The following is a 57,671-nucleotide window of genomic DNA, read 5'->3' on the forward strand; positions in this document are numbered from 1 at the left end:
GGATAAGGTTTGGTATAAAGAATGGATATGTAAATAAGGTGAAGAAGGATGAAGTCTTAAAGTGGGTAGACCTTATTTTAAAGCATGGAGTGGTTAAAATGAATAATAAATTATTGCTGGATGAGGATAAGCCAATTTTGAAGGTTTAAATATGTTTTTGGCTTGATTTTAGAATTGTCTGAAAGTAGTATCGATTAATCAGTTGATTTTAAGTGTATTATAGAAATATATATGATTCTATATAGACTATCCGATGATCAGAATTGATTTTTGAGCTTATTCAATTTGTTACTTTATTAAACTAAAATCTCCAATGCCTCTTATTAGGAATTTTGTTTGCCTTATTTTCAGTTAATTCTAATTGAAGTCTAATGATCTCTTCAGCATTCCTTTTATCTAAATCATCTTTCTTTAATTCATCCATTAAAATACTGAATCTTTTGTTCCATTCTCCATTAATAATAGATTGGATGAAAGATACAGAACTGAATTTTGCTAGGATTGCATTACGACCAACCCTTTGTGGGAATAGACAATAAAGAAATCCTTTTGAAGAACAAAATTCTATGCTATTGGTAATTGGCATAAAATCAAAAACAACTGGAACAGTACAATCTATCCAAAAAGATGGTAATAAATCTTCAATATTTGAAACTTCGAAAATGTCCTTTTTGTCTTTGTAATATATTGTTAAATAATGTGACTTCTTTTTAAAGCGTTTATAATCATTGATTAATCTACTTCCGTCCACAACCCAGATTAAGTTATTATAAAACTTTTCACGTGATATCCTTTCTTCTTTTGTAATAGAAGAGTGTTGGAATTCTATTGTTAGTCCATCAGGTGTATAAATGTCTGCCCTGTGGATTTCCATTGTTGAATCATTTTTAAAACTTATCTCTCTAAATTCTTCAGGGAATTTATTCTTCCAATCACGATGCCATAAAGTTTCAGATTCCCACCATTTATCGCATTCTTTTCGATTATAATGTGACCAGTGGTGAACAACTATATCTCCACACTTAGCTATAACCTTGCCATTACACAGCTCACATACTCCTTCAAGCCCTTTTTGGGCTTGAGCACGAACTTGGTTTACTAGGGCGTATTGCATATAAATAAATTTACTTTTTTTAGAATTAAATAATAACTTTATTAGAACTTAAATCTCAATTTATATGCCAAAATTACTTTTAATTACCTTGTTAATTTGTTTAAGTCAATCATCATTTTCTCAAGACTTTGTCAAAAATCTTTCCCCAACATATTCTTACTCATATCTCACTGTAATGGGTAAAGCGTTATCAAAAAAACTTAGTGTTGAAGTGGATTTAGGTGATGCCCCAGAACAGATCGAGCTTGGGAAAAGTTATTCTGATATACTAAATAACAAGAAGTCTTATGCTGCTATATTAAACTTTATGGCTGATCAGAAATATGAACTTGTAGAGTCTCGTGACATCGTTGGCTCTTACCAGGGTACAGGTGGGTCTTTTGGTATTATTCTGATTATGCGAAAAGTAAATAATGATCATTAATAGAGATTGTGGCTCGACTTTGGGTTGAGGAATACCAAATAGCTTATAAATGCGTGTATATGTGCGAGTTAATATAAATTAAAACGCCCCAGCGGGATCACTTCTTAAAAATTAAACACTATCTATTTCAATATAGATGGTGTTTTTTTTTGCTCCTCTAAATACGAGATAAACGAGTGCAATCGTTAGGTTTTATGGTGTAAACAATTATCTGAAAATTGTTTTGTCTGCATAAAAAGTTCCAAAAGGTACGAGTGAAGCAATAAAAGCCCAAAAGATTTTCACTAAGTTCCATCGTTGTAAAAACGAAACTTGAAGCACTAAAACGATATAAAGGACAAATAGAATTCCATGTGCTAAACCCACCACGTAATTAGGCTGTGGAATACCAAATTTGTATTTTAAAATCATCGTAAAACCCAAAAGCAAATACGAGCAACCTTCTAAAAATGCGATAATGCGTAGTCTGCCTACTGCTGTTTTCAATAAATTATTAATCATAGTTGAAATTTAATTGATAGAGTGTGAAAAACCAACTCAAGGCACCATCCACTGAAAACTCCCCTCCTCATAATCAAAGAAAACTCTTCTGTGTCCCGCATGATTCAACCACAACCAATCGATGGATTGAACATGAATGGAAACGATGCCAAAGTTCGTGTAGCCCGACTCACTTTCTGCTAGCGTAAAGTTCTCTTGTTCGATGTCTTCTGGTAGTCCGCTTGTAGATGAATCTGCAAAACTGGATGGGCTATGTTGCGTTAAGTAACACTTTCTGCTGGATAGAGAGGTGGTTTTCCAGGCTTTGGCCGTCAAATCATCTGTGTGATGTAAAAAAGCTTTCCCCTTTAGGCGTAATTGAATGCGCTCTTCGGAATCATAAAATAGCGCGCTTATAGAAGGATTATGTATTAACTCTTTCCATTTAGGGCTTCTGATATCCGTATGGAAACGCAATTCTCTTTCTGTAGGCAAAGTCTTACGTAAAACAACCGTCCGCATATTCACTTCGCCATTAGCCAAAGTAGCCACGCATGGCGTATGAAAAGGATTTCTGCTTTTAGTGGCTCCAGTGACTAATCTATTCCAGCAATCCTGTTCAAGATCGGTTAAACTATAATCGATGTAATTGATTCTATTATTTTCCATACGATTAGTTTAACAAGGGAGTAAGGGTATTGTTATGAAAACATCTCATTCACCATTTACCATTCACCATTTACCATTACTTTTCAAACACTCGCTTCAACAACTCACTCGTCCGTGCCATTGGATTCGCACGAATATCTTTTTCTTGTTTTGCTATTTCGCTGTAGATTCCTTCCATCGCCTTTTCTGTTACATAGGCACTTAGATCAGGGTTGATTTTCTTATTACTGAACGGAATCGCATTATAAGCTGTGATAGCCTTTTCCCAGTATTTGGTGGCGTTTACTTTGTCTAAGGACGTTTTTACGATAGGATTAAAGGTCGATTTCAAATTATCGGTGGTCTTTGAGCGCAAATAAGAAGTAGCTGCTGTTTCATCGCCACGTAGAATGTTGATGCCATCTGTGATGGTCATTTGTTTGATGGCGTTCACAAAGATGGGTGCGGCGGTAGCGGAAGCATCTTCTGCCGCGCGGTTCATACTAAGGATGAAATCGTCCGCTAATTGGTTTAAGCCCACACTTCTGAGGGTGCTTTCGACTTTAGCAGCTTCTGGTGGCATAAGGATTTTTAAGGCAGCATTTTTGAAGAATCCATCTGGTTTTGCGAGGTTTGCGCAGCCTTTTTCGGCTCCTACAGCTAAGGCTTCTTTGAGGCCATTGGCAATATCATCTGAACTTAAGCCTGTTTTAGTGGCGCCGGAAGCGATTTCGGTGGCTTTTTTGAGTATGCCTTGGAAGGATTGGGCTTTGGACTGTATTGAAAACAATAATAACAGGATTAGGAATTTTTTCATGATATCAATTTAAAGAATAAAGCATAAAGCACAAAGAATAAAGTTGGTATCCCTTGCAGGGATGACCATATGAAATATTTCGACTATCGGCTATCGACTATCGGCTATCGACTAGTGACTATCGACTAGTGACTATCGACTTTCGACTAGTGACTATCGACTAGCAACTAAATTTACCGAATAATTACTATCTTTAAACACACTTTTTATTAACTGTCTATGAAATTTCGTTTCCTACCCTTATTACTCCTTCCCCTCTTTTCTAACGCACAATCCAATGTCGATAGTCTCTTTATCAAGAAAATGTCTGATGAGATTATGACGAACGGAAAGGCTTATGACTTATTGTATGAGTTAACCAAAAAGATTGGCGGGCGTTTAGCCGGTTCTCCACAGGCGCAGAATGCGGTGATTTGGGGTAAGAAAAGTTTAGAGGCGATGGGTCCAGATAAAGTGTTCTTGCAGCCGGTGAAAACACCGAATTGGAAGCGTGGAGGGAATGATTTTGTGGCGATTACGGGGGTGAATGGGGAGGCGAGAATGCAGCCATTGGCGGCTTTGGCCTTAGGGAATTCCCTAGGTTCGAATGGATTAATCGAGGCGGAAGTGGTCGCAGTGGCTAGTTTCGAGGAATTAGAGAAGCATAAGGAAGAGGTGAAAGGCAAGATTGTGTATTTCCACAGTGTTTTTGATCCGACAAAAATTCAGACGTTTAAGGCTTATGGCGAGAGTGGCGCTTTTCGCCGTTCTGGTGCGAGTAAAGCCGCGAAATATGGTGCGGTGGCGGTGTTAATTCATTCACTGAGCACGGCACCGGATAATGAGCCGCATACCGGTGTGATGGTCTATGATGAAGCATATCCGAAGATTCCAGCGGTGGCTTTAGGTCCGAATGATGCGAAGATGCTATATTCTTTGGCCAAAAAAGGAACCATCAAAGCCCAAGTACAAACTTACGGTTTCTTCCTTCCAGATGCGGATGACAACAACGTAATTGCAGAAATCCGAGGATCTGAATTCCCAGACCAATACATCACCTTAGGCGGTCACTTAGACAGCTGGGACGTAAATGAGGGCGCACACGACGACGGCGCCGGCATCGTCCAAACGATGGAAGTATTACGCGTTATGAAAGCGTTAAACTACAAACCAAAACGTAGCATCCGTTTTGTCCTATTCGCTAATGAAGAAAATGCCGCGCGTGGTGGCAAGGAATATGCGAACCAAGCCAAAATCAACAAAGAGAACCACATTTTTGTCATTGAAAGTGATGAAGGCGGCTTCACTCCTCGTTCCATCGGAATTACAGCCCCTCCTGCTCAATTCGCTAGATTTCAAACGTGGACTCCCCTATTAAAGCCTTACGGTTCTGAGATTACTTTTGGCGGTGGCGGTACGGACATTGCTCCTATGGCCGGTATCAATAAAGAATCCATCTTAGCGGGACTTATCCCTGACAGCCAACGCTATTTCGATTTACACCATGCAAAGACGGACGTGTTCGAAAACGTAAACAAAAGAGAATTACATTTAGGTGCCGTGAACATGGCAGCCATCATCTATTTAATTGATAAATACGGCGTAAAATGAGATTAACGACATTATTTCTGCTTTTTGCTTTTGCATCTTTCGCATCATTCGCGCAAAAGACTTCTTATTCGGTTCTTGTGTACACGAAAAATGGCCCTGGCTACGTGCACGATAATATACCCTCTGCGGTAGCCGCAGTTCAGAAGTTAGGCTCTGAAAATCACTTTCAAGTGGATGTTTCTGCTGATCCTGTGGTGTTTGAAGAACAGAATTTGGCCAAATACAAAGTCATCATCTTCACCTCCACTAACAACGACGTCTTCGACACAGACGCCCAGCGCGTCGCTTTCCGCCGCTACATCGAAGCCGGTGGCGGATTCGTGGGCGTGCACTCGGTAACGGGCACAGAACGCAAATGGAGCTGGTTCAAATCGATGGTAGGCGAAACGTTCTCCTGGCACGCCAAGTTCCAGCCTTTCTCGGTCATCAACATCGCCCCATCCCACCCTTCCCTACAAGGAGTCCCATTAAAATGGACGAAGGAAGACGAATGCTATTTTGGCTTTGAACTTTACCCCGGCATCCAAACACTAATGATGCATGACGTGACTACCTTAGATCCGTCTCAAAAAGAACTCATCACAAAACACAAAGGCGTCTATGGGGACTATTTCCCAGCGGTCTGGACCCAACACTTCCAAGGCGGACACATCTGGGTCACCACCCTAGGCCACGCGAAAGAAAACTACCAAGAACCGACCTACTTAAACCACTTGTTGCAAGGGATCAATTACATCGCAGGTCAGGTTCGCAAAATCGATTACTCGAAGGCTTTCTCGACGGGTAAAGATGATGGGTTGAGGTTTTAAATTGGGATTTCTTTTTCCTTTTTTCGCGAAAAATGCCCATTTTTGCACCATGATTAGAGTATTTATAGTGGCTTTGGCCTCCGTGTTCATCTTAAATTCGTGTAAAAAAACCTCTGCTGAAATCGAGGGCGAAGTGCGTGAATTGTGGTTACAAAATCTTCAAAAAGAGCAGGTTACAGGTGTAAGTGTCCTAGATGTTTCCTTAGTTCAAAAGAGTGATTCGCTCTATACAGGTATATTGAAAACCAAAGAGCCAGAGGGTACTTTCTTGTACAATCTGGAGGTAACCCGTGCGGGAGATCAGCTTAGTTACGAGGTAATTGGGGATGGTATTCCGACCGATGGCCGAAATACCCACGAACCCGATGATCAGCCTGTGGTGACTGATTCCTTATAATTTATTCCGGCTGATAGATACGTTCCGCATTTTTCAGTATTTCCGCTTTATCTAAAGTCATCACCTTCGTCTTCTGAGCCTGGTAAAGTTCGCGTTGATCTGCGAAATGTTTCGAATCCGGATGCGAACTAGCGCCAAAAGTATTCACCGTCTCAATCAGCGGCAAACCTCCGCCTTTGGGAAACTTCACAAAACCGATGTAGGCATCGCCTGAATTCATCTTACGTTGTGATTCACCCATAGGCTCAGACATAACTGCCGCTAACACATCTGGCATTCCCGCTTGTGGCCAATCTTGATCTCCCCTTTTCAGGCGTTGGAACTCCCCTAGCGTCACGTCCAAGCGGCCGTAGTGCTTCAGTAAGAAATCGTGCACGTACTGCGTTAGCTCGACTGCTTCCGATTCTGTTAAGGGATCTTTCGATGCGTTTTTACGTATTTTAGAGGCCCCATAATACGCGATGTTATAATACAAAGCGCCTATACTTTCGATATTGGTCACATGGTCCCATTCTTTCAATTCCTTTATAATAGTCGCTAAGGACGGGTATTTAGCCGCATCAAGCGTAAATAGCACCGAAGCATCGTATCCATAGGGATATAAAATCTTCGCTGGTAATTGACGATCGAACTTGATGCGCTTTAAATCTTCCCAACCTATTTTGTCGTAAGTATCAATTAAGTCCTTAGCCCGCTGTGAACGGTTATTGTGGTAGGTCTCGTATCCGTCGTATTTATCGTAGTTCGCTGGATTTAGATTCTCATTAACGGCCGTCGCCATAAAGGGCGAGTGATTCGTGTTAAACAAATACCCAGCTGCAGGATTCAAATGCTGAGGTAATTCATTCAGCGGTTTGAACTTCTGCCAAAGCGTCTCCCGCGTATTTCCTGGCAAGGTGGAGGCCCAGTTGTATTTGGCATTACGATACGGCATCTTCCCATTCGAGATATAGAATATGTTGTCCTCCTTATCTGCGTACATGATGTTGAACATAGGCAGGTGATTCTGGTTTAACGCCGCCTTGAATTCCGTGAAGTTCGTAGAGCGGTTCATCGCATACCACTGCTGAAGAGCGCCGGCGTCCATTAAGGACGGAAGACGTAAGGAGAAATAGCCACCTTTGGGCGATTTCACCGTAGGGCCATAAATCGATTCGTAGGCCATCTTAGAGACCGAGAAAGGAATCCCTTTGATGTTCAGCTTTATTCTTCTTTTCACTAAAGGAAGCCATTCGCCATCCACCTCGTATTGACCCGGATGCGCTTTGTCCGTCTTCAATTGATAGACGTCGATTTTGTCCTGGAAATTTACCGTATGTGCCCAAGCGAGATTAGGTGTCACCCCGTGGAAGATCAATGGACCGCCAGGGAACAAACCACCCAAGATATTCCAACCCTCCTCCGATTGCACATGAGCCTCATAGAAAGCCGTAGCGCCCTCGATGGGCTGATGCGCATTAATGACTAACATCGGCTCGCCAGTAGCCGATTTCGAGCTCTTAATGGCAAAGGCATTACTCCCTTCTCCCGTAAAGCCGGGAAGCGAGGGAATGGAGCCATCGAGGATTTTGGGCAAAGCCTTATCCACTCCACAGAAAATAGCCACCGAAAACATCGTCGTCGCTATATAATCTTCTATCGCAATAGGAAATACGTGCTTGTTCACCACTTCCGATGGATGTGCCTTCCCATAGGCTTCTAGCCCCATCAGGTAGCCCTGCACTAATTGCAGAAAGCGAGGATCCATCGCCTTGATCTGTTGATCCACCACTTTGCGCGTATTCAATAAGCCAAAAACAAAATCCACCGGCGCGCCTTTCTTGCCAAGGTGTGTGCCTAACTTGCCCTTACCGGTTAGAATAAGCGTCTGAATCGTCTTAAAGTCATCCTCTGAATGCGCCCAGGCTAAACCATAAGCTACTTCTGGATCTGTAGGCGCAAATATGTGTGGAACCCCGTAAGAATCGCGTGCGATCGTTATTTTGTCCTTGCGGATAATCGGCTGTTGCTGGGCATTTGCCCAAAAAGTAAAAAGGCAAAGAGCTAGTAGTTTTAATTTCATTGTTGAGGTTTTGCTAGTAAGTTAGCTAGTAAACGGTAGGCGCCTGGAACGCCAGCCGGTAATTCCCGGAAGAAAACCAATCCGGTATAAATGAATTGCCCTTTTCCATATTTCGCCACAGCGATGTTTCCCTTGTTTTCTGCTTCATTCGGATCGGTAAACCCGAGAGGAAATTCGAAATGTGGATCATTGGTCTCCGCTGTATAAACACTGCGTTCTTGGATCCAATCTTGGAAATCTGTTTCGCTGATTTTGTTTGGGCTGTTGAGGAGCGTATGCGACGGCAAAAGGAATGCGGGTTTCGCTTCTTCTTTTGTAATCCGGTTACGTGAAACCAGCAAGGGATAAGGCGACATACTCGACTTCATAGGCCCTAAGAAACTGGCCGTATTGTATTGAACGACATAATTGCCGCCATTCTCGATGTATTTCATGATCTCAGGATAAGCGTTTTCCCAATAGTCATTGGTATTGTAAGCACGCACACCGGTAAGCACCGCATCGTATTTCTGCAGATTCGCTGCCGTTAAGTCTTTCTCGCCTAAGAAGTCGACCTCGTATCCCATCTGCTTTAATGCCTCTGGGACCTTATCGCCAGCGCCTTTGATGTAGCCTAAGCGATTACCTTTTTTCGCGAAGTCGATGTGCAATAAGCTCAAGTTCACTGGTGTAAAATAGCGTTGGGTCGGAATGTGTGGGTATTCAATGGTTTGCAAGTCGAGTGAATCGATCCAGTTTTCGCTCCCAGCGTAAATATGTAATTGGAGGTTGCTGGTTATTTTTCCGTCAGGTACGACTGCCTCGTTGAAAGAGACAGGCCATTCCCGCTTCTCCCCTGCTTTCATTCCGTCTTTTAATGTGATGTTTGCCAAAACCGATGCTCCCGACTTCACCTCCATTCGGCCAGGCTTTAAAGCGGCTAATGCCGTGATGGATAGTTGAATCGTTTTTGTTGTCTTGCTGCCTTTAGGTAATAATACCACGTTAGAACTTAAGCGAAAGACCGTTTTAGGAGTCACTGAGATAGGCTGCAAGATTTCTCCTTTTACCGGGTCGATGATCAATTCTTGTACCGGTTTCTCTAGGGAAAATACTTCCCCTTGAATCAGAAAAGTGGCTTTAGCCGTATAGGCAGGATCTACTTTCGCCTGACCGATTTTTTGCTGGTCACTGACATTAAAATGTCCTGTAGCTTTCGCTTCTTGTATCCAATAAGGTTGTGTGATAGGCGCGGAGGCCGTTATTACGCGATGGAAAGGATACTTTTTATAGGGTTCTAAGGTTCCATGGATGGTCGAATCCATTCCTGCGAAAGAAATCTGCACCTTTTCTACCTGTATAGGTGCGCGAACGATAAACTCCGTCTTAATCGGCAGTTTTTCGCCAACTGCAACAATGCCTTGAGAAGTTGTGGCTCCGAGGTAAATCCCGGCGGCATTCACTACCCAGGTATTGATTTCATTTAATTTCTTCTCGGTCCATGGGCTTTTAGGTAGCGCTTGGATGGATTTTTTTAAGTTGATCAGAGCCGAAATGCTCTCGTAAGGTTTCGCTGGGTTATACGCTTTGATGATGGGAGTGATAAGCGCATCGATGTTCGAATTCACGCGATTCCACGAGGCGTCTACCCCATCCCACAAGAATTCTTTGGGAGCCTCACCGCCTAAAGTGGCGAAGTATTCCGTGCTTCTTCCGCGGTCCACAGCAAAGCCAAAACCTTGGGATTTATGCTGGCTACGGCTGTAGGCGGCTAGTTCTCCGGTGCTTTGGCCTAAAAAGGGCAGATAATCGCCAATGTTTACTTTGAACTGAGAGTCAGAAATAGTCGAATTTCCCGTCGAACCCGGGAAACGGAATGTGTTCCACAATAAGCGTTTCGCCTGCCACACGTCCACTCCCTTTTTCAATTGTTCTGGGAACATCTTGGGATCTGCGGCTGCTTTATAGGCTTCAATGGCCAGTGCCGCGGAGGCAGAATGATGCCCGTGTCCAGCCCGTGCATCCGGTGGAAAGCGCGTGAAAATGATATCAGGACGTGTTTTTCGAATCACCCAGACTAAGTCCGATAGAATCAGTTGCCTGTCCCAAAACACCAAAGCTTCCTCCGTCGACTTCGAAAAGCCAAAGTCAAACGCACGCGAAAAATATTGATTCGCCCCGTCAATTCTCCTAGCGGCTAACAATTCTTGTGTTCGGATTAATCCTAAAGGAACACCTTGCTCGTCGCCGATGAGATTTTGGCCGCCGTCTCCCCTTGTACAGGCAAAATAGCTCGTCTCCCAATGTTGTTGCTGGGCGAACCACGTCAACATATGCGTACTTTCATCGTCCGGATGTGCTGCCACATGCAACACAGAGCCAAGCACCCGTAATTTCTGCAAATCTTCTCCTAATTGGGCAGAGGTGCGTTGTTGTGCAAATGCAGGAAGTGATAGCAAGGCAAAAAGAATGATTCTTTTCATTAGTTCAGCATGTTTCGGTTCCATGGACCACGGTAATTTCTCGCTAACAGAGCGGTAGCTTCTGGATCATTTAACACGGTTTTTGTACCAGGATCGTAAGAAAGTGGTCGTCCTAGTTTCATCGAAAGATTCGCAATGATACAGGATGCCGTAGAAATATGTCCTTCAGCGATGTCTGCAATGGGTTTTGAACCTTTATCGATCGCGGCTAAGAAATCGAGCATGTGGCCACGCGTAGCTGGTGCCGCATTTAATTCAATGCGATCCTCTTTTAGATCCTCCGGATATTTTTCTTTTTCATACACCACTTCACCGTGCAACTTCTCGCTTTTCGGATCCGTAGGCGTGAAATCGTATTTCATGGTGCTCATTCGCAGGGTTCCTTTTTCTCCATAAATGGTTAAGCCCCATGGATATTCCGGGTCTGGAGCTGTTCCCCAAGTTCTATGTTGCCAAACACAGTTCAATCCATTGTATTCAAAAACGGCTGTTTGTGTGTCAGGGATGTTCGATTTGCCCTCTTTTTGGACATAAATACCACCTTCTGAACTCACGCGGTTAGGCCAACCTAAATCGAGTAACCAGCGCGCTGTATCAAACATGTGGATGCACATATCGCCCATAATTCCATTGCCATACTCCTCGAAAGTTCTCCACCACCGCGTGTGTGGTAAACCATCATAAGGACGCAAAGGCGCTGGTCCGGTCCACATTTCGTAATCAAAATAGTCTGGAACGGCCTGGACTGGCGGATTACCATTATTGCGCATGTGGTAATAGCAATACATTTCTACGTGCGCCACTTTGCCTAATAATCCTTTGTCGATGATTTCTTTTTTCGCTTGAATCAGGTGTGGTGTACTTTTTCTTTGTGTACCCACTTGAACCGTTTTGCCGTATTTTCTGGCGGCAGCGACCATCGCCTCGCCTTCCAGCACATCGACTGAAATAGGCTTCTGCACATAGACGTGTGCCCCGGCCTTCACGGCATCGATCATCTGTAATGCGTGCCAATGATCTGGACTTCCTACAAGGGCGATGTCTAGTTCATTTTCCTTCAATAATTGGCGGTAATCCCCGTATAACTTAGGCGTTTTGCGTGATTTTTGACGGGCTGCTACAAGCTTACCAGCTTCTGTTAACATATTTCGATCCGGATCACACAAGGCTACCACTTCTACAGGAACGACCTGCATCAGACGGAATAAATCACTCTTTCCATACCAGCCAGTGCCTATAAGAGCCACTCGGTAAGGACGTGCGGGATTCACTAAATCTAATCCATAAGCGCCAAAAGTAGACAAAGCCAAAGCAGCCGATGCCCCTTTCATAAAATGTCTGCGGTTAATGTTAAAGTTTTTCATAGGATGATTGTTAAGACTGATTCAGCCGGTATTTCTAGGTTTAGTTTTTCAATGCTCAGATTCTTTTTACGGCCCTCGTTTTGGACTAATAACACTGTTTTTCCATCTGGCCGTTTAAATGCCGCCGCCTGAATTCCTTCCGGCACATCGATTCCTAAGCGTATGGAGCCAGCTGGAACAAATCGCGCTGCTTGCATAACAATATAATACGATTGATTTCGAATAATATCCTGACCTGAGATGGTTAGCGCACCTAAGCATTCAGTGCAACCGCCAGGTGTATGTGGCCCATAGCTAGGATCATTCGCTAAATTCCATTCAATGGCCGTTTTCGCATGATTATTCACCGCACCTAAGATGACATTCTTAACGTGCCACATGAAATCACCTGTAAAATCCCCTTTGTATCCCGTCCATTGCTCGGTAAAATAGAGGTCTTTATCCGGATGCGCCGCTTTCACTTTGCTCAAGGCTGAGATATCCCCATTGTACAAGTGGAAAGCTGAACCACTCACATATTGTTTTGCATCCGCATTATTTAAAAGATCTATGGCGTACTCTGGATGATCGCAATTGTGATCGTATACGATGATTTTGGTCGTGATTTTTCGCTTTTTGAATACAGGACCCAAGGCTGTTTTGATAAAATTCGCCTGCATCTGCGAGCTCATGTACATGCTGGGGTTGTTTCCTGGGTGTAAGGGCTCGTTTTGGGGCGTTAATGCCCAGATAGGAATTCCCTCTTTCTCCATCGCTTGAATGTAGTTTGCGAGGTAATTCGCATAGGTTATATAGTGTTTTTCCAAAAGAGATCCACCTTTACTCTCCCCATTATCTTTCATCCAGGTGGGTGGAGACCAAGGTGTGGCCATCAATTTTATCGCGGGATTAATGGCAATTATTTGTTGTAAAACGGGAATCAAATCGGCTTTTGAGGGTTCTAAGCTGAATTTTTTAGGCTTGTCTTCGTAGGAAAATACGGTTGCATCAAGATCGGTTGCACCCACACCTATTCTTAGAACGGAGATTCCATTGGGTCCAAATAATTCCTGTAACAAAGCCGCTTTTTTGGTGGGTTCTAATTGCTGAATTAATTGAGCGCTACCGCCGGTTAAGGTAAATCCGAATCCATCGATGCTTTGAAAGGTCTGTTCTGGGTGTACCGTAATCTTCGCTCCGCTGAAATCAGAATAGAGATTTTCGGTCTTTTGAAAAAAGGATTTCTGTTTAGGTTGACTTAGGTACAACTCCGCTTGGGAAAAACAGAAAAGAGGCAAGCTTAGCAGCAGCACTAGTTTTTTCATAGGTTTAAATTTCATTAAAGGTATCGATTATTTACAAAAAAATAAACCGCCTTTTTGAGGGGCGGTTTATAGTTGTCCAAAGACCAAAGTTCAAAGTCCAAAGTCTGATTTGGGAAATTGCTCCGGACTAAATCCCTCCGGACTATTTCTTCCGTTTCATCGCGGCGGCCTTATGACCTGAGAGCGATTTGTGTGAATCTAACCCTATAAGAGTCACAGATCCACCACCACGTTCATAATCGTGTTTAAAGTGTTCGAAATTTTCCATGACGGAGTGATCGACAAGATGCGTTTTGGAAAGGTCAATTGTTACATGGAATCCAGATGGAATGGCTTCTAGTTTACGTTTGATTCCCAAGTAATTTGTGAATACCGCAGCATCAGAAATCTCGACAAGGTAGGCGTCATCCGTGAATGAAACCTCCGTAGGTGCGCTGAATATGGCTTTTAATGGCTTGCCGTTAAATAAATTGACTAAGATTTCGGTCAAAATACCGGCTCCAATTCCCACCAATAAATCTACCCCCAAAGTGAAAAAGATCGTCACTAGGAAAATCAATAGTTGCTCTTTTCCTTTTTCAAGTGTGTGGATGAATTCTTTAGGGTGGGTTAACTTGATACCCACTGTAATTAACATGGCTGCTAATGCTGTATTCGGGATTAACTCAATTAAATGAGCAGCTAATAAGACGAATACTAAAATAAAGAATCCGTGGAAGAAGTTTGCCCAACGTGTTTTGGCCCCATTCGCGATATTAGCTGATGAACGCGCTACTTCTGAAATCATTGGTAAACCACCTAAAAACGCGACCAATGTATTCCCTATACCGGTGGCAATCAAATCTTTATTCGCATCTGATTTACGTTTGTAGGGATCTAACATATCCATGGCTTTTACCGTCAAAAGGGATTCCAAAGTACCCACTAGGGCAAACATAATCACAAACTTGATAAAAGTTCCCGTTTGAGCGAAACCCTCAAACGAGGCGTTGAATTTAATATTATCCACTAAATTACCGATGTGAACAAGGGCGTATTTGGGCTCTGTTGTTTGGAAATCCATCAATAATTCTGCGGGGATAGCGATTGCTAAAACGACTAAAGGGGCAGGTACTTTTTTAATTAGCGGGTTCTTGATATACGGCCATCCCATCATAATGATTAAGCTGATCGCACCGATTAAAGTAGCCTTGGGGTCCCAATTCGCAATAAATTCAGGTATGGCTGCGAATAATTCCAAAGGTTCTTTTCCTTTGGCTAGGATTGGATTCACGTCTAAAAATACTGGAATCTGCTTGCCTATGATGATTAATCCAATCGCTGCTAACATACCGTGTACGGCAGAAAGGGGGAAGAAATCCATCAATTTGCCCAGTTTGAATACCCCGAAAAGGATTTGGACTAAACCCGCTATCACCATCGCTCCTAGGGCTAAATGCCAGCCTTGTTCTCCTCCGCCAAATTCAGCTACAGCTCCCGCCACAATCACAATTAATCCAGCTGCAGGTCCTTTTATGGTTAAACGTGATCCACTAAATAAACTGACAACGATACCCCCAATGATGGCGGTAAGTAAACCCATAATCGGAGGGAAATCCGATGCTTTAGCAATCCCTAAACTTAAAGGAAGCGCTAATAAAAAAACAATAAATCCAGAGGCTGCGTCTGACGCATAGTTCTCTTTTAATCCGGCTAGGCCGTCTTTAGGTATATTCTTCATCTTAAAAATATCTGTTTGAAAATGTGGCATGAGTTCTATAATTAGGACCCATAAAAATGCGGGCATAAATACGGATCACGGCTAATCCATCCAGGATAAAGCTAAGTGAAACGATGCCTGCGAGTAAAAATTGATCTTCGTGAATGTGTGAAAAGATTAAATCCTCTCCTATGAAAGTGGGTGTTATCGGAAATCCGGTAAGCCCTAAACACGCTAATAAAAAGATCAGGGCAATTTTAGGATGGTTTTCAGATAAACCTTGGAAACGATTTAAGGTCATTTTGCCTTCTTGTTGGAATAAACGTTGCAAGCAAAGGTATCCAATAAGCCCAGCTACCATAATTCCACTTAAATAGAGCACTGACTCGAATGAATCAAATTTCTCATTTAATGAAATGGCTAAGGCAATCCAGAAATGGTTCATGATTACCAAAATCCAGCTTAAACGAATACTCCTGCGTTGTGTAAAGGATTTAAATACGAGCACTAAGCCAATTCCTGCAAAAAATACGGGTAGCCAGTGCAAGGCAGTTACATTCATTTGGTTTTCGTTGATCAGGTAATAACTGATGCCAAAAGCCGGTACAAAATAGGCCATCAACCGTTTTCCATTCAAGAAATTCAATTTGTTGCCTGCCCATTTCATTGGATTCCAAAGGTATTGGTACAACATCGAATCTAAATTCCATTCCTTCAAGCAAAGTACGTATAAGGTATTGCGCAATTTTATAGGCAATAAGCGCTCAATCGAACTAGACCGTGGCTCGAAGTGGTAGAATTGTTCTCTGATCAAATAGGAAACCACGGATGGCGAAACCAATAATTGATAAGTTCGTAGGAACGCATTACCCGCGAAATGGAACAAGGCTAATTTTTCAAACCCAAGCGAAACTTCGATGAAGATCAAACCTATTTGCGCAATGGAGGCATAGGCAATCTGACTTTTCACCGATGATTGAACTCGGGCAATTCCCGTAGCCACTAAAGCCGTCAATAGGCCTAATGCTGCTATTAGTATTCGCACAGACGTCTGATTCTCCCAAAAAGGAAACGTTCTTAGCATCAAAAAGACCCCGATATGCACCGAAAGAGAACCATAAAAAATGGCAGAAGACGGTGTAGGACCTTCCATTGCACGTGGTAACCAGGACGAAAAAGGCAATTGAGCTGATTTAGCAGTGGCAGACAGTAAAAACATCAGCGATATAAATACCCCGATGATACTGTGAGTTTGCAAATGCTCGTGAACCAATTCAGCATTATTCAATTGGAAAAACGTGATGTTTTGGCCCCATAAATGATGACTCGCCCACATCGCTAAAATAATGCCCACATCCCCAATCCGGTAAATAGAAAATACTTTCACCGCATTCTTCACCGGCAAATAACGTTCGCGGTAGAATGAAATCAGTAGGAAAGACGAAATTCCTAGAATTTCCCATCCGATGAATAGTGTCTCTAAATTGCCAGAAAGCGTTGTCACACAATAACCCACATAGAAAAAGAGCGTGGTGTTAAAAAAGCGCTTATACCCCGCTTCGCGGTGTAAATAATAGCGAGAATACAAGGTCACCATAAAGGTTAATATGGCTCCCACAAGCAAATAGACTGCTGTTATTTTGTCGAATAGAAAATCAATTTGGAAGACATATTCCTCGTTTTTAAAGAGGATTAGGTCATTGATTTGTATCGTCTTAGCGCCTCTAAAAAGCCAATAAGCGATGAATCCAGTCGCGAGACTTAATTGAATCGCTAAGGTGCTAAAGGCCGTAACAGAAATGAGTGTCTCGTTCTTTTTGGGTAAAATTAAACTCACCAAAAAGCCGAAAATAGGCACCCAGATAAATAAATGGAGGGTTAAATTCATGGTTGGATTAATTTTGATTGAGTAGATACACAGGGAAATTTTCTTGCGATGACGCTAATAATTCATCCAAATTATCAATCTCTTGGATATCCTTTGTTAGCGGTTCATAAGGCTTAAACTCCCCTTTTTCAAATACAAATAACTCTTTCGTTTCTGGATTAATCGACACGAGTTTCACCCAGTCATTGATGAACCATTCATAGGTTTCTTCGGCCTTTTGAATAGTTTTCAATACAATTTCAGGGAAGTGCTCCACGATCAACAACAAACGAACCGGGTCGTGCACTTCGGTCATCTGAGCCGGTAAACCGGGTCTTAAATCACCATCGATTCCATTGGCCACCCCAAAAAGTCCCATCACATTGTGCGGTAACTTCGTTCCTGCGCCTAATTTCTCGCCATCCACTCTAGAGAAGTAATATTCTAAATTGATCCCGCCGCACACAGGCGCAGCCGCTTTCAAAATATTGAATAAATACGTTCCATCGAGATCTACGCGGTAATCAAAGGAGTTCAAGAACGAACGGCGATCTAAGAAAACCCCTTTCGATAATTCTCTTCGACCCACGATGCACAAGGCATTTGTTGCGTGATTTAGTTCTGGACGCGGTTCAAAAATGGAAACGGAACGGGTTCTGATTTTCTCGTGTATGTCGCTTGCTCTCGCAGAGGTGTTGATGGATTCAAAGCGTCTTGAACGTTCTTTGGCATTATTATTTAAAGCCTTTTCAAACAATTTTACGTGTTCCGCGTGCTTGATTTTATAATCTGCATAGGTGATTTGTTCATCGTAGAAAACGACATCATCGCGAGTCGTGTCACGTAAACCTCCCACGAATACCGTTGTTTCCGGAATGTGAATCCCTTTTTCTCTCAGTATCGCTCGAACCTCCGGTTTATTGGCCATTTGGCTGATCACCCGCGCATTAACTGAACCCGCACGTCCAGAGCATGCACCACAATCATAGGCCGCGTAATGTGGATTATTCACCGAACTTGCTCCGTGACCGATCACATAAACGATAGGGGCAAAATTATCCACAAGTCCAATGCTCTTCAATAAGCTTTCGACTCTTACCGCCATTTCTTCGATATGGAAGCCTACTTGAAGCCCATTTTCAATCGCTTGGTAATCCACCCGAATGGTCGAAAATTTATCCACGTGCTTCAATGAAGAGGCAGTCGCAGGACTCATCGACGGTTTGAATAGGTTTACGAAAAGCTTGGCAGCAGACCAAAATCCAAGTGTTTGGCTAAATAACCAACCCGTATAGAAATTATGGCTGTGCTTCGAGAAATGGAGATCAGTTCCTGACTTTTTCTCGCTTCCCTCCTCTTTGATTAAGAAGTTAGGGGTAACTGGAGCGGGACAAAGTTTGGTATAAAATTTACCTCCTACCGGCTGATAGAAAAACTCCACAGAAAAGAATCCCGGGGTTCCATAGGTATCACAGGCTGGATCTAATGCCTCCAAATGACGTCTAAACGAACATTCCCGGTCATCAATGCAAAACATCGCCTGAAAACTTTTCGCATGCGGTTGAATGGAGTCCACCTTTTCCATCTGCAAGCCTTTTAAAACCTGGTCATAATAGGTCCATTCAAAAGCTTCTTGCCAAAGGCTCACAACGTCCAACTTCTCCGAATAAGCAATCGGATCATGCAAGGGGATAATTTTCTCTGTCGCGAAATGGCCAATTGGAGACCAGGATTGGTCTAACTTGTAGTTCAGCGCATCAAACTCTAACAATAATTCAAATAGAATTAAGTCTTCTAACTTAATCAGACGTGTATCCAATAAGGTCTGAGGTAAATCCTCTACGGTAGAAACCATTCCTGACCATCCCTGGTGAGAAAACTGTTGATCGTATAAATACTGCTCATACAGTTCTTCCTTATCCCCCACAACTTTCTTAAGCAAGTCCGTTATACTCAATTCAGGATCCAATAAGAGTTTTTTCGTTTCCTTACGATAGAACATACTCGCAAAACTGGTGCTTTCTAGTGTGCGAATCGCTTCTAAAAAGGATTTGCCGTTTAAAGGGAAATTCCAGATGGAAATACCTTGGTCTAAAAAGCTACCAATGATTCGAAATAAGGTAGGATGTACTAAGGAATCTAAGTCAATTCCGTAGGTACTTTTCCAAATACCCCGTAAAGCTCCCACTCGTCCAGGTTCAACGGTAGGATATTCACCAAAGAGTAATTTACCCTTCCAGGCTTCCGCATTTCCTTTTTTCTGTACTAGAACGCGTTCTAAAACATCATCCGAGATTCGCCCTTCCTGATACATCGAACGAAAGTTCTCTAATGGGAAATAAACCTGATATCCAAGTTTAACATGCGCGGTGGCTAATGCTTCGTGAAACGCTAGGTTTTGGAATGCATGCAAGGTATTGTGGTGCACAAAGTCCATTAATGGAGCTTGTGCTGGCAAAAAGTGCTTCAGTTCATGAATCACCTGATGCTCATCAAATGAGGTTGGCATATTCAAATAAATTAAAATGTAAAAAATACGATAGTATCGTAGGCTTTTTTACAGTCTAATATTTCTGAAAGTCAAGAAAATAGGTGTTTTAAAGAAGGCGAATGCCTTAGTGGGAAAACCTGTTTTTGTTCTAGAAATGGAGAAATCTACAGGTGAAAATAGCGAAGAGACTTTATATAAATTAAAAGGAATAAATAAATTATCGTCCTCATTCTCCGTAGTATCCTCTTCGAATAAAAAATCCATAAAACCATAGTCAGATGACTCGGTTTTATGGATTTGTTGTGATTTTTCTTTTTGAATGGAAGCTTGCACCCCGTCCACTTGTCCTTTCGACGCCATAGACGTCAAAAACAAGAGTGAGATGAACAATAAGTATATTTTGTTTAGCTTCATTAGGTCAAATATACGCTTATTTTAGGGATGATAAGTATTCCACCACATCTCTAATTTCTCTTTTACTCATCAAAGAACCCATTGGAGGCATTCCTGATGGCAAGTTTTCTCTTGATTTAATACGCGTTACAGGAATGCGCAAAGGTTCCGCATCGTTCGTTTTTAATTGCACCAGTTCATCCGTTTCAGAAATAATGGAACCTGAAACTTCTTGTCCATCTGTCAAGACAAAATTCGTAGTACCATAACCTGGAGAAATGCGCGCACTCGGCTCGATCAGAGCCTGTAAAAGTTGCTCTCTCGTTAATCGAGAAGCAACACCCTTTAAATTAGGGCCTACGTTTGTTCCTTCCCCACCTACAATATGACAGCGTACGCATTGGACGGTTGAATTATAATTAAAGATATTACGTCCATCCGCCACAGAACCGCCATACAAGGCTTCTTTGAATTCGTCAGTTAGTGTTCCTTTTACTTTAAGGGCATCTAATTTAGCCACTAATTTCTCTTCATTACTTGCCTCTACAGCCTCCATTAGGTCTAATTTAATCCCAGACGGCAATTGATTATCGACCATTCTTTGAATCAAATCGGCTAAAATGGCAGATGTGTTAGCCGGCTTCATTTTGGCCATACTTTGCAATAGCGATTGCTGCTCGGTAAGCGATCCTTTTTCGAAAATTGGTTTGGTAATAGCGGGTAATTCTGTTGCGCTTAGTTCAATTTTGTTCAAATTGCTTAAGGCGATTCCGCGGACGATTTTGTCCTCATCGCTGATACCTTTTTCTAAGATCGAGCCTAGCTGAGGTGTTTGAAGTTCTGCCAAAGAACTTAATAAAGCTGCCCTTACCTTCGCATTAGGATGATTTTTGAAAAGGTTGATCTCAATCTCCGTGAATGATTTCAATTGTAACTCTGCTACTAATTTAGCCGTTGCGATTAAAACGTCTGGATTTTCTGAAGCGAAGAATCCCGGGATTTTAGGCTGTATACGCGCAATCACATCGGAAGGATTTCTTTCCAAAGCACCTCTGTGGCGTCCATCCACTCGGTCCATCACGGATGGATTTGCCCAGGAACCTAAGGTCGCGATCGCTTCCGCACGCAATGCCTCAGGGATTCCTGTTCTTTCCGAATAGGCAATCAATAGATCAATCTCTTTCGCCGATCCCACACGTAAACATGCATTGATGGCTCTTCGAATGATTACTTCTGACGTGAAACGTGAATCCGCTAAGGTTGCCGCTAAAGCTGGCAAAGCAGCCGGAATAGATTCATCATCGTTAATTGCTCTCGCCGCTTCCGCCACGATGTATTCATCCGAATCTTGTAGGAATCCCGCAATTCCTGGATGAGCTAAACGACGTAACACTAATACCGCCGCAATACGCAACGAACGATTTGGCGAATTTTGCAAAGCTAACATCGGTTCTGCCTGCCCTATTCTGCTAATGGCTAAAACCGCTGCATGACGCAAATACAGATCTTTGTCCGCGTTTGTTTCGATTAATTTCAATAAGGTAGGAATGGCTTTCTCAGAACGAATGCGACCTAAAGCCTGTGCCGCAAAGAAAGAAACACGCGGGTTAGTCGATGCCACTAAAGGGATTAATTGATCAGAAGCAGATGCATCGAAAATATCCCCCAAGGCTTTTGCCGCTTGCGCGACGATTTCCTCGTCTGTATCCGCTAAAAGTGGCTGAATAGCAGTTGCTGCCTTGATTTGGCCTAATCCCCAAATTCCGTGTACGCGAGCTAACTGATTCTCTTTTTGTTGAACGGCTTTAACGAAAATAGCGCTTGCCTTTCTCTCCGCTAATTCATATTGAGCCTTCAAACGAACACGTTGATCTGCGTAGAATAACAAGTCATACAATTGCGTCAAACTTTGTTTCGCATAATCCTGCTGGATATACTGCTTCGTTTGCTCGCGTTCCGCTTTCAAATCATTCTCTTTCTCATCTACATCAATTTTCCAGATGCGACCATAGTTCTTGGTATCCCATCCAAAGATCCAATCAGACGCGTATAATGCTCCCTCAGGACCGAAACGAATGCCGGTAGGCAAAATACCTTTCACCACATCTTCTTCTGATTTGAAGTCAAAAGAAGCCCCTTTGGGCTTTAAGTCAAAGGACCAGATATGGGACATATTCGCGTTACCCACAAACTCCACCAAGAAGAATTTATTCGTCCAGCGCTTTCCTAAAGCCGTTCCTGGGTTCCAAAGCATCCCCGTAGGACCGTTGTGAAAATTGCGAATCGGAGGAATAATATAGGCTGCTTGACCTTCCCAACGAGGAACATACAGTTTCTCATCCATCCAAACCTTGTATTGGTTGTTACGAGGATCCGTATACTTTCCATACTGCCAGTTTGAGCGCCAGCCGGCATCAGAACCTTCCACTACGTGCACTAAACGCTCACTTTCGCCTGGATGATCTCCATCGTTATCGGAACTGATTAAATTACCATAGTTATCAAAAACGAATTCATGCGTGTTACGCAAGCCGCTCGCATAGACTTCGAATTCTGAACCATCTGGATTCGAACGTACGATGACTCCAGAATTGGGATTTTTGTATTGTTTGCCATCTTTGGCCGTAATATTTGCTCCAATATCCCCAATTTGCCAATAGATTTTGCCGTCTGGGCCTTCCGTAACACCTGACATCCCATGTCCACCAAAACCAATGTGAACAGCATATCCCGTCGAAATCGATTCTGGATTCATCCATTGTCCTCCCTTGTGTTTTAATCGCATTAAATCAGGACCAATGGCCACAAAAGCATCTTTCTTCCGCACTAATAAACCTCCCGCTACATCCGTTACTTCTTCGTTAAATCCGTTAAAAACGCGCGTGGATTGATCTGCATAGCCATCCCCATTCAGGTCTTCCACTTTGTAGATTTCTTCTTTTTCCACTTTTAAATCTAACCAATCGTGTGATCCATCGCCATTCATATCTGGTAGCCACGTATTTTTAGCGGAGTTCTCTGGAGCAAATGTGCGGCGTAAAAAGGCACGACGATCCTCGACTGTTTGGAAACCTATAGATTCAGTCATCCAATCGCGGTGACCTCTTATGTCAAATTCAGAGGCCTTATTTCGATTCGTGCTATTGACGAAGATGGCTCCTTTGTCATCCACTGCGATGGCAACGGGATCTTGTAGCAAGGAATCGGATGCCCATAAATCTATTTTGAGTCCAGGAATGAGCTTGATAGGTTGTTTGTCTTTGATGGCTTTCGCATTTTCGGCTACCTTCGTTTGGTCTTCGTAAATAATCTTGTAGGTGTCGTCTTTGCCTTGTTTGCTACAAGAAAAAAGCGCTAAAGCGGAGCAAGAAAGTAGGATGATTCTTTTCATTGGTGTGATTAATTTTCTTCGTCCATTAAGCTGCGGCGTTGTTTGGCAGCCTGTTTAGTTGTTTTAAATCGGTAATTAAAAGTTAAATTTAGGGATGTTAATCGGCCTTGCGATTCTCCTCGGGTGTAAAAACCAGAACCATCTGTAGGTTCTAAGAAACGGGACTCGTATCGATTAATTCGAGAGCTAAATAAATCTAAAATACTCAAACTTAGTGTCCCGTTTCCTTGTAAAATATCTTTAGAAGCAGAGAAATCAGCCCACGCGATATACCCGCGCGTTCCTTGAGGGGTTTGTTGAGGCGCTTCGTAATTTGCTCTCACTTGAAAATCGACCGCACCTAGTTTAATGCGGGAACTATGGCGAACAAACCATGAATACGTATCACTTTTAAAAGCAGCATTGATGTTAGTCGCATCGGTTATTGCTCTGAAAGCATTGATACTTAGATCCGCTTTATAGGCTTTCGTGAACGTGTAAGAACTCGCAATTTCAATTCCCATTGATTGTTGATCACTTAAATTAACGGGTAGTGTTTTGGCAAAACCAGAGGTGTCTACGGATCTGAATCGGTCGATTTTTCCCAAAGTATGGCGGTAATAAAGGGACGAGCTAACACTTCCCTTATCAAAGTACCGTACGTTTCCTAAATCAAATGAATTGGTAAATTCCGGATTCAAATTGGGGTTTCCGGAGAAGAAATTTCGGTTATCTGAGAAGGTGACAAAGGGGCTCAAATCATTGTAAGTAGGCCTTCTAACGCGTCTGGAATAACTTAATTGAAAAGAATTGTCCGGAGTAATAGTATAGGTAAAATGGGCACTAGGAAACAAATTTGCATAATTTCGAGGGTTCTTCTCCCCTGTTTGCTCCAATTCAGTTTGGATATCGGTGGTCTCAGCTCTTAACCCGAATTGATAGGAGAATTGCTTCATTTTATTGCCAAAAATGACATAAGCCGCAGAGATATTTTCTTTGTAATTAAACACGTTTCTTAAACCGGGGATGATGGTAAAAATGCCGGACGGCTGTTGTTCGGTCACAATATAATCGTTGATCATATTTCTGAAACTAGTCCGAACACCCATTTCAATTTTAGCGTCTTTACCGATTGGATTAACATAATCAGCTTGTAGAATCCATTGGCGTTCGAATTCGTCGTTTAAGGCCTTTTGTACCTTAGAAAGTTCAGGAAAAACGGATCCATCGGCTTTCTTTCCGTTTTGGGTGTAGGTCTGATCCGATCGCTCCCAATAATCTAAGTAGCGCAAATCGGCACTAAATTCTTTGCCTTTTTTCGCAAAACTTTTCTTGAAAGTAAGGGCATATTCCCCATTCGGTTCCGCTTCTTTTTCATCCTGTTGGCGGTAGGTATCACTGTACAAATTGAAGACATTACCTCGGTAATCCAGGTAATTAAAGTCGGTAATGCGCTGTACATCTGTACGTCTGAAGATGTAGGAAGCCGTTAAAATGGTTTTATCATTGAAGAAATAATCGGCTCCTCCTCTTACGTTATTTACGAGGCCGGTAACATTGTTTTGAGAACGTTGCTCTAAAATATTGGTCTGCTTACCTGTATAAACTTCTTGGTAAATACTTCCTCTGCCGGGCGTTCTGCGGTAGAAAACGCCATAGTTAATAAAGAAGTTGAATTTGTTTTTTCGGTAATTGACGATGGCTGTTCCTCCAAAATTCTCCGGATACCCCGTCGTCGTTTCTATGGCGCCGTTGAAACCTTGGTTTTGGTTTTTTTTCAGCACGATATTGATGATTCCAGCCATTCCCTCCGCCTCATATCGCGCGGATGGATTTGTGATGATCTCCACTTTATCGATGAGGTTACCTTGCAAGGATTGTAATCCAGAAGATCCATTGATTCCAGCTAAAGTAGAGGGTTTTCCATCAATCAAAATACGGACATTATCACTTCCACGTAGCTTAATCGCCCCTTCTGGATCTACTTGAATGGAAGGTAAGTTACCTAAAATTTCGGATGCCGTGGCTCCCTTATTCGCTAAATCTGTACCCACATTAAAGATGCGTTTATCGAGGTTGAGTTCCATGGAGGCTTTTTGGCCCTTCACTACCACTTCATTCAACGTCTGATTACTTTCTTTTACTGTGATTATACCGAGGTTTGTAGAAGAAGCAAAAGATTGATTTGTCATCTTTAAAGCCTCATATCCAATGCTTTCAACTAAAAGATCATACACCCCAGGCGCGACTTCCATCGTGAATTTTCCCTTTTCATTCCCGATCGTTCCGGTCACTAGTGAAGTACCTTTAAAAAGACGAATGCTGGAGAAAGGGACATTCACTTCCCCTTGAATCTTGATTTTAGACTGTGCAAAAAGGCTGGAAACGCACAATAAGAGTAGTATCGGAAGAAGCCGAACGATTTTCATAGGAGAGGTTTAGAATATTCTTGTAAGATAGAAAGACAATTTTACATTGTTTATACCCTCCTGACCCGATTTTTTTCTATTTTTATATCTCATCAAAAAGCTATGAAAAAAATATTTCCCCTTGTTCTATTATTCATTTCTTCGATATCGCTGGCAAATCCGTACACGGATCAATCTAAACGCGTAACAATCCACCGAGACGAATGGGGTATTCCTCATATTTATGGTAAAACGGATGCTGACGCTGTTTTTGGATTGATGTATGCCCAGTGCGAGGATGATTTCGCCCGAGTGGAGATGAATTACATCGAGAAATTAGGACGAATGTCTGAAGTAAAAGGGGAAAAGGAATTAGCGTATGATCTCTACATCAAGCTTTTAATAGATGAGTCGGAAGCCAAAGCAGAATACAAAACCTCCCCTGTATGGCTTAAAAAACTTTTGAACGCGTACGCCGACGGAATCAATTATTATTTACAAAAGCATCCGGAAGTAAAACCTAAATTATTAACCCATTTTGAGCCTTGGTATCCCCTATTATGGACCGATGGATCCATTGGAGCCATTTCTACGGGAGATGTGACTGAACAAGAAACAGCCTTGTTTTATGGTTTACCAGCTCAAGTCGCTAGTGTGAAATACCAAACTCCAGACGAAAAATTAACGGGTTCGAATGGCTTCGCAGTAGGCCCTTCCCTCTCTAAATCCGGTCATTCTTTACTTTATATTAATCCGCACGTGACCTTTTATTTTCGTCCCGAAGTACACGTAGAAAGTGAAGAAGGTTTATCGGTGTATGGAGCGGTGACTTGGGGGCAATTCTTTGTCTATCAAGGATTTAATCCGTACAATGGTTGGATGCATACCTCCTCTGAAGTCGATGTGGCGGATGCCTATGTAGAGACAACACGCTCGCGGAACGGACAGATGGAATACCTTTTAGATGGCAAATGGATTCCTTTTCAAACGAAAATAATCACTTTAGGATCACGTAAAATCAAGGCCTATTTTAACCACCGAGGTCCCGTTTTAGCGGCAAGAAATGGCAAATGGATCTCGGTTCGCTCCTATAACAGAGCTCGCAAGAGTTTAATGCAAAGCTGGCTTCGCACAAAAACGAAAGGTTTGGAAGATTATAAACGAGTGATGGACATGAGGGCGAATACCTCGAATAATACGGTTTATGCTGATAATAAAGGTAATATCGCTTACTGGCACGGGAATTACGTTCCGCGTAGAGACGCTACTAAGGACTGGGGCGTGCCTCAGGATGGCTCTTCTAGCCAAATCGATTGGAAAGGACTTCATTCTGTTGACGAAATCGTTCACGTATACAATCCTACCTCTGGATGGATTCAAAATTGCAATTCAACGCCTTTCACCGTTTCAGGAACTTCGAGTCCGCTTCGCACTAATTATCCCGTTTATATGGCGCCAGATGGGGAAAATTTCCGTGATCGAAATGCGGTACGTTTATTCTCTCAGACGGGTAAATTGGATTTGCAGGGTCTGATTGGATTAGGTTACGATCGACGTTTGATGGCTTTCGAAACTTTATTGCCAGCACTTGTAAATGCGGCAAGTCAAGAATCGGATTTGGGAGAGGTGGTTGAGGAATTGAAAAAATGGGATTATACTGCTTCGACGAGTTCAATCGCCCAAACCATCGCCATTCTATGGGGGCTAAAAATAATGCCTAAAATTCCTAAGCCCAAGCAATTTGGAGGAGAAACGGAGGTTGTTCAGAATATGGAAAGCTATGCGAGAACCGGTTCGAAGTTAGCAATGGTTCAGGCATTAAGAGAAGTTTTGGCGGAGTTGAAGAGGGATTTTGGCACTTGGCGCGTTGCTTGGGGAGATCTGAATCGTTTTCAACGCGTTTCAAATGGTGATGCCCTACAAATGGATGATTCGAAAGCGAGTATTCCCGTACCCTTTACCTCTTCCGCTTGGGGCCAACTACCCTCTTATACGAGTCGATCGATTCAAGGTTCGAAAAAATGGTATGGGGTGAATGGCAATAGTTTTATTGCGGCGGTAGAATTTGGCCCTAAAATAAAGGCCTATTCCCTGTTAGCAGGTGGTCAAAATGGTGATCCGACTTCCCCGCATTTCTTCGATCAAGGTCAAATGTATGCCGAAGGAAAATTTAAGGCTATTTATTTTTATAAAAGTGATGTCTTGAAGCATGCGGTTGCTTCCTATCATCCTTAAAAAAGGGTATATTTATATCAAATTTCAGTCAAATGCCTAATCAAATACAAGCCGGATTCGAGTTTGAAGCCATTTTTCAAGAGGCGGCTATCGGGATTATTGTGACGAATTCGCGATTTGAAATGATTCTTTCTAATCGTTTTGCAGATAAACTTTTTGGTTACGAATCGTCTGAGTTAATAGGAGAAAACATATCCTTGTTAATTCCTAATCATTTGAAAGAGCGTCACCATGGTCATTTGGAAAATTTAGGACATGAAAAACCCATTTCTCGTCCCATGGGAATAGGTCTTGACTTAAAAGCGAAAAGAAAGGACGGTTCCTTATTCCCCATCGAAATCTCCTTAAGTCACTTTAAAGCGAGCGATAGCATGCATTATATCGCCTTCGTAAGTGATGTGACTTTAAAGCGAAAAGTGGAGATGGAATTGATTTTAAAGAATCAGCAGATTAACCAATTAAACGAAACCTTAGAGCAAGAAGTGGCAGCTAGAACACAAGCTCTTCAAAATACCTTGGACAAATTAGAGGTGAATGCGAAAGAATTGGAAATCTCTTTAGAGAAGGAGAAAGTCTTAGGGGATTTGAAAACACGCTTTGTCTCAATGGCGTCTCATGAATTTAGAACGCCATTAACCTCCATTTTGGGGTCTGCTACGTTGATTGAAAAATATACAAAGGAAGAAGATCAGCCTAAAAGGGAACAGCATATTAATCGGATTAAGTCATCTGTTAGTCATTTAACGGAGATATTAGAAGAGTTTTTGTCTGTCGGAAAACTGGAGGATGGAAAATTAGAAATTCATCCCTCTGAATTTAGTGTGAGACACTTTTTACTAGATATTATATCTGATTTTAGTACTTATCAGCAAGCTATTCGCTTGGAATTAGAGGGAGATTACACTTGCGTGCAAGATGCTTCGATTCTGCGAAAAGTCATTTTCAATGGACTTTCGAATGCACTAAAATTTTCACAGAAAGAGGTGGTGCTACGTGTCATTCCACAAGAGAAATCGGTTACCTTAGCCATTATTGATCAAGGTATTGGTATTAGTGAGGAGGACCAAAAGCATTTATTCGAACGTTTCTTCAGAGGTGGAAATGCGACCGTTATTCAAGGAACGGGATTAGGATTGCACTTGGTAGATCGTTATATGCGTTTATTAGGTGGCAAAGTAGAAATTAAAAGTGAATTAAATAAAGGGACTGAACTACGAATTCAGTTACCTCTGAATTAACAGGATGAGCAAGCGCATACTAATTATTGAGGATAGTGTGGATATTCGAGAGAACACCGCAGAGCTATTGGAATTATCTGGATTCACAGTCGAAACGGCTTCGGATGGTTTGGAAGGTGTGCGTTTAGCGCGTTCTTGGAATCCTGATTTAGTGATTTGTGATATCATGATGCCTAATTTAGATGGATTTGGCGTTTTGCAGGTTTTCTCCAGTCAGACAGAATTATCGTCCATTCCTTTCATATTTCTAACGGCTAAAACCGATCGTGCCGATATGCGCAAGGGGATGGAAATGGGTGCGGATGATTATTTGACGAAACCCTTCCAAGAAGTGGAATTATTAAAAGCCATTGAGGCTCGTTTGAAAAAATCAAAAACGCAGACACCGGTTTTAGAATCGGTTTCGGATTTGAAAGCAGTGCACGAAGCTTTGGCATTTTTAGATTTAACTACTTGGACTGGTGAGAAGAAGACGCAAACGCATGCAAAAAAGCAAGTCATTTATGCGGAAGGCGATCATCCGATTCGGTTGTATTATTTGGCCAAAGGAAAAGTGAAAACCTACCACACCAATAAAGATGGCAAGTATTTCATTACTTCTTTTATACAAGAAGGGGAATTTTTCGGCTTTGTTGACATCTTAGAAAACCAGGCCTACCGCGAAAGTGCGGAAGCCTTGGAAGAATCTCAAATTATTAGTGTATCCGCTGTCGATTTCCAGCAAAGACTAAAAGAAAATATTCATTTGGAAGTCTTCTTTAGAAAAGCCTTAACCAGCTATTTGTTAAAGAATGAAAAGTTACTAGTTGAAATGGCTTATCAAAGTCTGCGTATGCGCGTTGCTATGGTCTTAGTCGAATTAGCAGAAACTTATGGCTCGAATACCTCGGAACCTTTAATCATCAAGCTTTCCAGAGAGGATCTAGCCTCTCGCGTAGGAACAGCCACCGAATCCGTCATTCGTACCTTGAGTGACTTTAAGAAAGAGGGGTACTTGGATGTGAAAGGAGGCGAAATGACTTTGAAAAACATCGCGGGTCTCGCAAAACTTAAATACTAAAGGGGTGACAGATGATAGGACTCAAAGTCGAGTGAGCTAAATAGTCTGAATAAGCCATCCCGATTCCCCAAGCTCCTCTAAATAAAAGAATTCCAGCGACTAACCAGCCCAAGTATTGGAAAATCAGCTGTTTCTTTAATTTAGCTGTACCCCAAATGTATAGCTGTAAGGCTGGCAATGTCGCAATGCCTAAGGAAACCATAGACATGGATCCTAAGATAGGTTGAGGTTGAATTAAGGCCACACTTAACCCTGCCACCACGAGTCCGCAAGGCAATAAACCATTGGCCATTCCTAAAAAAAAATAGCCAAAGGGCCCCATGGTTGCCCCTATTTTTTGTAATTTTTTCCCAATGGATTGATGTAAAAAAGCGAGCGGCCCCTCTCCTATGTTTTGGCTAAGAATGAGTACAATGAATACCCCGGCTATCAGATAATAATAGGACCAGAGCGATGGAAATAACCAAATAGAGCCAATTCCTGCCACGAAATAACCTAAGATTCCATACATCACTATTCTCCCCAAAGGATACAAAAATAGTCTCGCTGGCGAATGTCCTCGCGCATTGATTTGGGAGACGATGGGTCCGCACATGGCAAAGCAATGCCAGCTTCCGGCTAGTCCGATCAGAAAGGTATAATACCAGGTATACATTAGGGAACTTGAATGCGCTTCTCTTCGATGTAGCTTTTGCCGTCCTTCTTCCAGCTTAAGCTCACATTCCAGGGGCCTTTTACTAAAAAGGGCGTTGTGATGAAGGCTAGTCCGGCCGAATCAGCCGAAACGCGGAGTGTTTTATCTTGACTTGCATTAGATGGACGATAAAAAACTAAAATGCCTGTAGCTACTGAATTCGGAAACTGAATTTTGGCTTGTTGAAAATCTGATGAAAACTCCAAGCTGGCCTTAGCCTTTAAAGCCTCCGTTTGCTCTCGCTCATTGATTTTTTGCTGAAATGCCTGACCATCTGCATAATAGTTTTTACCTACTAATTCGATATTTTCTTTCGACATATTCACATAGAAATAAGCCATAAAAGCCCCAAAAAGTATAAAGGTGACAATAATGCCATGACCCCAATTAAATGAAAATTTAGTCATTTTGATTTTTATTCAGGTTGTATAAAACTTGTCTTTATGGTTTCTTCATCACCCCCTTTTTCAATTATGGTAACAGGAACCTTCTCTCTACTTTTCCATTTGCCTATTTTTACCCGAAGGAAAAATTCACTTTTAGCTAATTTACCAGCTTCAATTTGTAGTAGGGGTTTTCCTACCCATACTATGTTAAATGCGTCCGGAGCCTTGACAGAGAACTCCTGTTTATCCATCGATTTATTTAATAATTTGATTTGGTACAAATTACTTACCTCTTGGGTTTTTTCATCGACCTGGAAAATCATTCCTGGTGTGCGCAGCAGTGTCGTTTCAAAATGAGTGCGTGTCACCAACATATACGTTAAACCCGCGACAATTAATGCCAAAACCGTGCTATAAGCACCGATACGCCAGGTGAATTTCAGTTTTTGTCCAGAATTTACTCCGTTCAACGAATCATAGCGAATTAATCCGGTAGGCTGATGGGTTTTCTCCATGACCATATCACACGCATCAATACAAGCTGTGCAACCAATACATTCTAATTGGTTACTTCCATTTCTAATATCAATCCCGGTAGGACAAACACGCACGCACCAATGGCAATCAATACACGCTCCTTTATCTTCTCCTTTTCCGCGCGGTTCTCCCCTCTTATGATCATATTGAACCAGAATGGAATTATTATCTAATAATACGCCTTGCAGACGGCCATAAGGACAAATGACCATACACACCATCTCTCTGAATCGAGCAAAAACAAAGTAAAATACCGCTGTGAAAATAAGAATGGCGATTAAGCCTACTACGTGATCTAAAGGTGGCTCTGTCACTAATTTTAACCATTCTTTTTTGCTGATGAGGTACATTAAGAAGGTATTCGCAATGGCAAAAGATAACAACACGAATAAGCTATGCTTTGTGCCTCTTTTTACCATTTTTTCGGTGTTCCAAGGGGATTCTGCCAGTTTTCTTTGGGCCTTATCATCTCCTTCTATCCAGTATTCAATTTTCCTGAATAGCATTTCCATGAAAATGGTTTGAGGGCATGCCCAACCGCACCAAATGCGACCAAAGAGTACGGTAAATAGACTCACAAATAAGAGAAATGCCACTAATCCTAAAGCGACTAAATGAAAATCTTGCGGAAAAAAGGGAACACCCCAAAAGATAAATTTCCGTTCTAAGACGTTAAAGAGAAAAATGGGATTCCCCTTATACTCGAGCCAAGGTAAGCCGAACAAAAGTGTTAATAACAAGTAGGAGAAATACGTTCTTAATCGATAAAATTGACCGATAATGCGACCCGGAAAGATCCAAAGTCGTTTACCGTCCTTTGTCTGGTTGTACAGATGGTCCCGGTAATCATCATTATCTAAATTGAATTGTGACATAAAAAAAGAGGGTCCGTTGCCGGACCCCTTTTACATTAAAATGGAGATTTTTCTCGGCAGGTACTTATTCCAAAGGGTTTATACAATAAACACACTCTGACAATTCCCGTTAGGGCAATGATAGCAGCTACAATGTATACTGTTAAAGCAAGATTGGCTGGAATGATTCGAGCATAGGCCAGAATCGATAAGCTCACGGCGATCGCTAATCGAAAAATGCGATCCATTTTACCTACGTTTTTTTTCATAATTTAAGGTGTTTTAGTTTCTGTTCCTTGTGGTTCTTTTGCTCCAGGAGGATTCGTCCCTTGAAGCGTTAGAATGTAAGACGCAACTTTCTGAATTTGTAAGGGATTTAATGTTTTATTCCAGGCTATCATTCCTTTCTCAGGAATACCGTGGGTAATCGTTTTAAATAAACCCTTTACATCTCCACCGTGAATCCAAAACTTATCCGTTAAGTTAGGTCCCACGCCCCCTTGCCCCTTATCACCATGACAAGCTACGCAATTTGTGGAATAAATTTGTGATCCTTCTGTTAAATCTTTAGCCTCTTTTACCACCGTGACATTATCTTCATTCACCGAGTTTGCGAACTTCTTCAGGTATTCCTCTCTTGCTTTTTCCGCAATGGTAACTTCGTTTTTGTACTCCGTTTCTTGAATATTTCCATCTAAATAGACATGGTAATACAAGCCATAAATGACAGCAAAAAGGATTGATAAATAGAATAAATACATGAACCAGGGCGGTGTAGGATTGTCTAATTCTGCGATATCATCGTATTTGTGTTCCATTAGAAGCTCTTTTTCTTTTTCCAATGGTTTCAAACCTGAGAATCCCTCCCACCAGGATTGCTTTTCAGCGGGTTCCGGTGCTGCCTGTTCAGCCCATTTTTTTAGGGCCACGTGCAATTGTAACGTTACGATTAAAATAACAACCCCAGTCACTAGGATCATACTGACTAACCAAATTTCAATAACAGAAACTGACATAATTTTAAGATTTTGAGTTCTCAGATAAGGTATTTCCATCGTTAAAGGGCATATGCTCCATTTCAACGAGGTGCTTTTTGTCCATCCAAATCAAGTAGATGCCTACTAGAACAAAGAAGGTAAAAAAAGTGAGTAGCGAGAAAATCATATAATTATCTGCTCCTGGAATGTTAGCTATAAACTGTTTAAACATAGGTCTATTTTTTAGAAATGTCCGTACCTAATCGTTGTAAGTAAGCAATCAATGCAATAATCTCCTTGTCTTGGCTTACCTTAATTTTTTCCGCTGCTAAATTTAATTGGATGGCTTTAGCCTGCGTATTCAAGTCTTTAACAGCATTTGTAATCTCATCTGTTGAATAAGGAACGCCCAGTTTTTTCATGGCGGCTAACTTATCCTGGGTTGCAGAAGTGTTTACTGTTTGTTCTAAAAGCCAAGCGTAGTTAGGCATAATTGAACCTGGAGACATACTGCTCGGCTCTCTCATGTGGTGGTAGTGCCAGGAATCGGGGTATTTCCCTCCTTCTCTGTGCAAATCTGGTCCAGTACGTTTAGATCCCCATAGGAAGGGATGATCATACACAAACTCCCCTGATTTAGAGAATTCCCCATAGCGTTCCGTCTCACTTCTGAATGGACGTACCAGCTGAGAGTGACAACTGACACAACCTTCCCGGATATAGATATCTCTACCCTCTAATTCTAAGGATGTGTACGGTTTAACTGATTCGATGGTAGGAACATTCGATTTGACCATAAACGTAGGAAGTAATTCGACCAAAGATCCTACTAAAATCATCACTAAAGAAGCCACTAATAACTGGATAGGGCGTTTTTCAATCCAACGATGCCAGTGTCCATCACTTTCGTGTTTCTCTTCGATGATGGCTAATGGAGCCGCTTCTGCTTTCTCATTGGCCAATAAAGTGCCTTGTTTCATCGTTTTGAACAAGTTGTAGGCCATTAACACCGCTCCTGTTAAATAAAGAGTCCCCCCTAAAGCGCGCATCATGTGCATGGGTAATAATTGTAAAGTTGTATCTAAAAAGTTACCGTATTGCAAGGTGCCCTCTGCAGTAAATTGCTTCCACATCATCCCCTGTGTAAAACCGGAGATGTACATCGGGATGGCATAAAAAGCGATACCAATCGTTCCGATCCAGAAGTGGGTTTTAACTAATTTCTCTGAATAAACAGTGGTTTGGAAGATCCGGGGAACTAACCAATACAACATCGCAAAGGTTAAGAATCCATTCCAGCCTAAAGCTCCTACGTGTACGTGCGCCACGATCCAGTCCGTAAAGTGGGCAATCGCGTTAATATTTTTTAACGATAGCATAGGACCTTCAAAAGTAGCCATGCCATAGGATGTGATCCCTACTACCATGAATTTCAATAGCGTATTCTCCCGTACTTGATCCCAAGCACCGCGTAAAGTCAATAGACCATTAATCATTCCACCCCAAGAGGGAGCAATAAGCATGATGGAGAAAACAACCCCTAACGATTGAGCCCAATCTGGCAAGGAAGAATACAATAAGTGGTGAGGCCCCGCCCAAATGTAGATAAAGATCAAGGCCCAGAAGTGTAGAATGGAAAGTCGATAAGAATAGACCGGACGATTCGCCATTTTTGGCAAGAAATAATACATCATTCCTAAGAACGGAGTCGTTAAGAAAAACGCCACTGCATTGTGGCCGTACCACCATTGAATTAAGGCATCTTGAACGCCGGCATAGACATAATACGATTTAGTAAAGGAGATCGGTAATTGAACGGAGTTCGTTAAGTGCAACACCGCGACCGTAATAAAGGTCGCGATATAGAACCAAATCGCCACATATAGGTGACGTTCTCTTCTTTTAAAGATGGTACCGAACATATTAATGCCAAAAGCAACCCACACTAACGTAATCGCTATATCCAATGGCCATTCTAATTCGGCATATTCATGTGAAGTGGTGATACCTAGTGGCAAAGTAATCGCAGCAGCTACAATGATTAATTGCCAACCCCAAAAATGGAAATTAGATAAGAAATCACTGTACATACGTGCTTTTAAAAGACGCTGCAACGAATAATAAACGCCAGCAAAAATGGCATTTCCCACGAATGCGAAAATGACGGCATTGGTATGCAAAGGACGAAGACGCCCAAAGGTTCCGTATTGAGTTAAATTCCACGAGGGAGCAAAAAGTTGAGTGGCAATAATGACACCTACTGTCATCCCGATTACCCCCCAAAGAATGGTTGCCAAGGAAAAATTTCGAACAATTTTATTATCGTAATAAAATTGCTCTAATGAGGTAGTTTTTGTGCTCATAGATTCGTGTTTTTTTCGTCTTCTTGTAAAATGCGCATGGCTGGAGTAATTAAATCCTCTTGTTGTCCCGTTTTAACAGACCAAACAAAGGCAATTACAAATCCGATCGCCATAAAAAGGCTTAATCCGATCATTAGGTACATTATTTCCATGGCCTACCCATTTTATTTGTTGCAATTTCGGGACAAAGCCCTTCGCAAAACCTGACTTTACTCAGCTTTTAATCTGATTTTAAAACGGTTTAGTGCTTGCCCTTTCCAATTCATTCCCCAAGTGGCTATCACTAACATACTGATGGAATTAATGGGCATCAATATGGCTGCTATCAAAGGATATAAATTCCCCTGAATCGCATAGCTTAATCCAAATCCATTGTATACGAGCGAAAGAAGGAAACTTGCTTTGATCAATTGAAGGCCAAATTTAGAGTAGTTTAAGAACTCGCCAAGGTGAGGCAACTCCGATCCTTTTAAGATGGCATCAGACGACGGGGTAAAATGTAGGTGGTCATCTGAAACGGCAATACCTACGGCTGCCTGTTTTAAAGCCCCTGCATCATTTAGACCATCCCCAATCATGGCCACGATTTTTCCTTGTTTTTGAAGTGCTTGGATATACTCCATTTTGTCCAGTGGACTGCACTCAAATTTCACGTGATTTTGATCTTCAAACCAATCCAACAAGTGAGCCGCGTGTTCTTTTTTGTCCCCTGAAATCAAATGGACTTCGTATTGATGTCTTAAGCTATGTAACATGGCTTCTATACCAGGTCTATTTTCCCAAGGAAATTCTATAAATCCGATGGGCTCTTGGTTGATTGAAACAAATAAGCGTGTTTCTGAGCTGATAAATCCCTCTGGTAAATCGAGTTTATTCAAGGTGTATTTAGCGCTTCCGATTTGGACAAATAAGTCATCAAATGTAGCTTCAAGTCCCTTTCCGCTATGTTCTTTAAATTCAGAAAAGGCAATCAAGCTTCGCTGTTGCAAGAATTTTTTGGCTTGTTTTGAAAGTGGATGCGTGGATTGATAAACCAAGGAATAGATCGCGTTCCATTCCTTGTCTGTTACTTCACGGTTAAAATGAACGCTAGGTTCTTGTTGACTTTGCAAAGTTAGCGTTCCTGTTTTGTCAAAAACCAAAGTGTCTACTTGGGCCATTCGTTCGAATGTTTGAATATCTTTTACGAAAAAGTGGAATTTAGCTAGCCAGCGAATACCGTGTCCGAGAGCAAAGGGATATGAAACGGCCAAAGCACACGGGCAGGCAATCACTAGAATGCTCACTACCGCATTAGACCAACGGCTTGGATCTACATTATACCAATAAATACCCGCAGCGGTGGCTAGACTTAACAGTATCCCGGTGAAATACATCCCCACTTTATTCGCAAAGTTTTCCCAGTTTTCCGTCTTGTGGTGCGGGTCTTTAAAAGCTTGTTGCTCCCAAAGCTGTGTTAAGTGGCTTTGGTTTAATTCTTTGCTTAATTGAATTTCGATAGACTCTCCTAGGTGTTTTCCGCCTGCATAGATGGATTGACCCGCTTGAATTGGAATTAATTCACTCTCGCCGGTGACGAAGCTGTAGTCCATTTGACTTTGGCCCTTTAATAAATAGGCGTCTGCTGGAATGATTTCTTGATTGCGGATTAACAAGCGGTCCCCCACCTGAATTTCTTCAAGAGGAGCTATTTCTTCTTTTCCATTCGCCATTCTAGTAACGACTAAGGGAAAATAGGCTTTATAATTGCGTTCAAACGAGAGGAAATCAAAGGATTTCTGCTGGAACCACTTCCCTATTAATAAGAAGAATATCAGGCCAGAAACGGAATCGATATAGCCAGCACCCGTATGCGATAAAATTTCAAATACACTGCGACCATATCCTACCAGAATACCTAGTAAAATGGGTAATTCAATGGTCATTTTGCGCAATTTGAGGTGCGCATAGACCTGGCTAAAATAGTCCGAACCGGAATAGAATACGGCCACGCTACCCAAAGCAAGATTCAAGTAACCAAATAAAGCCTGAAGAGAGCCATCATCAATCCCTAAATACTCCGGAAAGCTAAAAAGCATCGCATTTCCTGCGCAAAAACCGGCGATTCCGAGCTTAAGAAATAGCTTTTTTTGATCCTTATTTTGTGGTCTTTCTTCCGCATTCGAGATATGCGGTTCATACCCTAAGCTTGCTATCAAGGTGGCTAAGGCACCTAAATTAAGTTGATCTTCTTTAAACCAAACTGTCAGATCTTTCTTGCCAAAATTAAGACTCGTTTTAATAATCTGCGGATTTACCTTTTGCAGATTCTCTAATAAATACAAGCAAGATCGGCAGTGAATAGCTGGTAAATGGAAGCTGACTTTGGAAAAATCAGCATTTGAAAAAGTGATTAATCGATCTCTAAAGGCCTTGTTGTTAAGGAAATCAAAATTCTTGTCTGTAGGTGAAATACCTGGATTTAGGTCACATGAATAGTAGGCGTCGAGGTGATTTTCATTTAGTAATTCATATACTTGTTCGCAGCCGTGGCAACAAAAAGTCTTATCCTGATGAATGATGGGTGTCTCAGGGCATTCATCTCCGCAATGATAGCAAATTACCTCTTCAAGAATCTCTGTGTGTATACTCATAATGGAATGTTCAAATTTCCGGAGTTTCGCTGTTGATTATCGTGATAAATAACACGTTCAAAACTGATGAATATCAGGTATTGGGAACGTTTATCCCTGTACTTTCGCCTTATTATTTAAGCCCATGAACAATTTTTCAGATACGGAACGAAAAGTGTTAGCTAGTGGAATCGAACTCCGCTATTTGCCTGATGAATATTTATTTCGTCAAGGCCAAAAAGCAGAATTTGTATTTTACCTGCAAGAAGGCAGCCTCGTGTTAGAAGGACCGGCTGGCTTTGTGACCATCGATCGGAAAGGTGTTTTTATTGGAATTGAGGAAGCAATCGAAGAGAAAAAGCATGTGTATGCTGCGATGACTTCGAGTTATTCACAATTTTTGGTTTTTGAACGGAAGTATTTTAAACAATTAATCGATGAATTCGATTTAGCCCTTCCCTATTTTGAGTATAAAAAAGCGGAATTCAATGAACTCTTACAGAAGGTTCAATTGAATTATGCTACGGTATAAATGATTAGAGTGGTATTTAATTGGGTTTTGGCTCCCTTTTGCTTTTAGCGGAAGGGAGCTTTATTTTAAGGGACTATCCTTTTCCTTTTTCAGGGTATTGTAGACCATTTTGTCCAAAAATCCATTCATCCATTTATTTAGGAATACGGTTAATTTACCTTGGAAAGTGAGTACTAACGTCTTCTTCTTAGATTCATAAGCCTCAGCAATGCGTTTAGCCACTTCTTCAGCAGACATCATTTCTCCCTCATCCCGCATGGAATCACCTGTCACTTTCCCCTCACTGTTTAAAGAGGCTGCTCTAATATTCGAAGCAGTGAATCCGGGGCAAGCAATTAAGACATGAACACCCGTTTCTAATAACTCTGTTCTCAAGGCTTCTAAGAAACCATTCATCGCGAATTTGGAGGCAGAATACCCTGTTCTGACGGGAAGTCCGCGGTAACCTGCGATAGAAGATATACCTATTATTCCACCTTTTGCGGCTTTTATATGGGGTAATGCCGCGTGTGTGGCGTAAACTGTTCCCCAGAAATTAATGTCCATCACTTGTTTCAATACCTTGAGGTCGACCGTTTCAAACATCGATCGCATGGAGATTCCTGCGTTATTGATTAGCAGATCAATTCTGCCAAACAGGTGCATCACCTGATCTACCATGGCACGTGTTTGTTCCTCAGAGGCTGAGTCGCAGACGATGCCTTTGGCAGCTATGCCTGCTTCCTGTAATTCCGCTTCTGCAGCCAATAGATTCTGCTCATTTCTACCCGTGATGACGATTTGAGCTCCTTTTCTGCCGTATTCAAAGGCTAACGCTTTTCCGATTCCAGAACTAGCTCCCGTGATGATAACTACTTGATTCTTCATGTGAATTAATTTCATCGCGAAGTTAAGGTTTTATCTTGAATTGGTTGGCTTGCCCACATAAAGCCGTATTTTTGTGCACATTTTTAGCAGCATGAGTCAGAAAAAAGAAAAGAAAGCCCCAGTGGTGTTGGAACAAATTGCCATTTTGGATTTTGCCGCTGAGGCAAAGTGTATTGCCAAAGTGAATGAGGAAGTGATTTTTGTTCAAGGTGCTGTCGCTCCTGGCGATATCGCTGATTTACGTATATTGAAGTCCAAAAAAAGCTTCAAACAAGCCCAAGCCATCAATATTCAGCCACTTTCTAAACACCGTACAGACGTAGCCTGTAGCCATTTTGGCATTTGTGGCGGTTGTAAGTGGCAACACGTTTATTACGAAGCTCAAACCGCTTTTAAAGCGCAACAAGTCAAAGATAATTTGACCCGCATCGCTAAAGTGAAATTGCCCGATTTTCAACCGATTCTAGGTTCTGAGGAGACCTATTACTACCGCAATAAATTAGAATTCACCTTTTCTTGTGCCCGCTGGCTGACGGAAGATGAAATTGGTAAAGAAGATTTAGGATCGATGAATGCCTTGGGATTCCATGTCCCAGGCCGTTTTGATAAGATTTTGCCAGTTGATCATTGCTATTTGCAACCTGATCCATCCAATGCGATTCGCAATGGAGTGCGTGATTTCGCTGAAGCGAATGGTATCTCCTATTATGAATTAAAGAATCAAAAAGAAGGAGCTTTACGTAATTTAATTATCCGAAATACGGTTACAAACGAATGGATGGTCACCGTCCAGTTTGCCTATGCCACAGAAGAGGAAATAAAATCAGTCATGGAGTATTTGAAGTCAACATTCCCGATGATCACCTCTTTGAATTATGTGGTGAATCAAAAAGGAAATGACACTTTTCATGATTTAGACGTAGTTTGCTACCATGGAAAACCTTTTATGGTAGAAATAATGGAAGATTTGAAGTTCCAAATTGGACCTAAATCATTCTTTCAAACGAATGCAAAGCAAGCGCTCAAGCTATACCAACTAGTGCGTGAATACGCTGATTTGCAAGGAAATGAAGTTGTTTACGACTTGTATACGGGTACAGGAACTATTGGTTTGTTTTTAGCGAAACACGCGTCTAAAGTTGTTGGCCTCGAATACGTCGAGATGGCCGTAGAAGATGCACGTATTAATGCCGAATTAAATGGTATCAAGAATGCAACCTTCTTTGCCGGTGATATGAAGAAAGTCTTGACAGAAGAATTTATTGCTATCCACGGCGCGCCAGATGTCATTATTACCGATCCTCCTCGTGCAGGAATGGATCTGGATGTGGTGAATCAAATATTAGCCGTTAAGCCAAAGAAAATCGTTTACGTTTCTTGTAATCCGGCTACTCAGGCTCGCGATTTAGCCTTACTGGATGTTGCCTATGAAGTAGATGTGGTTCATCCGGTGGATATGTTCCCTCAGACGCATCATGTGGAGAATATAGTGAGGTTGAAATTAAGAGCATAGAATATTTCATTACGCGATTCCGAAATTGTGCTGCGCAATAATTTCTTGAACCGCGCAATAAAATATTCTAATGCCTAATTTAACTCTACTCTAACTGCAATAAAATGGAAAAAGGGCGATTAATCGCCCTTTTTATTCTTCAGAAATGTATTCCCGAAGGGAATTCCAACTTTGTACTTTTTGCTTTGCTATTTGTGCTTTACTTTTAAAAAATTGCATTGCAATTTTTTAAAACGGAGTGTTCAATGGATCATAATCCTCTGGAGGTAAATTCATCTTACTTCCTTTGAAAACAGAATCATTGCTTGACTCAAAAGCGGATGTTTGATCACCTAGTGCACTTAAGTCGAAGTTACCCCCTTCATTGTTTGAGAACGGTTGGAAGTCTAAATCGCAGTATTTAGTGAATTTACCGATGAATTTCAGCCAAACACTGTCGAGTGAACCGGAACGGTTTTTGGCCATAATGATCTCTCCCATTCCCGTGATGGAGTTTCCTTGATCATCCGCCGTGATGCCATAATATTCTGGACGGTAGATGAACATTACCTGATCGGCATCTTGCTCGATGGCTCCAGATTCACGAAGGTCAGACAGTTGCGGTTTCTTGTTTCCTCCACGCGTCTCGGTAGAACGGTTTAATTGAGAAAGGGCAATGACAGGCACATCTAATTCTTTGGCTAATTGCTTCAGTGCACGGGAAATTTGGGCGATTTCTTGCTCGCGATTTCCGCTGGCTCCTTTACCCGAACTATCTCCGGTCATTAGCTGTAAGTAATCGATGACGATGAGGTCAATGCCTTTTTGGGCTTTTAAACGACGACATTTTGCTCTTAATTCCAAAATCGATAAGGCCGGCGTATCATCAATAAACATATTCGCTTCAAATAATTTATTGATTTTCGTATGTAGCTGCTGCCATTCGTGTGGCTCCAATTTTCCTTTACGGATTTTATCAGCCTCGATTTCTGCTTCTGCAGAAATGATACGATTCACAAGTTGAACGGCACTCATCTCAAGGGAGAACAACGCGACTGAGTGATTGAAATCTACCGCAGCATTACGGCAAGCCGAAACGACGAAGGCCGTCTTACCCATACCTGGACGAGCCGCGATAATGATTAATTCTTGTCGCTGCCAGCCAGATGTCAAGCGGTCTAAGTCTGTAAATCCGGATGGAATACCCGTTAAGCCACTTTTTTGTAATTGTTTCTTTTCTAATTCATCCACAGCTTTCTTTAAGATATCCGACATACTTTCGTAATTCTTACGGATATTGGATTCTGCGATGGTAAAAAGTTCCTGCTCCATCTTATCCAGTAAATGGAACACGTCAGACGTGTCTTCATAGGATAGACGTTGGATTTCGGAGGATATTTGGATTAGCTGACGCTTCAAATATTGCTCAATAATGATTCTGGCGTGGAATTCAACGTTCGAAGTGGAACTAACCCGCGAAGTTAATTGCGCTAAGTAGCTGGTGCCACCTGCTTTTTCCAAACTGCCATTTTGCTTCAAGTAATTATTAACCGTCAATAAATCAACGGGTTGAGAAGCTTGGAATAAACCTTGAATTGCCTCGAATATCAACTGATGCCCTTCTTTGTAAAAGGAATCAGGTTTTAATAATTCGATGACGTTTGCCAAAGGTTCTTTCTCTAACATCAAAGCCCCTAGCAAGGCTTCTTCTAGGTCAACCGCTTGCGGAGGTAATTTTCCTAGCCCCAAATCGCTTAAACGCGTGGGTCCTGTCTGCGAACGAATGCCAGCAGACTGATTTCCTTTTTTATAAATGGATGAAGGGGTGTTAGATTCCATACCACAATTTTACGTTAAATTTTCAAAATTATCTTATAAAGGAAGATATTAAATTTCAGGAATTTCTTATTTTTACTCCCATACGATTTAAACCCATTTTTACTTGTTAGAAAAAATAATTTCCCTCTCAGAGGTCTCTCTAATTGACTTTTTAGGCGTTGCAAACGCAAATATCAATTTATTGATTAACGCCTTCCCTCAGTCCAAAATCATCGCTCGTGGTGAACAATTAACCGTCCGTGGATCGAATGATCAGATTGCTTTAGTCGAAGCGATTGTGAACTCTTGTGTGGCCCATTTGGACAAGCATGCTACCCTCACGGAAAAGCATATGCAAGCCTATATCGATTCGGTTTTAAATCCGACGGGTGAGGAAACGGATCAGCCGTGGGTGGAGGATAAAGACGTGCTTCTTTTTGGCAATAAAGGAATCGTGATTAAGGCCAAAACTCCGAATCAACGTAAACTGGTCGATGCCGCCACTACGAATGACATCGTCTTCGCGATTGGACCTGCCGGTACGGGTAAAACCTATACCGCAGTGGCTTTGGCAGTGAAAGCATTGAAGAATAAAGAAGTAAAGAAAATCATCATCACGCGTCCAGCTGTTGAGGCAGGCGAAAATCTAGGTTTCTTACCAGGTGATTTGAAAGAGAAAATTGATCCGTATTTGCGTCCTATTTATGATGCGTTGGATGATATGATTCCGGCAGAGAAATTGAAATTTTATTTAGAAAATCGGACGATTGAAATTGCGCCTTTGGCCTATATGCGTGGACGTACTTTAAACAAAGCTTTTATTTTGTTAGATGAAGCCCAAAACACGACATCCATGCAAATGAAGATGTTTTTGACACGTATGGGTATTCAATCGAAGACGATTATTACGGGGGACAAATCACAGGTCGATTTGCCTAAAAACCAAACATCAGGTTTGGGAGAAGCAGAACGCATCCTTTCTGGAATAAATGGGATTGCCTTTGTCGAATTGGACGGTTCAGATGTCGTTCGTCACCGTTTAGTGCGTAAAATTATCGAGGCATATGGGAAACAAGAAAAATAGGATCATACAGGCGATTAGTCCGCAAGAAATCGAACAGGTGTTTGCCATTCGTACCGAAGTGTTTGTCAAAGAACAAAAGTGCTTGCCCTCTGAGGAATTTGATGAGTTAGATGCAGTAGCCAAACATTATTTACTGTTTGATGACGCCACACCAGTGGCAACCGGTCGATACCGCAAAACAGATAAAGGAATTAAGGTGGAGCGAATCGCTACGCTGGAATCAGCGCGTGGTAGAGGCTATGCTTCCCTAATTATTCAGCATATTTTTTCAGAATCCGCTAAAGAATACCCGGATTGCACTCATTATTATTTACACGCTCAGGTTTCCGTGATGCCACTTTATGCATCCTTAGGGTTTCAGCCTTACGGAGATACGTTTATTGAGGCGGATATTGTGCATCAAGCGATGGAGCTGTCTAGTCGCTAGTCGCTAGTCGCTAAAGTTACATTCGATAGCTCGTAAAAAAAAAGCCAGAACGATGTTCCAGCTTTTTAATTTATCGACTATCGACTAGTGACCAGTGACTATCGACTAGAATGGCAAATCATCCCCACTCTCAGCCGCTAATGGAGGGAATTGGTATCCGCCTGCTGCTGGTGTAGGCTCCACTCCTGCTGGGATTGAACCAGTACGATCTAAACGATACGCGCGGATTTCTGTATACCAACGCTCGTTGTATTCTCTTGATTCTACGTTGAATTGAACTTTAACGATTTCGCCCTCTTGAACTGGCGTTAAATCTTGTGTTTTATCTCCCCAAACTGACATACACACCTTTTTAGGGTATTGATCTTGTGTTTCGATCACAAATTCTTGCTTGATCCAGTTGGTGCCGTTTTTACCTGTTCCTGTAACCTCAGGTAATTTCTTGATTAATTTTCCGCTTATTTCTAAAGCCATTGTACTAATTTTTTTGAGTTCCGTAATTGTTGGCAAGTAAGTAAATAATTGGTAATTTTACTAACCGTTTTTGGCGATGTGGTGAAATTGGTAGACACGCTACCTTGAGGTGGTAGTGCCGTTAAGGTTTGGGAGTTCGAATCTCCCCATCGTCACTTAATTTTTTGTTTAATCTGTAAATCATGTTGAAGATGAAACCTTACAGTGTATTGCTTTACTATAACTATACTCCTATTCCGAATCCGGAAGAGTACCGAGTAAAACATCACCTTTTTTGTATTGAAAATAACCTTTTGGGACGTATTATCGTCGCAGCAGAGGGTTTGAATGGAACCGTTTCTGGTTTAAAAGCGGATTGCGATGCTTACATGAATTGGTTAGAAAATGATCCTATTTTTGTAGGATCAGATTTTGACTTCAAAATCGATTATTACGAAGCGCATACGTTTAATAAATTGCACGTTCGGGTGAAGAATGAAATTGTCCATTCTGATTTAGGGGTTGATCCTCGCGTTAGAACGGGTAAGCATCTGAAGCCGAAAGAATTCAAGCAATTATTGAAGAATGACCCGGATGTCGTCTTGGTCGATATGCGTTCGAATTACGAGCACGAATTAGGTCGTTTCAAAGGTGCTTATACTTTTGACATGGAGAATCTGCGCGATTTGCCTGATCATGTGCAGGAGATAGAGCATTTGAAAAATAAAAAGGTTATCACGTATTGTACGGGTGGCATCAAATGCGAGAAAGCGTCCGCCTATCTAATCGAAAAAGGTTTTACGGATGTGTATCAATTGCATGGAGGTATTATTAAATATGGTTTAGAAGAAGGTGGAGAGGATTTTGATGGCTCTTGCTATGTATTTGATAACCGAGTAGCGACGCCAGTTAATTCGGTAAACCCGGAGGTTGTTTCCGAATGCCATGTTTGTCATACGAAATCAGATCACATGGTCAATTGTGCTAATCCAGAATGTAATGAGCATTTAGCCATTTGTCCATCTTGCCTAAAAGAAATGGAGGGCGCCTGTTCCCCTGAATGTAAAGAGCATCCGCGGAAGCGTCCTTACAATGAGAAAGGGTATTATTCCAAAAACTCAGTGGGTTATTCTCCTGAATTAGGATTCAAGTCCTTTAAACGGACAGAGAAAATTGAAAAACAAAAGAAGGCTCAATTATGAGCCTTTTTTCTTTTTGGCTAAATTCTCCTGAACTCTAAATAAGGTGATCTCTTTTATCAGTTCCAAAGGCATAGGGGAATGATACGGAAACTTAATCGCCCCTTTTGATCCCTCGTAAGGCGCTAATTCTTGCACAAAATTCTTGATTCCACTCGGTGTAGGGTAAAAACCTAGATGATTATTCCAGGCTGCAAAGTGGATTAAATTTCCATTTAATTTAAACGTGGGCATCCCGTAAGACATCGTTTCTTCCGTTTCCTCCGGTACGACCGAACGAATCGCATCACGCACTTCGATTAAAATTTTCTGTGTGGCCTCCGGAAAGGTCTTGATGTATTCTTCCATGAATATTAGGCTAATTGTCTATGTCTAACGAATAAAAATAAGGGAAATGCAAAGGCAAAACCTATTAAAACGGTTGCCAATAAATAAAGATATAGGTATTTGATTTTAATCCGTAATCCTTCTAACAGTATAAAAAAGGTGCCTGCATTTTTCATACGATTGATTTTATGGTGATATGTCGACCGCGCATTTCGATGCGGTCCCCTACTCTTTTGCCCTTTAATTCCAATCCAAGTGGTGATTCAATTGAAATGGCGTAAATAGAATCGAGTTTGCCGTATCCGATGGATATAAAATAAGTTTCTTGATCTGTTTCTACTAGGCTTCCCTCAGAAATGACTGCTGAAGCGGGCAAATCAGCAAGTCTGTCTAATTTGGCAATAGAATTAAGTGTATTATCTACCAAAGCACTTAGCTTATCCATCTCTCGCTGCATCATTTCTCGACCGGTTTCAAATTTATCACCAGCGCTACTTTTTGTGTCAGAGTCGCGGGATTCTTTGGCCAAAAGATATTCTCTACGGGCTTCTTCTAGTGTATTTTCCAAAATGGAACGCAGATTTGCCTGTATCTGTGACTTAGTGCTTTTCATGAGGGGCTTATTACATTGGAAAATTATCAATAAATTTGCGCATGACCTATTTCTCTCCCACAGACTTGATTATTAATCCGGACGGAAGTTCCTATCATTTGAACTTACGGCCTGATCAAATTCCGGATACCCTTATTTTGGTGGGTGATCCAGAGCGTGTTCCCACTGTTTCTGCCTTTTTTGATGAAGTGACTGAAATCGTTCATAAAAGAGAATTCGTGACTCATTTAGGCGTTCTAAGGGGTAAGAAGATTGGTGTGTTATCCAGCGGTATTGGTGCGGATAATGTGGAGATTGTGATGAATGAACTAGATGCTTTGGTTAATATTGATTTTCAAACGCGTTTGGAGAAATCCGTAAAAAGATCTTTAAAACTCATCCGAATCGGCACTTCGGGTAGTATTCAGTCGCATATCCCAGTGGATTCGATTTTGATCTCGACTGCAGCAATTGGATTTGATAATTTAGCCCAATTCTATGGTTTTGAATCTGCTATGTCGATATCGGAAGATGTTTTAACCGCTTGGACTTCAGCAATTGATTATCCATTGCCTCTCTACGCAGCCAAAGCTAGTGCTTCGCTTTGCGCGCAATTTGCGCCATTGAATGCATTTAATGGAGTTACCTTAACGGCACCAGGATTTTATGCACCGCAGGGTCGCACGATTCGAATGCAATCCATAAGACCCGATTTTTTAGAAAAAGTCGCTGCCGCTAAGCTAGGTGATGAAGAAATTACGAATATCGAAATGGAAACCGCAGCCTATTACGCCTTTGGGGGTGCTATGGGGCATGAATTTATCTCATTGAATGCCATTTTAGCGAATCGCATCACGAATGAATTTTCGAAAGATCCGGAGGGACAAATTCGGTCTTTGATCGAGAAAGCTATAGCATTAATCGCATAACGTAATCATCCATTACGTAGCCGTTGCCTATGTCTAGGATCATTTCACGGTCTTTGATGAAACCTTTCTTCAGGTAAAATTCTACCGCAGAGTTGTGTTTGTTAACGTTAAGGTAGATGGATGTTAGGCCCATAGAACGGGCTTGATGACATATCTGTTCGATAATGAAGCTTCCAGCTCCTTTTTGTTTGACGGATGGTCGCAAATAGAGTTTATGTAATTTACCGTCAGTCTCTGAGGTCTTTTCGAAAGCACAATAGCCGATCGCTTTCCCCTCCAATTCTAACAGGGAGAAAATTTCTATTTGCTGAAGTATAACCTCACGAGAATACATCATCGGAATCATGTACAAAGTCTGTTCCTCTGTCAAAATATGGCCATAGGTGGGTCTCCAGGCTTCTTCTGCAATTTCTTGAATGAGGGGAATGTCTTCGAGCGTCGCTTTGCGTAAAATCATTGCCAAAATTTGTAAATTGCAGTCAAAATAGCAACATATGAAGCCACTTATTCTCATCGCAAACGACGATTCAATCTATTCTAAAGGTATCCGCGTTCTAACGGAAATCATGTCCGAAATGGGCGAAGTCGTAGTGGTGGCTCCAGATACGCATCAATCCGGTATGGGTCATGCGATAACCTTGGGTGAGCCGTTGCGCGTGGAGAAGACGAATAATTTTGGCGATCATATTCAATCCTATAAGTGTTCAGGTACTCCTGCTGATTGTGTGAAGATAGGTAAACACCAAATTCTAAAAGGTCGAAAAATTGATTTAGTCGTTTCGGGTATTAACCACGGTTCGAATGCTTCGATTGCGGTTTTATATTCAGGAACCATGTCTGCAGCTATCGAAGCGGCGATGGAGGGTATTCCGGCTATCGGATTCTCCCTTTGCGATTTTGCATCAGATGCGGATTTTTCGCATTGCCACGATTATATCATCAAAATTTGTCAACAAGTGTTAGTTCACGGTTTGCCAAAAGGATTGACATTAAACGTGAATTTCCCCGCTCACTCTTCCATGCCATTGCAGGGGGTGAAAGTGGTGAAACAAGCCAATGCAATCTTTAGAGAGCGTTTCGAAGAGCGTAAAGATCCATATGGTAAGCCTTATTATTGGATGGATGGAGATTTGCACAACGAGGACTTGAACAACAACACCGATTTAGATGCTTTAGCAGAAAATTATGTTAGCATAGTACCCGTCAAATATGATTTGACAGATTATGATGAATTAAAGCAAATGCAAAGCTGGGACCTTTAGGAGCGTCAACACGCTCAAGGCGTCAGTAATCTGGCCATTTTGCGCCATTTCAATCGCCTCTTTTAACGGTAACTTACGTATTTTTAATTGTTCGGTTTCTTCTGGGCAGGCTTGATGTTGGCTGAGGCTTTGGGCCAAATACATCACCGCTTTCTCATCGCTCACCGAATTCGAAAGATACACCTCCCCTAGTTCTGTCCATTCTGTGGCTACAAGTCCAGTTTCTTCCAATAGTTCGCGTTTTGCAGCTGCTAAAGTAGATTCGCCGGATTCAATGGAACAACCACCTTCCGGCACTTCCCAGGAATAGGCATTCAGCGTATAGCGGTATTGACCTACTAAATAGGTAAAGCCGTCTGAGTCTAAAGCAACAATGGATATGGCTGTATTTTTAAAATGCACTTTTCCGTAAACTCCGGGATTTCCAGCCGGATTCAAGACTTCATGGTGTTCTACCCTAATCCATGCATTCTCGTAAGCCGTTTCTTGATTGAGTGTTTTCCAAGGATTGTTTTCCGTTTCCATCCGGTAAAAATACTATCTTTGTGCTAATGAAACAGCGGCTTGTCCTTCTTTCTTTTGTCGTTTCGGTGCTTATCATGGCATCGAAGTTTGCCGTCTACTATGCAAGTGGATCCACGACTTTATTAACAGATGCGTTAGAGTCGATTATCAATGTGGTCGCCGCGTGTTTTGCCTACTATTCGATCTATTTAGCCTCTTTACCTAAAGATTTGAATCATCCCTATGGTCATGGAAAGATTGAATTTTTTGCCTCTGGATTAGAGGGTGTGCTCATATTATTAGCAGCTGCCTATATTTTTCTTCACGCTTCACAGCATTTGTATTCATCTCCTGAGTTGAAGAGTTTGGATGTAGGTATGGCCGTTTCCTTTGTTTCAGCAGGAATTAATGGCTTAATGGGTTATTTTTTAGTTAAGAAAGGGCGTTCCTCTCACTCTCCTGCTCTTGTTGCCGATGGTAAGCACCTACGGTTGGATGCCTATAATGGGATTTTGGTGGTTGCTGCTTTGGCGCTTACCTATTTTACCCACTGGTATTGGGTCGATTCTGTCGCCTCCTTCTTGTTTGCAGGATTTATGTGCTGGCAGGGAATACACTTAATGAGAGAATCGGTAGCTGCTTTGATGGATGAAACGAATCCAGCCTTATTCCAAAAGGTGACTGACTGGGTCGTAGCGAATAAAAAAGAGGAATGGATTGATTTACATAATCTACGCGTACAACAATATGGCGGAGATTTGCACATCGATTGCCATTTGACTTTACCTCGTTATTGGGATTTACACAGAACGCATGAAGAGATTCATGGCTTTGAAGAAATGCTGAAGGAATTACAGGCGACCCACGTGGAGATTTTCGTCCACGCGGATCCTTGTTTAGATGAATGTTGTAGTCACTGTTCGATTGCAGATTGCGTGATTCGTCAGGCTGCTTTTTCGAAGAAAATAGAATGGAATCAAATGAATTTGGCCTTAAACCAAAAGCATTTCAATGAAACCCTAGCTCGTTCTTAACGATCCTATTCCACCGTCCACTCCAATGATTTGTCCTGTAATCCAAGAGTTGGCAGGATTTAACAAAAATGTCGCTAGATTAGCCACATCTTCGGATTGGCCTACTCGTCCTAAAGGATGTCTTTTTCCACCAGCTTCGATTTTCTCCGGAGAATTTAGTAAGGCTCCAGCTAAAGGCGTTTGCGTTAATGAAGGCGCAATGGCATTCACTCTTATTTTATTAGCGGCTAATTCTGCTGCTAATGATCTAGTTAAGCCTTCGATAGCCCCTTTCGCACTAGCAATGGAAGCGTGAAAGCCCATGCCTGTTTGAACGGCCACGGTGCTGAAAAGGACAATAGAAGAGGTCGGAGACTGTTTCAATGCAGGTAATAGTGCTTGAATGACGCGAACTGCACCTAAAACGTTGATCTGGAAGTCTTTCTCAAAATCTGCCGAAGTCAAGCGGTGAAATGGTTTCAAGTTAATACTTCCCGGGCAATAGGCGATTCCATCTACAGGTCCAGTGATGGCAGCAATAGCTGAATCATCCGCTACTAACGCATCCCAAGTATAGTTCACTACGCCAGACAGGGAGGAAGGATTTCTAGCGAAATTAATCACTTCGTGGCCAGCAGCAAGCAAAGCAGTAGCAATGGACTCACCAATTCCTTGGCTAGCCCCAACAATAACGTATTTTCCCATGATTTAGGCTTGAATAGATTGTAAGAATTCTCTTCTGGTATTGTCCTCTTGGAATTTACCTCCATAGTAGGAAGTAATGGTAGACGTAGCCTCATCTTTTACACCTCTGGAAGAAACACACAAGTGTTTTGCATCGATGAATACTGCTACGTGATCAGTTTTTAGCACTCTTTGCAGGTGTTTAGCAATTTGCATCGTCAAACGTTCCTGAACTTGAGGTCTTTTAGCATAGAATTGGACCACACGGTTTAGTTTCGAAAGGCCAATGACTTGTCCAGACGAAATATACGCTATGTGTGTTTTGCCCATGATAGGCACGAAATGGTGCTCGCAATTAGAGTAAAACGAAATGTTCTTTTCGATTAACATCTCATTATACTGATACTTGTTATTAAATAAAGCTATTTTAGGCTCATTAGCTGGATTTAAACCACTGAAGATTTCCTCAATGTACATTTTAGCTACTCGCTTAGGAGTGCCTCGTAAAGAATCATCCGTTAAATCTAACCCCAAGGTTAACATGATTTCACGGAAATGCGATTCGATAATGGCCATTTTCTCAGAATCAGAAATATCAAAAGCATCCTCCCTCATCGGTGTCTCGATAGAGGTGGCTACATGATTATCTCCAATTTCCTCGTCAGTTAACAAGAAATTGTCATTATCAATTAGCAGGGAATTCAACGAAATTTCTTTCTGTTTCATACAATCTGATTTTTAAATCTAGTGTGGTCGGGAGTTTGGCCCTTAATTTGTTGTAAATCACGATGACGATATTTTCAGCGGAAGGATTTAAATCTGCGAATTCTGGTACGTCTAGATTTAAATTCTTGTGGTCAAATTTTTTGCAAACTTCTGTTTGAGCTAAATCCGATAAAAACTTCGTATCGATAACATAACCCGTTTCTGGGTCAATTGTTCCGGTTACCTGAATAATTATTTCATAATTATGTCCATGGTAGTTCGGATTGTTGCATAAACCGAATATTTCTTTGTTTTTCTCAGCTGTCCAAAGTGGATTATGCAAACGATGTGCAGCATTGAAATGTTCTTTACGGAATACGGTAACGCGAGGGGCTTCAGTCATTTTTTCTAAATTCTTATAAATTTAAAGTATTTTCCTTAAATTTCATCTTTTAAACACTTGCTAGACCTATCATAAACTAAATGAAAAGAAGGAAATTTATCTCTGATTCCTTAGTATATACCTCAGGTACCGCTTTATTCCCTACTTTCTTACGACAGATACCAGAAGAACAAACAAAAGTGCGTTTAGGTTTTATTGGCGTGGGCTTAAGAGGCCAAAATCACCTGGAGATGGCCATGTACCGGCCGGATGTTGAAGTGGTTGCTATTTGTGATATCGACCCTAAAGCTATTGACATCGCTTTAAAGATGGTTTCTGCGAAAGGGCGTCCTGCTCCTGCGGTCTATGGAAAGACCGAAAAAGATTTTGAAAATTTAGCTAAGCGCACTGATATCGATGGCGTGGTGATTGCGACTCCCTGGGAATGGCATGTACCGATGGCCTTAGAAGTGATGAAGCAAGGCAAATATGCTGGTGTTGAAGTTTCAGCGACTGTTACCTTGAAAGAATCGTGGGATCTCGTGAATATGTACGAAAAAACGGGTTCTCATTGCATGATTTTGGAGAATGTGTGTTATCGTCGGGATGTTCTCGCGACGTTGAATATGGTTCGCCAGGGGATGTTTGGAACCTTAAATCACGTGCAGTGTGGTTACCAGCACGATTTGCGCGAAGTGAAATTCAATGATGGAAAACAGGCCTATGGTGGCGGTGTGGAGTTTGGGGAGAAAGGTTTTTCTGAGGCCAAATGGCGCACCCAACATTCTGTCGATCGCAATGGAGATTTGTATCCAACACACGGTTTAGGACCGGTGGCGGAGATGTTAAATATCAATAGAGGAAATCAGTTTGCTTATCTAACGGCGATGGCTACTCCTGCTTTGGGACTACATAATTACATTGTAGAAAAAGGAGGCGCGGATCATCCAAATGCGAAAGTGGATTTCAAATGCGGTGATATCGTTCAAACGATGATCAAATGTGTCAACGGGGAAACCATTCTCATTACTCACGATACGAATTCACCACGTCCTTATTCTTTAGGCTTCCGAGTTCAAGGAACGAAAGGTTTATGGATGGAAGACAATAAATCGATCTATTTAGAAGGTATTTCGCCTAAAGCGCATCGTTGGGAAGAAGCCAAGCCTTATTTAGAGAAATACGATCACCCTTTATGGAAAGCGCACGCAGCGGATGCGGAGAATGCAGGTCACGGAGGGATTGATTATTTTGTATTAAGAGCCTTTATCGAGGCGATTAAGGCCAAAGTAGCACCACCAATCGACGTGTATGATGCGGCGGCTTGGTCTGCCATTGCGCCACTTTCAGAGGAATCAATCAAAAAGGGCTCCGCTCCTATCCAAATACCTGATTTTACACGCGGTAAATGGAAAAAAAATCAACCAATTTTTGCTTTAAACGATCAATACTAAACCTATGAACCAATCAAAAAACGTTAACGGACCTCTATTAATTATCGGTATTCTCTTCTTTGTATTCGGTTTTGTGACCTGGGTGAATTCGGTTTTAATTGCCTTTTTTAAGGATGCTTTTCAATTAAATAATTTTGACTCTTTGCTCGTTACTTTCGCTTTCTTTATCTCGTATTTCGTAATGGCAATTCCCTCCTCTTGGGTTTTGTCCAAGACTGGATTTAAGAAAGGGATGTCCATGGGATTGCTAGCGATGGCTGTGGGGACATTATTATTCATTCCGGCGGCTAAGATGGAGAATTATCCGATGTTTTTGTTTGGACTTTTTGTCATAGGAACTGGCCTAGCGCTCTTGCAGACAGCTTCGAATCCCTACGTGACTATTTTAGGGCCAGCGGAATCAGCAGCGCAAAGAATTTCTGTGATGGGTATTTGCAATAAAGTGGCGGGTATTTTGAGCCAGTTTATTTTCGGGGGATTGTTTCTTTCTAGCGCTGTGGGTGGATCTGAGAAATTAGCCATCGTGATTATGCCTTACGGAATTATGACTGCTGTTTTAGTGGTATTAGCGGTTTGGGTGTGGTTTTCCTCTTTACCTGAAGTAGAAGCGGAGGAAACCGTGGAGGAAGCCGGAAATGCGAAAGCCTCCGTTTGGTCCTATCCTAGCTTAGTTTTAGGCCTGGTAGCTTTCTTTTTATATGTGGGTGTTGAAGTGATCGCTGGTGATACGATTATTAATTACGGAGTTTCTCAAGGATTTAGTCAGGATGTTGCCAAAAGCTTCACCACCTATACCTTGTATGGAATGTTAGCAGGATATGTAATAGGTATTTTCTTTATTCCCAACTACTTATCTCAACAAAAGGCCTTGAATTATTCCGCTATTTTAGGTGTTTTGTTTTCGATTGGAGCTGTCATCTTCACTGGATTTAATTCGGTGTTATGTTTAGCTTTATTAGGTTTAGCGAATGCATTAATGTGGCCTGCTTTATGGCCTTTGGCAATTAATGGATTAGGGAAGTTTACTAAAATTGGAAGTGCTTTTATCATTATGATGATTTCTGGTGGTGCCTTAATGCCTTTGTTGTACGGTAAAATAGCGGACCAAATCGGGAATACGCAGAGTGCCTACCTCATTTTGATCCCTTGCTATATTTTTATCTATTATTACGCAACAATTGGACATAAAAAGAGTTCTTGGAAGTAGAATTGCCTATTTTTGCGTATTAACCCTGTTATGTCTAAAATGTTGAATTTGATAGATCCCCTTATCGTTGATGGAAATCAGTATGCTTCATCCCTGTATGCCTATGAGAGACGCAGCACGATTCCAGTACAAATAGGAGATCTCTATTTAGGATCAGACTTTCCTATTCGGATTCAGTCCATGACTACGGTAGATACCATGGATACGCAAGGATCCATTGAACAATCCATTCGAATGATTGATGCTGGATGCGAATTAGTTCGCATTACAGCTCCTTCAGTTAAGGAAGCTCAAAACCTCGAGAATATTCGCAAAGGATTGCGCGAGCGTGGTTATACCACGCCTTTAGTGGCTGATATTCACTTCACCCCTAACGCAGCTGAATTAGCGGCTAGAATCGTGGAGAAGGTGCGTATCAATCCTGGAAACTATGCGGATAAAAAGCGCTTTGAGACGATTGATTATACCGACGCTTCTTATGCGTCCGAATTAGATCGAATTCGAGATAAATTTCTTCCATTAGTCAAAATCTGTAAAGAATATGGCACGGCGATGCGTATTGGAACGAACCATGGTTCGCTTTCAGATCGTATTTTAAGTCGCTATGGTGATACACCACACGGGATGGTGGAATCGGCTTTAGAGTTCTTACGTATTTGTGAGGATGAAAACTATTTCAATATCGTGCTTTCGATGAAATCATCGAATACACAGGTGATGGTAGAAGCCTACCGTCTATTGAGTAAAAAATTAAAGGATGGCGGATTTAAGGCTTATCCCATGCACTTAGGTGTGACTGAAGCGGGTGATGGAGAAGATGGTCGAATTAAATCGGCTGTAGGGATTGGCACTTTATTAGAGGATGGCTTAGGTGATACGATTCGTGTTTCTTTAACCGAAGATCCAGAATTTGAAATTCCGGTAGCACAAGACTTGGTGCGTCGGTATGATACGCGAGCAGCGTCTCAGGATCCTATATCCCTATTTTCTGGCGATTCTGTAACTTTTGACTCCCCTATTCATCCTTTTGCGCATTCGCGAAGAAAGACTTCAGAAATTTTTTCGATTGGTGGACACCAAGTACCTCGCGTAATCGCTGATTTCTCAACTAGGTCTAACATAACGATTGCCGATCTGAAGGCCATAGGCCATTTCTATTTGCCTGAACCGGATAAATGGGCGATGAACGATTTAGGAGCGGATTTTATTTATACAGGCCAGCAGTCACTTGATTTTATGTTACCTAATGGCTTACGTCAAATTCAGGATGCATCGGTTTGGACGCCTTCTGACTATGTCTATCCTTTATTTGACTATGTAGCCTATCAATCTGCTACTCACAAGCATTCCACGTTAAATTTCGTATCCCTAGACGCTGCAGATTTAGTGGCAGGCGCTGATTCTTTTGATGAAAAGACAGTTATTGTTATTCATTCTTCGAATGTACATCAGATGCCGGCTATCAGACGTGCCTTCTTTCATTTAATTGAAAAGGGAATCATTAATCCGGTGATTATCCAGCTGAATTATAGTTCTATTTCAGACGATCAATTTCTGTTGTTCGCCCCTACGGATGGAGGTGCCTTGTTTATTGATGGTTTAGGAGATGGATTGTTATTAAGTCTGAATCATTCTAAAAATAAGGAAGCCTTGTGCAATGCGACAAATTTTGGGACGCTTCAAGCAAGTAGAATGCGTATTTCTAAAACGGAATACATTTCTTGTCCTTCTTGTGGTCGTACTTTATTTGATCTGCAAGAAACGACAGCGATGATTCGACAGAAAACCGATCACCTAAAAGGCATCAAGATTGGTATTATGGGCTGTATCGTAAATGGTCCAGGTGAAATGGCTGATGCCGATTATGGGTATGTAGGAATAGGAAAAGATAAAATTGCGCTCTATAAAGGGCAAGATGTAGTGAAGAAATCAGTGCCTGCGGATTCTGCAGTGGATGAGTTAATTCAATTAATTAAAGAACATGGGGATTGGCGTGAGCCGTCTGTAAACGAATAAACAAATGAGCAGATTAAGAGAACAATTCAAAGTAGGCGAAGTATTCACTTATTTTATTCGCGTGTTTCA

Annotated in this window: 53 protein-coding genes and 1 tRNA gene (1 of these 54 running past the window's edge); 20 read left to right on the forward strand and 34 right to left on the reverse strand. The window is 41.7% G+C overall.

All coding sequences use genetic code 11. The features are described 5' to 3' along the window. Nucleotides 1-301: 301 nt before the first annotated feature. A complete protein-coding gene (locus EWU21_RS08590; protein WP_130896528.1) occupies nt 302-1,114 on the reverse strand; it encodes a competence protein CoiA in 813 nt (270 codons plus the stop codon). A gap of 64 nt (nt 1,115-1,178) precedes the next feature. On the opposite strand from EWU21_RS08590, the gene EWU21_RS08595 reads away from it, so the two are divergent. Then, nucleotides 1,179-1,538 (forward strand): hypothetical protein, encoded by a 360-nt coding sequence (locus EWU21_RS08595; RefSeq protein ID WP_130896530.1) that lies wholly within the window; start codon nt 1,179-1,181, stop codon nt 1,536-1,538. A gap of 207 nt (nt 1,539-1,745) precedes the next feature. Here the strand turns inward: EWU21_RS08595 and EWU21_RS08600 are convergent, their stop codons facing one another. From EWU21_RS08600 to EWU21_RS08610, 3 genes are all read right to left on the reverse strand, one after another. Beyond that, nucleotides 1,746-2,039, reverse strand: a complete 294-nt coding sequence (locus tag EWU21_RS08600) for a DUF3817 domain-containing protein (RefSeq protein ID WP_130896532.1) — start codon at nt 2,037-2,039, stop codon at nt 1,746-1,748. A gap of 36 nt (nt 2,040-2,075) precedes the next feature. After that, complete coding sequence (locus EWU21_RS08605) at nt 2,076-2,687, reverse strand: pyridoxamine 5'-phosphate oxidase family protein (RefSeq protein ID WP_130896534.1); 612 nt, start codon at nt 2,685-2,687, stop codon at nt 2,076-2,078. 76 nt (nt 2,688-2,763) lie between these two features. After that, on the reverse strand, nt 2,764-3,483 hold the full coding sequence (locus EWU21_RS08610) for a DUF4197 domain-containing protein (protein WP_130896536.1): 720 nt from the start codon (nt 3,481-3,483) through the stop codon (nt 2,764-2,766). 219 nt (nt 3,484-3,702) lie between these two features. Here EWU21_RS08610 and EWU21_RS08615 point away from each other — a divergent pair, with 219 nt between their 5' ends. From EWU21_RS08615 to EWU21_RS08625, 3 genes are read left to right on the forward strand one after another with little or no spacing between them, the layout of a single operon-like run. Then, nucleotides 3,703-5,073 carry a M20/M25/M40 family metallo-hydrolase gene (locus EWU21_RS08615; RefSeq protein WP_130896538.1) on the forward strand — a complete coding sequence of 457 codons (1,371 nt, stop codon included), beginning with the start codon at nt 3,703-3,705 and terminating at the stop codon, nt 5,071-5,073. After that, nucleotides 5,070-5,882 (forward strand): ThuA domain-containing protein, encoded by an 813-nt coding sequence (locus EWU21_RS08620; RefSeq protein WP_130896540.1) that lies wholly within the window; start codon nt 5,070-5,072, stop codon nt 5,880-5,882. The genes EWU21_RS08615 and EWU21_RS08620 overlap by 4 nt, the downstream gene beginning before the upstream one ends. A 49-nt stretch (nt 5,883-5,931) precedes the next feature. Further along, nucleotides 5,932-6,279 carry a hypothetical protein gene (locus EWU21_RS08625; RefSeq protein WP_130896542.1) on the forward strand — a complete coding sequence of 116 codons (348 nt, stop codon included), beginning with the start codon at nt 5,932-5,934 and terminating at the stop codon, nt 6,277-6,279. Nucleotide 6,280: 1 nt separating this feature from the next. On the opposite strand, the gene EWU21_RS08630 is transcribed toward EWU21_RS08625, so the two are convergent. The 10 genes from EWU21_RS08630 to EWU21_RS08675 form a co-directional block, all read right to left on the reverse strand. Beyond that, the gene (locus EWU21_RS08630) at nt 6,281-8,341 is read right to left on the reverse strand and encodes a penicillin acylase family protein (RefSeq protein ID WP_130896544.1); all 2,061 of its coding nucleotides are present in this window, start codon (nt 8,339-8,341) and stop codon (nt 6,281-6,283) included. After that, entirely contained in the window at nt 8,338-10,803 is a 2,466-nt protein-coding gene (locus EWU21_RS08635; RefSeq protein WP_161566500.1) for a PIG-L family deacetylase, read from the reverse strand. The genes EWU21_RS08630 and EWU21_RS08635 overlap by 4 nt, the downstream gene beginning before the upstream one ends. Continuing rightward, nucleotides 10,803-12,167, reverse strand: coding sequence for a Gfo/Idh/MocA family protein (locus tag EWU21_RS08640; RefSeq protein WP_130896548.1), 1,365 nt, complete (start codon nt 12,165-12,167; stop codon nt 10,803-10,805). The genes EWU21_RS08635 and EWU21_RS08640 overlap by 1 nt, the downstream gene beginning before the upstream one ends. Further along, nucleotides 12,164-13,471 carry a glycoside hydrolase family 30 protein gene (locus EWU21_RS08645; RefSeq protein WP_236633206.1) on the reverse strand — a complete coding sequence of 436 codons (1,308 nt, stop codon included), beginning with the start codon at nt 13,469-13,471 and terminating at the stop codon, nt 12,164-12,166. Before EWU21_RS08645 ends, EWU21_RS08640 begins: the two co-directional genes overlap by 4 nt. Nucleotides 13,472-13,613: 142 nt before the next feature. Beyond that, entirely contained in the window at nt 13,614-15,191 is a 1,578-nt protein-coding gene (locus EWU21_RS08650) for a SulP family inorganic anion transporter (protein WP_130896552.1), read from the reverse strand. Nucleotide 15,192: 1 nt separating this feature from the next. After that, nucleotides 15,193-17,058 carry a proton-conducting transporter transmembrane domain-containing protein gene (locus tag EWU21_RS08655; RefSeq protein WP_130896554.1) on the reverse strand — a complete coding sequence of 622 codons (1,866 nt, stop codon included), beginning with the start codon at nt 17,056-17,058 and terminating at the stop codon, nt 15,193-15,195. A gap of 7 nt (nt 17,059-17,065) precedes the next feature. Further along, a complete protein-coding gene (locus EWU21_RS08660) occupies nt 17,066-19,546 on the reverse strand; it encodes a YbcC family protein (protein WP_130896556.1) in 2,481 nt (826 codons plus the stop codon). Between the two features lie 48 nt (nt 19,547-19,594). Further along, nucleotides 19,595-19,942: a hypothetical protein gene (locus tag EWU21_RS08665; RefSeq protein ID WP_130896558.1), complete on the reverse strand. Its 348-nt coding sequence runs from the start codon at nt 19,940-19,942 to the stop codon at nt 19,595-19,597. A gap of 16 nt (nt 19,943-19,958) precedes the next feature. After that, nucleotides 19,959-23,312 carry a HEAT repeat domain-containing protein gene (locus EWU21_RS08670; RefSeq protein WP_130896560.1) on the reverse strand — a complete coding sequence of 1,118 codons (3,354 nt, stop codon included), beginning with the start codon at nt 23,310-23,312 and terminating at the stop codon, nt 19,959-19,961. Between the two features lie 8 nt (nt 23,313-23,320). Then, nucleotides 23,321-25,720, reverse strand: a complete 2,400-nt coding sequence (locus tag EWU21_RS08675; RefSeq protein ID WP_130896562.1) for a TonB-dependent receptor family protein — start codon at nt 25,718-25,720, stop codon at nt 23,321-23,323. A gap of 102 nt (nt 25,721-25,822) precedes the next feature. On the opposite strand from EWU21_RS08675, the gene EWU21_RS08680 reads away from it, so the two are divergent. Genes EWU21_RS08680 through EWU21_RS08690 form a run of 3 tightly spaced genes read left to right on the forward strand, consistent with a single transcriptional unit; the run spans nt 25,823 to nt 30,232 of the window. Further along, nucleotides 25,823-27,934 carry a penicillin acylase family protein gene (locus EWU21_RS08680; RefSeq protein ID WP_130896564.1) on the forward strand — a complete coding sequence of 704 codons (2,112 nt, stop codon included), beginning with the start codon at nt 25,823-25,825 and terminating at the stop codon, nt 27,932-27,934. Nucleotides 27,935-27,966: 32 nt separating this feature from the next. Beyond that, nucleotides 27,967-29,172: a PAS domain-containing sensor histidine kinase gene (locus EWU21_RS08685; protein ID WP_130896566.1), complete on the forward strand. Its 1,206-nt coding sequence runs from the start codon at nt 27,967-27,969 to the stop codon at nt 29,170-29,172. Nucleotides 29,173-29,176: 4 nt separating this feature from the next. Further along, nucleotides 29,177-30,232: a response regulator gene (locus tag EWU21_RS08690; protein ID WP_130896568.1), complete on the forward strand. Its 1,056-nt coding sequence runs from the start codon at nt 29,177-29,179 to the stop codon at nt 30,230-30,232. On the opposite strand, the gene EWU21_RS08695 is transcribed toward EWU21_RS08690, so the two are convergent. Genes EWU21_RS08695 through EWU21_RS08735 form a run of 9 tightly spaced genes read right to left on the reverse strand, consistent with a single transcriptional unit; the run spans nt 30,222 to nt 38,676 of the window. Continuing rightward, nucleotides 30,222-30,887 (reverse strand): sulfite exporter TauE/SafE family protein, encoded by a 666-nt coding sequence (locus EWU21_RS08695; protein ID WP_130896570.1) that lies wholly within the window; start codon nt 30,885-30,887, stop codon nt 30,222-30,224. The two genes, EWU21_RS08690 and EWU21_RS08695, sit on opposite strands and share 11 nt — an antisense overlap. Continuing rightward, nucleotides 30,887-31,333 (reverse strand): FixH family protein, encoded by a 447-nt coding sequence (locus EWU21_RS08700; protein ID WP_130896572.1) that lies wholly within the window; start codon nt 31,331-31,333, stop codon nt 30,887-30,889. Before EWU21_RS08700 ends, EWU21_RS08695 begins: the two co-directional genes overlap by 1 nt. A gap of 8 nt (nt 31,334-31,341) precedes the next feature. Beyond that, the gene (gene ccoG, locus EWU21_RS08705; RefSeq protein WP_130896574.1) at nt 31,342-32,724 is read right to left on the reverse strand and encodes a cytochrome c oxidase accessory protein CcoG; all 1,383 of its coding nucleotides are present in this window, start codon (nt 32,722-32,724) and stop codon (nt 31,342-31,344) included. Between the two features lie 35 nt (nt 32,725-32,759). Further along, nucleotides 32,760-32,972 carry a YgaP family membrane protein gene (locus EWU21_RS08710; RefSeq protein ID WP_130896576.1) on the reverse strand — a complete coding sequence of 71 codons (213 nt, stop codon included), beginning with the start codon at nt 32,970-32,972 and terminating at the stop codon, nt 32,760-32,762. Between the two features lie 3 nt (nt 32,973-32,975). Further along, on the reverse strand, nt 32,976-33,719 hold the full coding sequence (locus EWU21_RS08715) for a cbb3-type cytochrome c oxidase N-terminal domain-containing protein (RefSeq protein WP_130896577.1): 744 nt from the start codon (nt 33,717-33,719) through the stop codon (nt 32,976-32,978). A gap of 4 nt (nt 33,720-33,723) precedes the next feature. Then, nucleotides 33,724-33,912, reverse strand: coding sequence for a hypothetical protein (locus EWU21_RS08720; RefSeq protein WP_130896578.1), 189 nt, complete (start codon nt 33,910-33,912; stop codon nt 33,724-33,726). Between the two features lie 4 nt (nt 33,913-33,916). Next, nucleotides 33,917-36,043 (reverse strand): cytochrome-c oxidase, cbb3-type subunit I, encoded by a 2,127-nt coding sequence (ccoN, locus tag EWU21_RS08725; RefSeq protein WP_130896579.1) that lies wholly within the window; start codon nt 36,041-36,043, stop codon nt 33,917-33,919. Then, nucleotides 36,040-36,195 (reverse strand): cbb3-type cytochrome oxidase assembly protein CcoS, encoded by a 156-nt coding sequence (ccoS, locus tag EWU21_RS08730; RefSeq protein WP_130896580.1) that lies wholly within the window; start codon nt 36,193-36,195, stop codon nt 36,040-36,042. Before ccoS ends, ccoN begins: the two co-directional genes overlap by 4 nt. 57 nt (nt 36,196-36,252) lie before the next feature. Continuing rightward, the gene (locus EWU21_RS08735; protein WP_130896581.1) at nt 36,253-38,676 is read right to left on the reverse strand and encodes a heavy metal translocating P-type ATPase; all 2,424 of its coding nucleotides are present in this window, start codon (nt 38,674-38,676) and stop codon (nt 36,253-36,255) included. Between the two features lie 124 nt (nt 38,677-38,800). Here EWU21_RS08735 and EWU21_RS08740 point away from each other — a divergent pair, with 124 nt between their 5' ends. Further along, entirely contained in the window at nt 38,801-39,187 is a 387-nt protein-coding gene (locus EWU21_RS08740; protein WP_130896582.1) for a cyclic nucleotide-binding domain-containing protein, read from the forward strand. A 60-nt stretch (nt 39,188-39,247) separates the two neighbouring features. Here the strand turns inward: EWU21_RS08740 and EWU21_RS08745 are convergent, their stop codons facing one another. After that, nucleotides 39,248-40,054, reverse strand: coding sequence for an SDR family oxidoreductase (locus EWU21_RS08745; protein WP_130896952.1), 807 nt, complete (start codon nt 40,052-40,054; stop codon nt 39,248-39,250). Nucleotides 40,055-40,145: 91 nt separating this feature from the next. Between EWU21_RS08745 and rlmD the strand changes: the two genes are divergently transcribed. Next, nucleotides 40,146-41,567: a 23S rRNA (uracil(1939)-C(5))-methyltransferase RlmD gene (gene rlmD, locus EWU21_RS08750; RefSeq protein ID WP_130896583.1), complete on the forward strand. Its 1,422-nt coding sequence runs from the start codon at nt 40,146-40,148 to the stop codon at nt 41,565-41,567. 228 nt (nt 41,568-41,795) lie between these two features. On the opposite strand, the gene dnaB is transcribed toward rlmD, so the two are convergent. After that, nucleotides 41,796-43,385, reverse strand: a complete 1,590-nt coding sequence (gene dnaB / locus EWU21_RS08755) for a replicative DNA helicase (protein WP_130896584.1) — start codon at nt 43,383-43,385, stop codon at nt 41,796-41,798. Nucleotides 43,386-43,488: 103 nt separating this feature from the next. On the opposite strand from dnaB, the gene EWU21_RS08760 reads away from it, so the two are divergent. Both EWU21_RS08760 and EWU21_RS08765 read left to right on the forward strand, forming a co-directional pair. Further along, a complete protein-coding gene (locus EWU21_RS08760; protein WP_130896585.1) occupies nt 43,489-44,448 on the forward strand; it encodes a PhoH family protein in 960 nt (319 codons plus the stop codon). Further along, complete coding sequence (locus EWU21_RS08765; RefSeq protein ID WP_130896586.1) at nt 44,429-44,875, forward strand: GNAT family N-acetyltransferase; 447 nt, start codon at nt 44,429-44,431, stop codon at nt 44,873-44,875. Before EWU21_RS08760 ends, EWU21_RS08765 begins: the two co-directional genes overlap by 20 nt. Before the next feature lie 105 nt (nt 44,876-44,980). Here EWU21_RS08765 and EWU21_RS08770 read toward each other — a convergent pair whose 3' ends face one another. After that, nucleotides 44,981-45,349 (reverse strand): DUF3127 domain-containing protein, encoded by a 369-nt coding sequence (locus EWU21_RS08770; RefSeq protein WP_130896587.1) that lies wholly within the window; start codon nt 45,347-45,349, stop codon nt 44,981-44,983. Nucleotides 45,350-45,421: 72 nt separating this feature from the next. Here EWU21_RS08770 and EWU21_RS08775 point away from each other — a divergent pair. Both EWU21_RS08775 and trhO read left to right on the forward strand, forming a co-directional pair. Continuing rightward, nucleotides 45,422-45,504 (forward strand) — tRNA-Leu (locus tag EWU21_RS08775). Between the two features lie 36 nt (nt 45,505-45,540). Beyond that, entirely contained in the window at nt 45,541-46,530 is a 990-nt protein-coding gene (trhO, locus tag EWU21_RS08780; protein WP_130896588.1) for an oxygen-dependent tRNA uridine(34) hydroxylase TrhO, read from the forward strand. On the opposite strand, the gene EWU21_RS08785 is transcribed toward trhO, so the two are convergent. Genes EWU21_RS08785 through EWU21_RS08795 form a run of 3 tightly spaced genes read right to left on the reverse strand, consistent with a single transcriptional unit; the run spans nt 46,525 to nt 47,422 of the window. Further along, nucleotides 46,525-46,875 carry an iron chaperone gene (locus tag EWU21_RS08785; protein WP_130896589.1) on the reverse strand — a complete coding sequence of 117 codons (351 nt, stop codon included), beginning with the start codon at nt 46,873-46,875 and terminating at the stop codon, nt 46,525-46,527. The two genes, trhO and EWU21_RS08785, sit on opposite strands and share 6 nt — an antisense overlap. 5 nt (nt 46,876-46,880) lie before the next feature. Then, nucleotides 46,881-47,030, reverse strand: coding sequence for a DUF2834 domain-containing protein (locus EWU21_RS11460; RefSeq protein WP_130896590.1), 150 nt, complete (start codon nt 47,028-47,030; stop codon nt 46,881-46,883). Next, the gene (locus EWU21_RS08795) at nt 47,027-47,422 is read right to left on the reverse strand and encodes a GreA/GreB family elongation factor (protein WP_161566501.1); all 396 of its coding nucleotides are present in this window, start codon (nt 47,420-47,422) and stop codon (nt 47,027-47,029) included. Before EWU21_RS08795 ends, EWU21_RS11460 begins: the two co-directional genes overlap by 4 nt. Before the next feature lie 86 nt (nt 47,423-47,508). Here EWU21_RS08795 and EWU21_RS08800 point away from each other — a divergent pair, with 86 nt between their 5' ends. Then, the gene (locus tag EWU21_RS08800) at nt 47,509-48,375 is read left to right on the forward strand and encodes a nucleoside phosphorylase (protein WP_130896592.1); all 867 of its coding nucleotides are present in this window, start codon (nt 47,509-47,511) and stop codon (nt 48,373-48,375) included. Here EWU21_RS08800 and EWU21_RS08805 read toward each other — a convergent pair. Next, nucleotides 48,356-48,832, reverse strand: coding sequence for a GNAT family N-acetyltransferase (locus EWU21_RS08805; protein ID WP_161566502.1), 477 nt, complete (start codon nt 48,830-48,832; stop codon nt 48,356-48,358). The two genes, EWU21_RS08800 and EWU21_RS08805, sit on opposite strands and share 20 nt — an antisense overlap. Nucleotides 48,833-48,869: 37 nt before the next feature. Between EWU21_RS08805 and surE the strand changes: the two genes are divergently transcribed. Continuing rightward, nucleotides 48,870-49,637: a 5'/3'-nucleotidase SurE gene (surE, locus tag EWU21_RS08810; RefSeq protein WP_130896594.1), complete on the forward strand. Its 768-nt coding sequence runs from the start codon at nt 48,870-48,872 to the stop codon at nt 49,635-49,637. On the opposite strand, the gene EWU21_RS08815 is transcribed toward surE, so the two are convergent. Next, nucleotides 49,608-50,162, reverse strand: a complete 555-nt coding sequence (locus tag EWU21_RS08815; protein WP_130896595.1) for an NUDIX domain-containing protein — start codon at nt 50,160-50,162, stop codon at nt 49,608-49,610. The two genes, surE and EWU21_RS08815, sit on opposite strands and share 30 nt — an antisense overlap. Nucleotides 50,163-50,188: 26 nt before the next feature. Here EWU21_RS08815 and EWU21_RS08820 point away from each other — a divergent pair, with 26 nt between their 5' ends. Then, on the forward strand, nt 50,189-51,175 hold the full coding sequence (locus EWU21_RS08820; RefSeq protein WP_130896596.1) for a cation diffusion facilitator family transporter: 987 nt from the start codon (nt 50,189-50,191) through the stop codon (nt 51,173-51,175). Here EWU21_RS08820 and EWU21_RS08825 read toward each other — a convergent pair. Genes EWU21_RS08825 through EWU21_RS08835 form a run of 3 tightly spaced genes read right to left on the reverse strand, consistent with a single transcriptional unit; the run spans nt 51,161 to nt 52,946 of the window. Then, nucleotides 51,161-51,859: an SDR family NAD(P)-dependent oxidoreductase gene (locus tag EWU21_RS08825; protein ID WP_130896597.1), complete on the reverse strand. Its 699-nt coding sequence runs from the start codon at nt 51,857-51,859 to the stop codon at nt 51,161-51,163. The two genes, EWU21_RS08820 and EWU21_RS08825, sit on opposite strands and share 15 nt — an antisense overlap. Nucleotides 51,860-51,862: 3 nt before the next feature. Next, the gene (gene folE, locus EWU21_RS08830; protein ID WP_130896598.1) at nt 51,863-52,564 is read right to left on the reverse strand and encodes a GTP cyclohydrolase I FolE; all 702 of its coding nucleotides are present in this window, start codon (nt 52,562-52,564) and stop codon (nt 51,863-51,865) included. Further along, nucleotides 52,524-52,946 carry a 6-pyruvoyl trahydropterin synthase family protein gene (locus tag EWU21_RS08835; RefSeq protein WP_130896599.1) on the reverse strand — a complete coding sequence of 141 codons (423 nt, stop codon included), beginning with the start codon at nt 52,944-52,946 and terminating at the stop codon, nt 52,524-52,526. Before EWU21_RS08835 ends, folE begins: the two co-directional genes overlap by 41 nt. 80 nt (nt 52,947-53,026) lie before the next feature. Between EWU21_RS08835 and EWU21_RS08840 the strand changes: the two genes are divergently transcribed. The 4 genes in view from EWU21_RS08840 to EWU21_RS08855 are tightly spaced (at most 39 nt apart) and all read left to right on the forward strand, a layout consistent with a single transcriptional unit that may run on beyond the window. Next, nucleotides 53,027-54,379 carry a Gfo/Idh/MocA family protein gene (locus EWU21_RS08840; RefSeq protein WP_130896600.1) on the forward strand — a complete coding sequence of 451 codons (1,353 nt, stop codon included), beginning with the start codon at nt 53,027-53,029 and terminating at the stop codon, nt 54,377-54,379. A gap of 4 nt (nt 54,380-54,383) precedes the next feature. After that, a complete protein-coding gene (locus EWU21_RS08845; RefSeq protein ID WP_130896601.1) occupies nt 54,384-55,586 on the forward strand; it encodes a sugar MFS transporter in 1,203 nt (400 codons plus the stop codon). A gap of 39 nt (nt 55,587-55,625) precedes the next feature. Continuing rightward, on the forward strand, nt 55,626-57,602 hold the full coding sequence (gene ispG / locus EWU21_RS08850) for a (E)-4-hydroxy-3-methylbut-2-enyl-diphosphate synthase (RefSeq protein ID WP_394364240.1): 1,977 nt from the start codon (nt 55,626-55,628) through the stop codon (nt 57,600-57,602). A 4-nt stretch (nt 57,603-57,606) separates the two neighbouring features. Continuing rightward, nucleotides 57,607-57,671, forward strand: partial view of a DUF6728 family protein gene (locus EWU21_RS08855; protein ID WP_130896603.1) — the start only. Its footprint extends 124 nt past the window's final position; the window shows 65 of its 189 coding nt (coding positions 1-65); the start codon lies at nt 57,607-57,609; its stop codon lies beyond the right edge, outside the window.

Source organism: Aquirufa antheringensis (genome assembly GCF_004307425.1).
GTDB classification, from domain to species: Bacteria; Bacteroidota; Bacteroidia; order Cytophagales; family Spirosomataceae; genus Aquirufa; species Aquirufa antheringensis.

Coding starts and splice junctions, on each gene's coding strand:
- EWU21_RS08590 (WP_130896528.1), bottom strand. CDS start 1,114: ATGCAATACGCCCTAGTAAACCAAGTTCGTGCTCAAGCCCAAAAAGGG.
- EWU21_RS08595 (WP_130896530.1), top strand. CDS start 1,179: ATGCCAAAATTACTTTTAATTACCTTGTTAATTTGTTTAAGTCAATCA.
- EWU21_RS08600 (WP_130896532.1), bottom strand. CDS start 2,039: ATGATTAATAATTTATTGAAAACAGCAGTAGGCAGACTACGCATTATC.
- EWU21_RS08605 (WP_130896534.1), bottom strand. CDS start 2,687: ATGGAAAATAATAGAATCAATTACATCGATTATAGTTTAACCGATCTT.
- EWU21_RS08610 (WP_130896536.1), bottom strand. CDS start 3,483: ATGAAAAAATTCCTAATCCTGTTATTATTGTTTTCAATACAGTCCAAA.
- EWU21_RS08615 (WP_130896538.1), top strand. CDS start 3,703: ATGAAATTTCGTTTCCTACCCTTATTACTCCTTCCCCTCTTTTCTAAC.
- EWU21_RS08620 (WP_130896540.1), top strand. CDS start 5,070: ATGAGATTAACGACATTATTTCTGCTTTTTGCTTTTGCATCTTTCGCA.
- EWU21_RS08625 (WP_130896542.1), top strand. CDS start 5,932: ATGATTAGAGTATTTATAGTGGCTTTGGCCTCCGTGTTCATCTTAAAT.
- EWU21_RS08630 (WP_130896544.1), bottom strand. CDS start 8,341: ATGAAATTAAAACTACTAGCTCTTTGCCTTTTTACTTTTTGGGCAAAT.
- EWU21_RS08635 (WP_161566500.1), bottom strand. CDS start 10,803: ATGAAAAGAATCATTCTTTTTGCCTTGCTATCACTTCCTGCATTTGCA.
- EWU21_RS08640 (WP_130896548.1), bottom strand. CDS start 12,167: ATGAAAAACTTTAACATTAACCGCAGACATTTTATGAAAGGGGCATCG.
- EWU21_RS08645 (WP_236633206.1), bottom strand. CDS start 13,471: ATGAAAAAACTAGTGCTGCTGCTAAGCTTGCCTCTTTTCTGTTTTTCC.
- EWU21_RS08650 (WP_130896552.1), bottom strand. CDS start 15,191: ATGAAGAATATACCTAAAGACGGCCTAGCCGGATTAAAAGAGAACTAT.
- EWU21_RS08655 (WP_130896554.1), bottom strand. CDS start 17,058: ATGAATTTAACCCTCCATTTATTTATCTGGGTGCCTATTTTCGGCTTT.
- EWU21_RS08660 (WP_130896556.1), bottom strand. CDS start 19,546: ATGCCAACCTCATTTGATGAGCATCAGGTGATTCATGAACTGAAGCAC.
- EWU21_RS08665 (WP_130896558.1), bottom strand. CDS start 19,942: ATGAAGCTAAACAAAATATACTTATTGTTCATCTCACTCTTGTTTTTG.
- EWU21_RS08670 (WP_130896560.1), bottom strand. CDS start 23,312: ATGAAAAGAATCATCCTACTTTCTTGCTCCGCTTTAGCGCTTTTTTCT.
- EWU21_RS08675 (WP_130896562.1), bottom strand. CDS start 25,720: ATGAAAATCGTTCGGCTTCTTCCGATACTACTCTTATTGTGCGTTTCC.
- EWU21_RS08680 (WP_130896564.1), top strand. CDS start 25,823: ATGAAAAAAATATTTCCCCTTGTTCTATTATTCATTTCTTCGATATCG.
- EWU21_RS08685 (WP_130896566.1), top strand. CDS start 27,967: ATGCCTAATCAAATACAAGCCGGATTCGAGTTTGAAGCCATTTTTCAA.
- EWU21_RS08690 (WP_130896568.1), top strand. CDS start 29,177: ATGAGCAAGCGCATACTAATTATTGAGGATAGTGTGGATATTCGAGAG.
- EWU21_RS08695 (WP_130896570.1), bottom strand. CDS start 30,887: ATGTATACCTGGTATTATACCTTTCTGATCGGACTAGCCGGAAGCTGG.
- EWU21_RS08700 (WP_130896572.1), bottom strand. CDS start 31,333: ATGACTAAATTTTCATTTAATTGGGGTCATGGCATTATTGTCACCTTT.
- ccoG (WP_130896574.1), bottom strand. CDS start 32,724: ATGTCACAATTCAATTTAGATAATGATGATTACCGGGACCATCTGTAC.
- EWU21_RS08710 (WP_130896576.1), bottom strand. CDS start 32,972: ATGAAAAAAAACGTAGGTAAAATGGATCGCATTTTTCGATTAGCGATC.
- EWU21_RS08715 (WP_130896577.1), bottom strand. CDS start 33,719: ATGTCAGTTTCTGTTATTGAAATTTGGTTAGTCAGTATGATCCTAGTG.
- EWU21_RS08720 (WP_130896578.1), bottom strand. CDS start 33,912: ATGTTTAAACAGTTTATAGCTAACATTCCAGGAGCAGATAATTATATG.
- ccoN (WP_130896579.1), bottom strand. CDS start 36,043: ATGAGCACAAAAACTACCTCATTAGAGCAATTTTATTACGATAATAAA.
- ccoS (WP_130896580.1), bottom strand. CDS start 36,195: ATGGAAATAATGTACCTAATGATCGGATTAAGCCTTTTTATGGCGATC.
- EWU21_RS08735 (WP_130896581.1), bottom strand. CDS start 38,676: ATGAGTATACACACAGAGATTCTTGAAGAGGTAATTTGCTATCATTGC.
- EWU21_RS08740 (WP_130896582.1), top strand. CDS start 38,801: ATGAACAATTTTTCAGATACGGAACGAAAAGTGTTAGCTAGTGGAATC.
- EWU21_RS08745 (WP_130896952.1), bottom strand. CDS start 40,054: ATGAAGAATCAAGTAGTTATCATCACGGGAGCTAGTTCTGGAATCGGA.
- rlmD (WP_130896583.1), top strand. CDS start 40,146: ATGAGTCAGAAAAAAGAAAAGAAAGCCCCAGTGGTGTTGGAACAAATT.
- dnaB (WP_130896584.1), bottom strand. CDS start 43,385: ATGGAATCTAACACCCCTTCATCCATTTATAAAAAAGGAAATCAGTCT.
- EWU21_RS08765 (WP_130896586.1), top strand. CDS start 44,429: ATGGGAAACAAGAAAAATAGGATCATACAGGCGATTAGTCCGCAAGAA.
- EWU21_RS08770 (WP_130896587.1), bottom strand. CDS start 45,349: ATGGCTTTAGAAATAAGCGGAAAATTAATCAAGAAATTACCTGAGGTT.
- trhO (WP_130896588.1), top strand. CDS start 45,541: ATGAAACCTTACAGTGTATTGCTTTACTATAACTATACTCCTATTCCG.
- EWU21_RS08785 (WP_130896589.1), bottom strand. CDS start 46,875: ATGGAAGAATACATCAAGACCTTTCCGGAGGCCACACAGAAAATTTTA.
- EWU21_RS11460 (WP_130896590.1), bottom strand. CDS start 47,030: ATGAAAAATGCAGGCACCTTTTTTATACTGTTAGAAGGATTACGGATT.
- EWU21_RS08800 (WP_130896592.1), top strand. CDS start 47,509: ATGACCTATTTCTCTCCCACAGACTTGATTATTAATCCGGACGGAAGT.
- EWU21_RS08805 (WP_161566502.1), bottom strand. CDS start 48,832: ATGATTTTACGCAAAGCGACGCTCGAAGACATTCCCCTCATTCAAGAA.
- surE (WP_130896594.1), top strand. CDS start 48,870: ATGAAGCCACTTATTCTCATCGCAAACGACGATTCAATCTATTCTAAA.
- EWU21_RS08815 (WP_130896595.1), bottom strand. CDS start 50,162: ATGGAAACGGAAAACAATCCTTGGAAAACACTCAATCAAGAAACGGCT.
- EWU21_RS08820 (WP_130896596.1), top strand. CDS start 50,189: ATGAAACAGCGGCTTGTCCTTCTTTCTTTTGTCGTTTCGGTGCTTATC.
- EWU21_RS08825 (WP_130896597.1), bottom strand. CDS start 51,859: ATGGGAAAATACGTTATTGTTGGGGCTAGCCAAGGAATTGGTGAGTCC.
- folE (WP_130896598.1), bottom strand. CDS start 52,564: ATGAAACAGAAAGAAATTTCGTTGAATTCCCTGCTAATTGATAATGAC.
- EWU21_RS08835 (WP_130896599.1), bottom strand. CDS start 52,946: ATGACTGAAGCCCCTCGCGTTACCGTATTCCGTAAAGAACATTTCAAT.
- EWU21_RS08840 (WP_130896600.1), top strand. CDS start 53,027: ATGAAAAGAAGGAAATTTATCTCTGATTCCTTAGTATATACCTCAGGT.
- EWU21_RS08845 (WP_130896601.1), top strand. CDS start 54,384: ATGAACCAATCAAAAAACGTTAACGGACCTCTATTAATTATCGGTATT.
- ispG (WP_394364240.1), top strand. CDS start 55,626: ATGTTGAATTTGATAGATCCCCTTATCGTTGATGGAAATCAGTATGCT.